This window comes from candidate division KSB1 bacterium (assembly GCA_034521575.1).
Taxonomy (GTDB): domain Bacteria; phylum Zhuqueibacterota; class Zhuqueibacteria; order Residuimicrobiales; family Krinioviventaceae; genus JAXHMJ01.
Window position 1 is genome coordinate 230,686 of sequence record JAXHMJ010000005.1, and the last position, 57,671, is coordinate 288,356.

37 protein-coding genes and 1 pseudogene (2 of these 38 only partly in view) are annotated in these 57,671 nt (G+C 46.5%); 2 read left to right on the forward strand and 36 right to left on the reverse strand.

What is annotated here, in order from left to right; translation table 11 throughout:
• The 6 genes from U5R06_13860 to U5R06_13885 all read right to left on the reverse strand — a co-directional run.
• Positions 1–627: the 5' portion of a ThuA domain-containing protein gene (locus tag U5R06_13860; GenBank protein MDZ7723853.1), read on the reverse strand. The gene continues 105 nt to the left of window position 1, outside the view; 627 of the gene's 732 nt are visible here — the first part of the coding sequence; the start codon lies at positions 625–627; its stop codon lies beyond the left edge, outside the window.
• A gap of 240 nt (positions 628–867) precedes the next feature.
• Complete coding sequence (locus tag U5R06_13865; protein MDZ7723854.1) at positions 868–1,752, reverse strand: cation diffusion facilitator family transporter; 885 nt, start codon at positions 1,750–1,752, stop codon at positions 868–870.
• 132 nt (positions 1,753–1,884) lie between these two features.
• Positions 1,885–3,042: an efflux RND transporter periplasmic adaptor subunit gene (locus U5R06_13870; GenBank protein ID MDZ7723855.1), complete on the reverse strand. Its 1,158-nt coding sequence runs from the start codon at positions 3,040–3,042 to the stop codon at positions 1,885–1,887.
• The gene (locus U5R06_13875) at positions 3,020–3,211 is read right to left on the reverse strand and encodes a hypothetical protein (GenBank protein ID MDZ7723856.1); all 192 of its coding nucleotides are present in this window, start codon (positions 3,209–3,211) and stop codon (positions 3,020–3,022) included. Before U5R06_13875 ends, U5R06_13870 begins: the two co-directional genes overlap by 23 nt.
• A 22-nt stretch (positions 3,212–3,233) precedes the next feature.
• The gene (locus U5R06_13880) at positions 3,234–7,613 is read right to left on the reverse strand and encodes a CusA/CzcA family heavy metal efflux RND transporter (GenBank protein ID MDZ7723857.1); all 4,380 of its coding nucleotides are present in this window, start codon (positions 7,611–7,613) and stop codon (positions 3,234–3,236) included.
• Between the two features lie 131 nt (positions 7,614–7,744).
• Positions 7,745–8,092, reverse strand: a complete 348-nt coding sequence (locus U5R06_13885; GenBank protein MDZ7723858.1) for a hypothetical protein — start codon at positions 8,090–8,092, stop codon at positions 7,745–7,747.
• A gap of 177 nt (positions 8,093–8,269) precedes the next feature.
• Here U5R06_13885 and U5R06_13890 point away from each other — a divergent pair, with 177 nt between their 5' ends.
• Both U5R06_13890 and U5R06_13895 read left to right on the forward strand, forming a co-directional pair.
• Positions 8,270–8,869 carry a hypothetical protein gene (locus U5R06_13890; GenBank protein ID MDZ7723859.1) on the forward strand — a complete coding sequence of 200 codons (600 nt, stop codon included), beginning with the start codon at positions 8,270–8,272 and terminating at the stop codon, positions 8,867–8,869.
• Complete coding sequence (locus U5R06_13895; GenBank protein ID MDZ7723860.1) at positions 8,866–9,192, forward strand: transcriptional regulator; 327 nt, start codon at positions 8,866–8,868, stop codon at positions 9,190–9,192. The genes U5R06_13890 and U5R06_13895 overlap by 4 nt, the downstream gene beginning before the upstream one ends.
• A gap of 138 nt (positions 9,193–9,330) precedes the next feature.
• On the opposite strand, the gene U5R06_13900 is transcribed toward U5R06_13895, so the two are convergent.
• The 30 genes and pseudogenes from U5R06_13900 to U5R06_14045 all read right to left on the reverse strand — a co-directional run.
• Complete coding sequence (locus U5R06_13900; GenBank protein MDZ7723861.1) at positions 9,331–10,686, reverse strand: POTRA domain-containing protein; 1,356 nt, start codon at positions 10,684–10,686, stop codon at positions 9,331–9,333.
• Positions 10,658–11,137: a patatin-like phospholipase family protein gene (locus U5R06_13905; GenBank protein MDZ7723862.1), complete on the reverse strand. Its 480-nt coding sequence runs from the start codon at positions 11,135–11,137 to the stop codon at positions 10,658–10,660. The genes U5R06_13900 and U5R06_13905 overlap by 29 nt, the downstream gene beginning before the upstream one ends.
• 2 nt (positions 11,138–11,139) lie before the next feature.
• Complete coding sequence (locus U5R06_13910) at positions 11,140–12,000, reverse strand: fibrobacter succinogenes major paralogous domain-containing protein (protein ID MDZ7723863.1); 861 nt, start codon at positions 11,998–12,000, stop codon at positions 11,140–11,142.
• Between the two features lie 178 nt (positions 12,001–12,178).
• Complete coding sequence (locus U5R06_13915; protein ID MDZ7723864.1) at positions 12,179–12,493, reverse strand: carboxypeptidase-like regulatory domain-containing protein; 315 nt, start codon at positions 12,491–12,493, stop codon at positions 12,179–12,181.
• 184 nt (positions 12,494–12,677) lie between these two features.
• A complete protein-coding gene (locus U5R06_13920; protein MDZ7723865.1) occupies positions 12,678–13,376 on the reverse strand; it encodes an SDR family oxidoreductase in 699 nt (232 codons plus the stop codon).
• A gap of 818 nt (positions 13,377–14,194) precedes the next feature.
• Positions 14,195–15,385 carry a 3-phosphoglycerate dehydrogenase family protein gene (locus U5R06_13925; protein MDZ7723866.1) on the reverse strand — a complete coding sequence of 397 codons (1,191 nt, stop codon included), beginning with the start codon at positions 15,383–15,385 and terminating at the stop codon, positions 14,195–14,197.
• Positions 15,386–15,631: 246 nt separating this feature from the next.
• Entirely contained in the window at positions 15,632–16,420 is a 789-nt protein-coding gene (locus tag U5R06_13930; protein MDZ7723867.1) for a GNAT family N-acetyltransferase, read from the reverse strand.
• Positions 16,421–16,776: 356 nt separating this feature from the next.
• Positions 16,777–17,145, reverse strand: a complete 369-nt coding sequence (locus U5R06_13935) for a hypothetical protein (GenBank protein MDZ7723868.1) — start codon at positions 17,143–17,145, stop codon at positions 16,777–16,779.
• Between the two features lie 53 nt (positions 17,146–17,198).
• A complete protein-coding gene (locus tag U5R06_13940) occupies positions 17,199–17,474 on the reverse strand; it encodes a hypothetical protein (protein ID MDZ7723869.1) in 276 nt (91 codons plus the stop codon).
• A 191-nt stretch (positions 17,475–17,665) separates the two neighbouring features.
• Positions 17,666–17,911: a hypothetical protein gene (locus U5R06_13945; GenBank protein ID MDZ7723870.1), complete on the reverse strand. Its 246-nt coding sequence runs from the start codon at positions 17,909–17,911 to the stop codon at positions 17,666–17,668.
• A 797-nt stretch (positions 17,912–18,708) separates the two neighbouring features.
• On the reverse strand, positions 18,709–18,876 hold the full coding sequence (locus U5R06_13950) for a hypothetical protein (GenBank protein ID MDZ7723871.1): 168 nt from the start codon (positions 18,874–18,876) through the stop codon (positions 18,709–18,711).
• Entirely contained in the window at positions 18,873–20,246 is a 1,374-nt protein-coding gene (locus U5R06_13955; protein ID MDZ7723872.1) for a hypothetical protein, read from the reverse strand. Before U5R06_13955 ends, U5R06_13950 begins: the two co-directional genes overlap by 4 nt.
• Positions 20,231–21,097 (reverse strand): glycoside hydrolase family 95 protein, encoded by an 867-nt coding sequence (locus tag U5R06_13960; protein ID MDZ7723873.1) that lies wholly within the window; start codon positions 21,095–21,097, stop codon positions 20,231–20,233. Before U5R06_13960 ends, U5R06_13955 begins: the two co-directional genes overlap by 16 nt.
• A gap of 29 nt (positions 21,098–21,126) precedes the next feature.
• The gene (locus U5R06_13965; protein ID MDZ7723874.1) at positions 21,127–22,656 is read right to left on the reverse strand and encodes an alpha-L-arabinofuranosidase C-terminal domain-containing protein; all 1,530 of its coding nucleotides are present in this window, start codon (positions 22,654–22,656) and stop codon (positions 21,127–21,129) included.
• 53 nt (positions 22,657–22,709) lie between these two features.
• Complete coding sequence (locus U5R06_13970; protein ID MDZ7723875.1) at positions 22,710–24,533, reverse strand: NPCBM/NEW2 domain-containing protein; 1,824 nt, start codon at positions 24,531–24,533, stop codon at positions 22,710–22,712.
• Positions 24,534–24,641: 108 nt separating this feature from the next.
• Positions 24,642–26,132 (reverse strand): alpha-L-arabinofuranosidase C-terminal domain-containing protein, encoded by a 1,491-nt coding sequence (locus tag U5R06_13975; GenBank protein MDZ7723876.1) that lies wholly within the window; start codon positions 26,130–26,132, stop codon positions 24,642–24,644.
• A 272-nt stretch (positions 26,133–26,404) separates the two neighbouring features.
• Positions 26,405–29,108: pseudogene (gene galB / locus U5R06_13980) on the reverse strand (beta-galactosidase GalB).
• A 230-nt stretch (positions 29,109–29,338) separates the two neighbouring features.
• Entirely contained in the window at positions 29,339–32,359 is a 3,021-nt protein-coding gene (locus tag U5R06_13985) for a DUF1593 domain-containing protein (protein MDZ7723877.1), read from the reverse strand.
• A 548-nt stretch (positions 32,360–32,907) separates the two neighbouring features.
• Entirely contained in the window at positions 32,908–35,574 is a 2,667-nt protein-coding gene (locus tag U5R06_13990; protein ID MDZ7723878.1) for a family 43 glycosylhydrolase, read from the reverse strand.
• A gap of 50 nt (positions 35,575–35,624) precedes the next feature.
• Positions 35,625–36,632: a hypothetical protein gene (locus U5R06_13995; GenBank protein MDZ7723879.1), complete on the reverse strand. Its 1,008-nt coding sequence runs from the start codon at positions 36,630–36,632 to the stop codon at positions 35,625–35,627.
• Positions 36,532–37,461, reverse strand: a complete 930-nt coding sequence (locus tag U5R06_14000) for a hypothetical protein (protein ID MDZ7723880.1) — start codon at positions 37,459–37,461, stop codon at positions 36,532–36,534. The genes U5R06_13995 and U5R06_14000 overlap by 101 nt, the downstream gene beginning before the upstream one ends.
• A 27-nt stretch (positions 37,462–37,488) precedes the next feature.
• The gene (locus U5R06_14005) at positions 37,489–39,453 is read right to left on the reverse strand and encodes a FlgD immunoglobulin-like domain containing protein (GenBank protein ID MDZ7723881.1); all 1,965 of its coding nucleotides are present in this window, start codon (positions 39,451–39,453) and stop codon (positions 37,489–37,491) included.
• A gap of 171 nt (positions 39,454–39,624) precedes the next feature.
• Entirely contained in the window at positions 39,625–41,238 is a 1,614-nt protein-coding gene (locus U5R06_14010) for a glycoside hydrolase 43 family protein (protein MDZ7723882.1), read from the reverse strand.
• Between the two features lie 258 nt (positions 41,239–41,496).
• The gene (locus tag U5R06_14015; GenBank protein MDZ7723883.1) at positions 41,497–44,124 is read right to left on the reverse strand and encodes a sugar-binding protein; all 2,628 of its coding nucleotides are present in this window, start codon (positions 44,122–44,124) and stop codon (positions 41,497–41,499) included.
• 267 nt (positions 44,125–44,391) lie between these two features.
• Entirely contained in the window at positions 44,392–46,422 is a 2,031-nt protein-coding gene (locus U5R06_14020) for a GDSL-type esterase/lipase family protein (protein ID MDZ7723884.1), read from the reverse strand.
• Positions 46,423–46,437: 15 nt separating this feature from the next.
• Positions 46,438–49,206 (reverse strand): glycoside hydrolase family 3 C-terminal domain-containing protein, encoded by a 2,769-nt coding sequence (locus U5R06_14025; protein ID MDZ7723885.1) that lies wholly within the window; start codon positions 49,204–49,206, stop codon positions 46,438–46,440.
• A 35-nt stretch (positions 49,207–49,241) separates the two neighbouring features.
• Entirely contained in the window at positions 49,242–50,585 is a 1,344-nt protein-coding gene (locus U5R06_14030) for a family 43 glycosylhydrolase (GenBank protein ID MDZ7723886.1), read from the reverse strand.
• Between the two features lie 135 nt (positions 50,586–50,720).
• Positions 50,721–53,306, reverse strand: coding sequence for a glycoside hydrolase family 9 protein (locus U5R06_14035; GenBank protein MDZ7723887.1), 2,586 nt, complete (start codon positions 53,304–53,306; stop codon positions 50,721–50,723).
• 348 nt (positions 53,307–53,654) lie between these two features.
• The gene (locus tag U5R06_14040; protein MDZ7723888.1) at positions 53,655–56,060 is read right to left on the reverse strand and encodes a glycoside hydrolase family 127 protein; all 2,406 of its coding nucleotides are present in this window, start codon (positions 56,058–56,060) and stop codon (positions 53,655–53,657) included.
• A 120-nt stretch (positions 56,061–56,180) separates the two neighbouring features.
• Positions 56,181–57,671 carry the 3' portion of an endo-1,4-beta-xylanase gene (locus U5R06_14045; GenBank protein MDZ7723889.1) on the reverse strand. It continues 906 nt past the right edge of the window, so only the last 1,491 of its 2,397 coding nucleotides appear in the window; its start codon lies beyond the right edge, outside the window; the stop codon is at positions 56,181–56,183.

A 57,671-nucleotide genomic window follows, 5' to 3' on the forward strand; every position in this document is an offset into this window, starting at 1 on the left:
GACGATACGGGAGTTTTTATAGATGTGATACCAACCAATCATTTTACTGCTTTGCGGATGATTCGTTGACAAGAGCGGATGCACTGTTTCCGATACACGAAACCCGCCGTACACTTCATCATGTATTTCAAAGTCGTTGACTCCCCGGGTCACTGGATGCGACGTTTCCATAACCTTAACAGGAATATCCACATCATGCTGATAAGTTGAAGCATCTGTTTGCCCTGAATCGGTTTTCTCAATATATCTGCCGCCGATAATCTGTTCATATTCGTCCCAGTCCTGATAGGATACCAGCGCGTGGTGCAGAAAAACCATGCCTTTTCCCTGTTTCAGGATATCCAAAAATGCAGCTTTTTGCTCAGCAGTGATCTCCTGGTACATGTCATAGAACACCAGAGCATCATACGGGTCCAGATCACCGGTGGTATAAAGGACATTGGCTTTCGGCTGAACGGCTATGTCATAGGTGATATCTGCAAAGCTGTCAAACATGGCGTAAAACGCATCCTCTTGAAAATCATGCCCACCGGTTACGACCAACACTCGAGTCGCTTTTGTATCACATGATAGCATCAACGACATCAGCGGTATCAACAAAAAACAACACATCATTTTCTTTATCATGATCCACTCCTTTACAGACATTAGAGTTGACAACGGATTGCGCTGCATTCCATCCCGTTTTCTTTTGTAAATCTCTGTTTGAACTCCGGAATACAGCTTTTGATCCGGCGATTTATGTCACGCTCAGCCGGATTTTTATTTTTGCTCAAAGAGATTTAAATAAAATGTAAGCTTTAATATTGCGGACAAATGAATAAAGAACCAGAAACCAATAATTATACAGCGTAAACGGATGATTTTTCAGCAAATATTCTTACATTTTTGATCCAGTCGGCTGCTCTCAACCTGAAGTGTGGTATGCTCTATTCCGAATTTTTTCCGGAGATCTTTGTTGAGTTGAACCATAAACTCATCATCCTGACCACCGGGCATCACCAAATGTGCGGTCAATGCGACCTGCGTGGTGCTCATGGCCCAGATGTGCAGATCGTGTATATCCTCAACCCGTTCCCGGGACAGGAGAAACGTTCGCACCTTTTCCGAATCAATATGTCCGGGCACCGCATCCAGAGCCAGATCCAGAGAGTCTCTGAACAGCTCCCAGGTTGACCATAAAATTATCGCAATGATAACAAAACTGGTCACGGGATCGATCCACAGTTTGCCGGTCAGGGTGATCAAAAAACCCGCAATTACCACACCCAGGGACACACCCGCATCCGCCGCCATGTGCAGAAACGCGCCCTTTATATTCAGATCCTGCTTTTGGCCACGGATAAACAATAATGCCGTGACCGTATTGATGATCACACCGATACCGGCCACGATCATCACCTGTCCTCCGGCCACAGGTTCGGGATTGCGGAATTTACCAAAGGCATCCCAGCCGATCACCAGCACCGCACCCAGCAGCAGCAAAGCGTTGAGAATGGAAACCAGTATCGTGGATTTGCGCAAGCCGTAGGTATATTTGCCTTTGGGTTTTAGAGTGGCCAGCCAGGTGGCGGTCCAGGCAAACACCAGGCTCAGCACATCGCTGGCGTTGTGGCCGGCGTCAGCCAGCAATGCCGACGAATTGGCGATCAAACCGTAAATAATCTCGATAGCAACAAAGAGTATGTTCAGCCCGATCCCGACGGCAAAAGCCGTATTATAATTCTTATGTAGATCGTGTGAATGTCCCATAAATCCTGAATCCAGATTCTTTACCGTCCTTGTTATGAATAACAGAGATGGTGAGCACACAATGTATGCTCACCATCAATACAATAATATAAACGATAGCGCCGGAACAAATATTTCGTGCTGCCGGCGCTGCTAATGCGCATGTCCGTGGCCATCGCCGCCTTTTTTCATCTCGGACAACAGCGCCTGTGCATTGTGAACCGCAAATTGCGCCTGCTCGGAAACGGGGGTCTCAAAACGGACTGTAATATATCCGCCGCCCGACAGTCCGGTTTTCACATGCAGTTTTTCAAAAACATATTCGGGCGGAGGTTCAGGAGCGTGCTCCGCATGGCCGGCATGGGTTTCTCCCGTATGATGGCCTTCCTCCCCGGACACGGATACGAGTTGAAACACATAATCCGTTCCCTGGTCTGTGACAAATGCTTCTTCGGGAAGCACAGCGGCTTTTTCCCCGCCCGCTTGAATATGAGCCCATACCGGCATACCCGGAAGCATGCTGTCTTGCGGGTCCGCAATACTCGCGTGCACGAGGGCTGTACGCCGCTGCGGGTCAATTTGCCGGGCTGTTTTCATAATGCTGCCCTCAAAAATATCAAACTTTGACTGATTGGCCAGCGTAAAGACGAGCCGTTGTCCGGTGTGGATTTTCGGCATGTCGTTTTCATACACCCGGAGATCAATGTGCAGCTGATTGGTATCCATGATCATTGCCAGGGACTGCTGAGGCGCAATATGCAGTCCGGTATTCACATTAACATCCGCGACATATCCGCTGATCGGAGTTTGCACCGCATAGCGATTGGTCATAGTTTCCGGAGACAATGTCTCGGGATCAATATACATCAACTTGAGTTTTTGTTTCAAGCCGCCCACCAGCACTTGATTTGAAAAATACTCGGCCTTTGCTTTTTGAAAATCTCTGGCCGCGCCCACCTGATCTTCAAACAGTTGCTTTTGCCGTTCATACTCTGTCCGCAGATATTCGCTCTGGACAAGAGCCTGTAGATAGTCTTTTTGCAGTTCCGCGACATCCGGATGTTCGATATACGTAAGAATATCGCCCTTGCTTACGTAATCACCTTCGATCACCTGAATATCCCGCACAACCCCGCCAACAACCGCACTCAGTGTGGCTCGCGCCGACGGCGGCAGTACAATCTCACCAAAGACCTCTATCTGATCCGACAAATGCCGTGTCTGAATCGAACCGAGCTGGATGTCAGCGGACTGCATTTGCCGTTCAGTAATCACGACCTGTTGTTCATCAGAGCTGTGCCTCTTTAGCATACTTTTCAGCTGAATGATCATGAACAGGTTGTTGTGACCGTTCCGCGGCATGTTCACGGGCATGCTGTTCTGCATCTGCAGTATGCGGCGATTCACTTTGACCGCATGCCGACATCACAATACCGGCAGCCGGTATAAGCGCCGCAATTATGAATTGTTTACGATTCATATTCTAATCCTCTATAATAAATTTATTGTCCTGTAAGATAATGCAATTCGATCACTGTCCTATTATAGTCACGCAGTACGTCCAGGTAATTCAACCGGATGGCCGTTGCCTGATCGAAATACTGCACATAATCGAGGTAATCTATATTTCCAGCCTGAATCTGCTCTTTTGCGCTTTTCATGATCAGGTCAGCCCGCCGCAAACGGCTGTCCCGGTAATAATCGAGTTGTGTCCTGAGTGTATTCATACGGTTCAGAAGATTTTCAAATAGAGCCTGAATCTGACCTTTAACGTTGCGGTACTCCTGATGCTGAATCTGCGCTTCATATCGGGCTGCACGATTCCTGCCCTGTTCGGCCCAGATATCAAGCGGCAGCCTGAATCCAAGTTCAAAAGCGGATGCTTTGCCCGAACCGGGTAAATCCCGCTGGCTGTATCGGAAAAACGGATCCGGCCACGATTCGGAACGGGTTGCTCTGTGCTCAGCCTGAAACGCCATCCAGCGGCTGTAAGACACCCGGATTTCAGAATTATGACCCGGAAACGACTCTTTCATCCGCAGAGTATCCGGCAGCAGCGGATACAGTTCATCTTCTGCCGGCTCTATCATCCGGTCCGTTTGCAGATAATTTGCCAGTTCGCGTTTGTAATTCTCCAGGTCAGTCCGACCCTGCTCCTGAGCAACCAGAATATCATTATATTTGGCCTCTGCCGATACTTTTTCCAGAATCGACACATCGCCGGTTTCGTAGCGCAGTCTTCCGGCCTTTTCCAGGTCCCTGAACACGCTCAATTGTTCCCGTATCAGAACAGCGCGATCCCGGGCGTACAAGACATTCATAAACGCAAACCGCACATCACGTTTCAATCGCGCCCGGATCTGCTCCAGCATCCGGCTGCTTTGAACAATTTGCTGCCGGGCAGCCCGGTTCCGGGATAAGGTCTGCAGCGGAAAATCAAACTCCTGTTCCACAGACCAGATCTCGGCGCCGTCAGGATTTTCCTGTTCGTAGATAAACCGGGTATCCGGTAAATCCCAGGTAGCCCTGCGCTGCTGCCGACTCTGTTTCACCTGCAGCTCCCCTGCTTTGACAGCGGGATAACGTTTTAGCGCCGTGTCAATAGCCTCCTGCAGGGTCATGCGGGTGTCCGGCTGATACAGATTGCGGGCACATGCACCGGTTGGCAGCATTATAATCAAAATAAGTAAAAGTGTAGACATTCGGCTCTGACCTCCCTTTATTATTCGTCCGGCGATTTTAGCAAGGGTTGGAATTCCCTTTTTCTGTTCGCTGAATGAATAAATGATCGGCAATAAAATCAATGTTAGAACGGTCGCGGAAATCAGACCGCCGATTACCACCGTCGCCAAAGGCCGTTGTACTTCAGCGCCGGACGAGGTTGAAATCGCCATCGGCAGAAATCCGAACACATCTGTCAGTGATGTGAGAATGACCGGACGCACCCGCATGTCGGTGCCGTGATAAACTCTACGATACACATTGTTCATACCTTCCGCCTTGAGTTCGTTGAAGAAGCTGATCAGAACCACGCCGTCCAGAACCGCGATTCCGAACAAGGCAATGAATCCGATACCCGCCGATATGCTGAACGGCATGCCGCGAATCCAAAGTGAAAACACGCCTCCAATAGCAGCCAGCGGCACCGCAGAAAACACCAGAGCCGCCTGTTTTAAGGATCGAAATGTAAAATACAAAAGTGTAAATATGAGCCCCAGAACCATCGGCACCACCCAGGACAAGCGTTTCTTGGCACGCTGCAGACTTTTGAAATCGCCTTCATAGGTGAGATTATAGCCGCGCGGCAGATTCAGATGCTGCTGCAGCCGGCTCTGCATCTCTCTGACAAAGGTCTCGGTATCCCGGCCGCTCACATTGATATCCACTTCAAGTTTCCGCTTGACATCCTCGCGGGAAATGGCAGCCGGCCCGGTCTGTATGGAAATATCAGCCAGTTGTTTCAGCTGCACCTGTTCCCCGTTCGGCCGTTTGATATACAACTCACCGATGGCATCCGGATTATTCCGATAACCTTTTTCAAGACGCACCACCTGGGAAAACTGGCGTTCGCCCTCGTAAATGATTCCTGCCGTTGCTCCGGAATAGCCAAACTGGATCGTGCGGTTGAGCGTCTCAATATCCAGCCCGTACAACGCCAGCCGGTCCCGGTCATAACGAATGATGATCTGCGGCAGTCCGACTACTTTTTGCACGTTGAGGTCTCCGGCTCCGGGTATGTCCCGGATAATCGACTGCGCTTCATTGCCGAGGCGGTACAAGGTGTCCAGATCACTGCCGTAAATGTTCAGCAGGATATCCGCTGTTGATCCGGTCATCAGGTGTTTGAACAGCATTTCAATGGGCTGGGAGAAGAAAAAACTCACTCCCGGGATTTCTGCGGACATTTCATGCTTCATCATCTGTGCCAGCTCATTCTTGCTGTCGGTTCGGGTCCATTCATCCCGGGGTTTCAGATTGATGATCATTTTAGCCATTTCCAGAGACATGGGATCAGTCGGGATTTCACCCGTACCGATTTTGGTGGCAACCTGCTCCACTTCATCCGGAAACCCGGTCAGCAGGATCTGCTCAAGCCGGGTATTAATCTCAACCGTTTCCTGCAGAGATGTTCCCGGCTGGAGAATGGGATGAATAGCAAAATCACCTTCATCAAGCTGTGGAATAAAAACCGAGCCCAACCGGGTGAACAGAAACAGTGCCACGGCAAACAACAGAACAATAATAGCGGTCACCGCATATCGGTAACGCAAGGCCCGGCGCAGCAGCTGCTGGTAACGTTTGCGCAGCCAAATGATAAACCGGTCGGCAAAGCTGCTTCTTTCGCTTTTTTCAGGCCGCAGGAGCAGGGCCGACATCATTGGAACATAGGTAAAACACAGAATAATCGCACCAATCAGCGCCGACCCAAATGTGATAACCATGGGTTTGAACATATCGCCTTCCTGTCCCGTGAGTGTCAGAATAGGGATAAAAACAATGAGAATGATCATCTGACCGAAAAACGCGGTGCGCATCATACGTCCCGCAGACCAGATGGTGATATCATCTATATCTGAACTCAATAGCCGTCCCCTGGAAGCGATTAAAACCGAGCGTTTGCGGCTGATCTGAAACACAATAAACTCAACAATGATCAGCGCCCCATCCACGATAATCCCGAAATCCACAGCCCCCAGACTGATGAGATTGGCGGAAAAATCAAAGGTATACATCACCCCCAGGGCAAAAAGCAGAGACAACGGAATCACCGAAGCGGTAATCAAACCGGAACGCATGCTGCCCATCAGCAGCACGAGCACAAAAACCACAATTAAAGCGCCCAGCGCCAGATTTTCGGTGACCGTGTTTGTGGTTTCGCGAATCAACGTGGAACGGTCCAGAAACGGCGTCAGTTCCACACCTTCCGGCAGGGCCGCGCGCACCCGCGGCAGCCGTTCTTTTACATTGGTAATCACATCCGCCGGATTCTCTCCGCGCAGCATCATGATCTTGCCGCCGACCGCCTCACCGGTGCCATTATACGTAAAAGCGCCGAAGCGCGGAGCATGTCCGAACCTGACGGTTGCCACATCACCGATCCTCAACGGCATACCGTTTTCATTGCCGAGCACAACCGCGCGAATATCATCAAGAGAGCGGGTCAATCCCTCCCCGCGAATAAAGTAGGCGCGCCGGTTTTTTTCAATATAGCTGCCGCCGGCATTGGCATTGTTTTGCTGCAGCGACCTAAAGATATCCATAATGGATAGATTATAGCTCCGCAGCCTGACCGGATTGACCGCTACTTCATATTGTTTTAAATATCCGCCCATGGTATTCACCCCCACAACACCGGGGATATTGATCAATTCTTTTTTCACGATCCAGTCCTGAATCTCACGCAGGTCCATAGCCGTGTACACCGAATCATACCCCGGTTTGGCATACAGCACATACTGATAAATCTCACCCAGCCCCGTGGTCATAGGACCAATGGAGGGCCGGCCGACGCCGGGCGGCAGCTTTTCCGCGGCAGTTTCCAGTTTTTCCCGCACCAGCTGGCGCGGTTTGTACATGCCCATCTTGTCTTCAAAGACCAGCGTAATATCCGATAACCCAAACTTGGATACAGAACGAATTTCCTGCAGACCGGGTAGATTGCCCAATTCCAGTTCAATGGGGTATGTGATCAGCCGCTCAACCTCTTCAGTTGCCAGATCCGGCGACCAGGTGGTCACTTTGACCTGATTATTGGTAAGATCAGGTAATGTGTTCAACGGCAGATGGAACAGTGAGTACAGACCCCACGCAATCCAGGCCGCTGTGAACAAAGCGATAACAAATTTGTTTCTGACAGAAAACGCAATTATTTTATTTATCATAACAGTCCGATTTTTAGAATTAAACAGCTTTGATCTGCCACGCCGATAACGAAACGGCATGTAAACACAAAATTCCCGTCAGGTTTTCAGCAGGCAAACCTAAAATATCAGCAAACAGTTTTCTAATAAAATCAGAAAGGGGGAGCTCTGAGAGGAGAGCGCGAGGATAAATAGGCAGGTACAGAATTAAAACCGGCATCGGAAAAAATAAATCCGCATCGTCTTTTGCGGTATTCCGAAACCAGAGGATCAATCAACAAGTTTACAGCAACAACGAAATCTTTGTCCGCGCCCCAGTCTACAACCGGCTCGCCGAACGCATGACAGTGATCACAGTTGCTGTCATTGGGTTCTGCCGTCTCTGCATGGCTATCATGATGAACCTGCATCGGTGCGCATACCACATCATGGTGTTCGTGCGGTATCACTTCATGCGATGCAAACAAAAAGCCGGCCAGCAGAATAAAAAACAGCGCCATAGTTCGTCGTTGTGTATTCAGAGTAGATTCCTGTAAAATTGTATCCTTAAAAATTTCTGAACAAAATGTACAAAAGCCAAAATAGAAATCAAAGAAAAAAATACTTGACTTTTAACGACTTTATCATATATTGTACTTTGTAATTCAAAGTACTTTAATCTTACAGGAGAACTGAAAATGAATCAAAATAACATTCAGCAGGAAATTTCAATCATTAAAAACATGATTGAAAAAACCAGTCGCAGAACAGCAGAATCCGGCGCTTTGTTTATATTCATCGGTATTGCCTGTATTGCATTTGTCGTCATTGTCACAGCATTGGAACTGCTTGGACTTTATAACTGGGTCATGCCCGCTATGCTGGGTCTGACGGTCATTCTCGCCGTAATTGGCGGCATCATCACCAGCCGCATTGACCACAAAAATGTCCGGACTTTTGCAAACGTTATCAACCGTACAGTCGTCAGTGTATGCTCTTTTGCCATTGTGATCACTTCACTTTTATTTCCCCTGACACACGTTTACACCTGGTCGCTTGCCCCCGTGTTTGCAGCACTGCTATTTGGCGTTATTCTGTTTATTTCGGGAGCCATTAATGAGATGAATACTTTTTACCGGGGCGGGGCGGTTGCCTGGGCCGGCGCCTTGGTTATGGCATACACACAGAACGTACAGTTTCCGGTGCGTGGGATCGCCATGATTGTCATTCTGGTGTGCGGATTCATCCTGCCGGGTATGGCCCTGAATCGTAAATACAAACAGGAACTGAAATCATGAACCGTGAACAAATCCAAAATCTTGATCCGATTGTTCATGCTCCGGTTCGTCTGGCGGTTTTGTCCATACTCAATACCGTTCTCAGCGCTCAGTTCACCTGGCTCAAAGAACAGACCGGCGCTTCGGACGGGGCATTGAGCACTCATTTGAGCAAACTTGAAGAGCACGGCTATATCAGTGTGGAGAAAAAATTTGTCGGGAAAAAACCGCAAACCTCCTACAGCATCACTGCCAAAGGCAGCCGGGCGCTGCTGGATCATCTGGAACAATTGAGAATAATCATAGAGCAGCAGGAAAAGATAAATCCGCACCCGGGCACATAGTCTTCCCCCGGCCGGTATGAGAATGCCGGCCGGATTCATACTTTCCTTACCACATCAGCCGGGACGAACACACATCTGTCAACATCAATCCCTGTGACAAACCGCAGTCTTAAAATTTATACCCGAACTTAAAACAGGTCACTGTCTGCATATCGGGAGAACCGAGCAGATTCTCATTTCCCGGCTGACGATCAATTCAATGGGGCCCACAAGTGAAAGCACCTTGACTCCGAATCCGTATCCATGCACATCATGAGGAGTGTACGCCCCGGATCGATCCCGCAGTTCCATATCAAACGCCGTATTGTACATGAGTTTTGCAAACACCGATTCAGTGATCTGATAGCGGTAATCCAGGCGCAGTACTTTTAATCTGCCGGCCCGCAATTGATCGTACTGCATCCCTGCAAAATGCTCGGGGCCGCTTTGACACATAAACTTGTAAACCGGAATAGAAGAGCCGTCGCCGTAAAAGCCATGAAACCTCAACGTGTGCCGAGAGAACAAAGTGTGATAAACATCAAGGTCCAAATGATACAAATTATACGAAAAGTCTGTGCCGAATTTTTGATAACTCCCTTCGTAGACGCCGTTTGCCGACACACCGTATCTCGGCAGCAGCACATCATCCAGGGTATCGAATATCAAGGAAAGCTTTAATTTGCGCAATTTATCCTTCCAGACCGGAAACAGATTCGGATCGGCAGGAGCAATGCTTGTTTTGATATTCATTTTCTCGTACTGATATTCCAGTTCTGCCGTCATTTCGCGTGAAAACAGTAAACCCAGCCCAACACCGGCAGTCGTGGAGCGGTCGCTGTATTCCGCAATTTTATCCCCATAACCGTCAGTAAATTCAACCGGAATATCTTTATATAATACATGAACATAGGGATAAATAGGCAAATCCAGCCCGCGGGACGGATAATATGTTTTAAAATACCATCGCCATAACCCGGCGAACTGCAATTCGTTTACAAAACGAATTCCGGGAATCAGGTAGTTTGTTGCCTTTACACTGATGTTGGCCACAGCCTTGTACTGACTGTCATAACGGAGTCCCAGTCGTAACCGCCGCAGAGTGCGTTCCTTGACCGTAAACACCAGATTCACCATATTGTCGAATATCGGTTCAACATGATACTGAATATACTGAAAATACCCCAATGCATATAAATTCATAATTTTCCGGGTGATCACATCCGTATCCAGTACATCCCCCGGTTTGATCCCGAGAAGACGATAGATAAATGAAAAGCTTAGGGTTTCGTTGCCCTGAATATGGATATCATGAATGATCGTTTCTTCTACAGCAGATTCACGGGATACAGCTGTTTGTTCTGTTGCGGATTCGTTTCCAGCAGTGGAACCAGGATTGTATTCTGTTTTTAATTGGATCAATACCGGCAGAGCCTTGTGAGCCGCTGTATCCCCGCGTTGAAGAATTTCTTCAATTTTCCCGCGATTAAAATCCACCATGGATAAAGAAGACATATCCGGAGAGATCAGAAAATAACAGATAAATCTTTTGCCCGGCAATCACACCAGTGCTGGGCCGCGGCCGCAATCCTTTTAATCCGAATTTCAGCTGGTACCTGCCGGTCTCGCGTTTTTCGAAAAACGGCAAATCAGCCCGCAGCGGTTCATCGCTGAGTACCTCCTGCCAGTCGGTTTGCTTTGCCAGAACCTCGAGAGAATCTCCGCTATATCCAACGGCATACAACGCACCGACAATTCCTCCCATGCTGGTTCCGACGATATAATCGATCGGAATATCCAGTGAATCCAGCATTTTCAGCGTACCGATATGGGCAATGCCTTTGGCGCCGCCGCCGGACAGCACCAGGGCGATCTTTGGTCGTTCTTTTCCCACGGTAACAGAGATAAATATAAAAATTAAACATAGTAAAAATGTTCGTAAAATGAGTTCTTTATCAACTTTCATTTTTATTTCATCTTGCCCGTATTAGAATCAGACACACAACGCACCGATAATCCATGCACCTTGCTGTAACGGGTGCGCATAATGTCGGCACGATTATATTCGAGAATACGACAGAGAGGAGAACCGGTTTCAGCTTCTGTTTTGGTCCAGAAAAAAGCCGTGGAAAACCCCAGATAGAAAAAATACCCGTTCTGGTCCCGGTACCCGGCCGGAATTGCACTGAATCCGCTTTCATTGGTGGCGCCGGTATTGGGCGGAAACCAGAGACCGGTGCCGTCCTCAATGGTACCAGTAGCTTTCAATTTTCCGCCTTCATTTGTCCCGCGCCAGCCCGGCATATCCGCCTGCAGTTCATTCATACCCAGATAAATCTCGATATCCTTCCATTCCCGGTCTGTGGGTATGCGCCAGCCTTCAGGCGCCAATCCATCCGGATGGGTCACAGCATACCAGTTGTACAAGCGGCCATAGGGTTCCGTATACAACGCATCATTCTCATAGTTGCAAAAAGCGCCGCTTGTTGTCTGTCCCCATTCCGCCGTTCCGGTGACCTGAGGGATATCTTTTCCATTGCGATAATGGGTGACTCGGAGATTTTCCGCCATCCACCATAAATCACCAATCTTAACCGTGCGATACTCGTTGCCGTCAATATCTGTAACCGAGGATACCGTCCGGATAACCGTCACATTCAATGTCATATTATCGGTAATGACAAGGTTGCGCTGTTCAAAGGGTTCAATTTCATTTCCGGAAACCCGCAGGATATAATGATCCCGACTGGTTTTGTTGAGAAATCCAGTATTGGCCAAATCCGGTGTCAAATTCACCTGATTGGCTATACCTTTATCAACCAACAGCATTTTTTTGTGAACACGTTTATGTTCAGCAAACAGACTGTAAAAATAAACTCCGGCCGGCGCCAGGTTTCCATGTTCATCTCTCCCGTTCCATATAATCTGATTAAATCCGTTTCCAGTATAGCTGTCAAAGCTCTTTACTCGTTGTCCCAGGATATTTCGGATGACAAGAGTGAATTGATCATGGGTAACGGATTCCCAGGATATACTCGTAGATGTATGAAAAGGATTGGGATAATTTTGATGCAGTTGAAAGGTTCCCGGAACTGGATTCTATACCAACTCTTGTTGTGAGCCAAAGCACATAATGTCCGCTATTATCCGTACGATCCTGAACCAATAAAGAATCCGCCACAGTATACAATTCAACAAGCGCGTTGGCTACCGGCTCACCTTTCGTATCCGCAACCAAACCCTGAATTTGAATATCACATGCACCGATATGGTAAAAAAGCCCTACACAAACAAGTGTAACCAAACCTGTATATAACTTCATATCGCCTCCCGACCCATGTTATCAAAAATCACCAAAATAATCATCACAAATGACAGACCCATCACTGGATAAAACCCATTTTTTTACTGCAAGAGATGAGAATGAACAGACACATGCAAAAATCAAAACAAGTATTTGACAGATTCCCCCTGTATCTTTAAAATCAATCAGATGGCCATCCCGATCATCCCTTAAAATCTCTGTAATTTTGCGCTTCGAATAATTCACCGCTGGGACCGTTATCCTCCAGTAAGGCCGGCACCAAAGCGCCGGGCAGGACGGTTTCGACCTCATGCTGCGCGTGCTCCCCGCCCATATCCGTGCGCAGCCATCCCGGATCCAGCCGATTCACCAGTACATTGGTTCCCCGCAGTTCCGCGGCCAGATCCATGCTGTATTTGTCCACAGCCGCTTTGGAGACGCTATACGGTGAAAGCTGAGGCACATCCCTGATACCGGAGGTCAGATTTACAATACGCCCGAATCCGCGTTTCTTCATATCCGGCGCAATCGCATTGCAGATGCGGATCATGGCAAATAAATTGATCTGCAGGGTGCGCAGCCACTCGTCCTGGTCGATATCCCAAATTTCATCCCACTTGTTCTGAATCGCTGCATTGTTGTACAAAATATCAATCGCCGGTCCGGTTTTCAGCCGGCCAATCATATCATCAATTTCAGATGTTAGAGACAAATCAGCGGAAATCGCAAAAGTTTCGATGCCGTAATTGCTCAGTAAATCCAGTGTTTCCGCCGTATGTAAATCTGTTCGGGCATGCACAATAACATTACATTTTCGTTCCGCCAAACCGCAGGCAATCTGCCGCCCGATTCCCCGACTGGCGCCGGTCACCAGCGCCCAATTGTTTTCCAGGTATTGCATAATCGTTTGTATCCTGATTTATTAAATTCTGTAACGTTTTCAAAAGATAAACATTCTGGTTAGCAAAACAAAGAGTCAATCGTGAAACCATCCGATCAAACTTGTTGAAATATGCACACCCTGCCACCCGGAAAACCGATATCGCCCTTTCAGCGTTTGAAATATGCCGCCAGCGTGAATAGAAAAAGCTACCCGATCCGAACGCCCTGCATGTTTCGCAACCCATCCCATGTCCTCAACGCAAACAACCAACCCTGAAAGGGCGCTGTCAGCTTCGGGCAACGCCCGGGGATCATGCATGAACCCAACCCAAGCCCTGAAGGGGCGACATCAGACGCATTGATCGCTCAAACCAAATCGACAAGCCATCCGAATATGAATGTCAAACCCGTACTTTTTTCTCAAGATTTCCATCCTATACCCTCCACGCAAACAACCAGCCCTGAAGGGGCGGTATACAAAAGCCCCGGGCAGCGCCCGGGGATCATTCATGCACCCAACCCAAGCCCTGAAGGGGCGACATCAGGCGCATCTGATCGCTCAAACCAAATCGACAAGCCATCCGTATATGAATGTCAAACCCGTACTTTTTTCTCAAATTTCCATCCTATACCCTCCACGCAAACAACCAGCCCTGAAGGGGCGGTATACAAAAGCCCCGGGCAGCGCCCGGGGATCATGCATGCACCCACACCAAGCCCTGAAGGGGCGACATCAGTCGCACTTTACGCATCCACATCAACATAAATAATCCGTGGATATGCAAGTCTAAACGATATTATTGTTCTCGTATACCCTGTCTGTGTTCCGCTATAAACCTAAGCTTTAGCAATCTGTATAATATGTTCCATATCTGCAAGTTTGCGGATCAATTCAGGCGACACACTGTCGTCCAGCTGAAGCGTGCACGAAGCAGCCCGACCGCCATCGAAAATAATATTCTGCATTTCTTCAATATTGATATTGGCGCCGCGCAGTTCATCCAGCACACCGGCCAGAACACCGACTTTGTTGTAATGCCGAACCACCAGTTTGTTCACCGCAGTCGATTGTTTCTGCAAATTGACGACATTGATCGGCGTTCCCGTATACCGATACGCATTGACAATATTGACCACCTCATCCGCGATCGCTTGCGCCGCTTCCCTGGTTGAAGCGCCAATGTGCGGCGTACCCGTTACGGCCTGTGCCATATCCGTCGCTTCAAATGCAGAATCTCCGGCAGCCGGTTCGTTCTCATACACATCCAGCCCCACCCGCAGACCTTTTGTCTTCATCGCCTGCTTTAATGCGGCTGTATCCACCACCTCGCCGCGCGACGTATTGATAAAAATCGCGCCATCTTTTATATGACTCAGAAAATCCTCATCGATAAAATGGGCTGTTTTTGGTGTTGAGGCCAAATGGACGCTGACGACATCGCATGTTTCAGCGACCTTTTGAGCAGAATCAATATATTCAATCCCCAGCGCTTCAGCTGTTTCAGGCGTCAGGCTTCGCGACCAGGCGGCCACCTGCATCTCCAGTCCCTGCGCGCGTCTGGCCACCGCCTTGCCGATCGATCCCAGACCAATAATGCCCAGCGTCCGGCCTTTTAAACCCTGCGACAGGCTGCTGTAATGTTTTTTACGCCATTTTCCGTTGCGCAAATCCTGAGCCGCATTGACAATATTCCGGTCCGCCGCGATGATCAAGCCGATGACCAGTTCGGCAACGGCAGCGGTATTTTTTCCGGGACAATTGGTCACATAGATTCCGTGACGGCTCGCGCATTCGAGATCAATCGTATTAACCCCGGCGCCGGCACGGATAATGAGCGAGAGTGAAGACGCCGCCTCAATGGCCGCCTGCGTCACTTTGGTTGAGCGAACGACCAGTACTTCTGAATCTCCCAGCGCTTTCGATAAATCATCTGCACCCAAATCAGGCTGCATTGATACGGTTGCCCCCAATGCCTCTAATTGTTCAACAGTCACATCAGCGAGCTTGTCAGCGATCAGTATGTTCATGGCAAATTCCTTTTGTTGTTTGACTTTAATATTTCCGGAAAATGTCCGGCTCCGGCTGCAACGAATCCTGCCTGTTTTCGGGAACGAAATACTCGTTCAATCCATTGCATGCAGTCTGAATATTTGATAAAATTTGCTAAAAAGCAATGAAAAAATTATTTTCCCAGGGTATTACAACCGTTCCATGTGCAAAAATCATTCTTTCAAAAGAGGTCAATCATGCGTTCCTGGAAAGGAAAGCTCGTCTCAGTAACCGCGCTGAAACAATTTTTTTTTAATGATCTTTCTGATCTTGTCATAACTCAGCGGCGGTCCCTGGTAAATATTTTTGTCATCGACAAATAATGCGTCCGACAAACCCCATTCACGTATCACAGATCGCTGGCTCGTATCGATTTCCTGATAAATGACCCGGTCTCCGAATTCACCGCAAACTTGTTTGGCACGTTCGATCATGCCGTTGATTCCGGAACACCAACCGTTGGCCAGGGCGGTGACCACAACCTTGCCGGGAACCGGCTCGGGTTTCTTTTTCACTTTGATCCAGTTTGGAGGCCTGGCATCCTCTGCAAATGGTTTCCACAACAATACGCTGATCCCGTTTCTATCGGCTTTTTGATATCCGTGTTTTTTAAACCATTTTGCGCGCATAAAAAACGGCAACAGCATCCCCCACACAACCAGACCTTTGGCCCGCAGACTCTTTGCATCGTCTTCCGCAGCCTGCAATAGCATCGATCCTGCACCATGTCCTCTCATATCTCCGCGTCCCTGTTTGTGTCCGTGCACCCATATACAATAGACAAAGTAAAGATTTTCCCCCTCGACCCAGGTGTGTTCAATCGGTGCATAATGAATCATTCCGGCAACCACGCCGGCATTATTGCGCGCCAGTTTCACGCGCAAACCGTTCTCCAGCATCGAACGCATCCAGCATTCTTTACGACAGACGCCGTCCTTGATTTCATCCGACCACTCTTCCAGACAGGTTAGATAATCCAGTTCCCTGTCTTTTGTCAAGTCAATAATACGCATCGTTTTCATCATTTTTTAAGGGAAGCAGCCCAATTTTGTTCAAGTCATGCGTCGTTCACCGACACTCATAATTCGGCGGAATATAATGCCCTATCTATTCCCCTGCCAATTTCGCTACGAGCCGCCGGGCGACTATAAGAATTTGCATCTTTGCTATCACACGCATTCACAAGAAGAAGAGGTTATAAAAAGATCATTCTGAACCGATATTCCATAAAGCAATACTTTTTTTCCATAAACGGCACAAACGAATTTAGGTATCATACATCTCGCACCGAATCCGGTTCACGCCGTCAACGGCTTTAATCATAACAAAAACTTGTATTATCATCATTCTCTTGCCTGCTGTCACGAAATCATTGCCATTTGCCAATTGCGCAAAAATTAATAAAATTCCTTCCACCATAGGTATAGAATTTTGCACTTGATTCGGTAACATGTGTAACCCCGCTTAAATCCTGTCTTAACGCCTGAGTGATGAACACTTTGGGGGGTTCAATAAAAACGACGGGGAATTCGATGATGACCCCTTTATCATTCGCAAAACCACCTCCCCAACAGATTTGCAGACTGTCAAATCGCATAAAATCTTTACCTGTGGTTGGCAGACTGGAAATTAATAATTGAATCGTCTGATTTTGATTCGAAATAAGAGATTGTAATTCATTGTACAAGGAATCCGAATACTCTATATTTCTGTTCTTTAATGAATCAATTAAAGTCAAGTTGTCTCATTCTATTCACAAAATTCACTGTGCATAAAGACTTTTCACCCGCTTTAAAAAAAAAGTGCAAATTTTGAAATTACGGGAGCAATAATTTCATGCATGATGGTTGCCCTAATGACAACATTTAAAATAACATCTGAAAAAGAAGCAAACGCTTCATTTTGTTTGATGAGCAAAGTCAAACCGATGACAATACCTCCCTGGGGAATCAGACCACCGGCGATACATTTTTGAACATTTGCAGAAGATTTTGACAGTTTACAACCAAGAAACGTACCACAATATTTCCCACTCGCTCGAAAAATAACAAAAAGCTTGATGTGCAATGCTTATATTAACACTAAAGTTAATAATTCCGAGAATGTCATCAAATGCGGCAACCCTCATGATAGTGGAGGTAACCTCACCCTTTGCATAATATTCATGTTCGACCGCCAAAGTGGCAGACGGGTCTATTGGCGAAGCAAGAGAAGCCAAAAGCAAGCCAGGCGGGATAAAATATGTCAACAAACCATGCTCAGAAGGCATGATCAAAGGAGCCAAAAAAACAAGAGACAGCAACGAACAGGTAAGCGAATTCAGCTTCAAAAGGAACAATATATAGAATAGATTTGCCCAGAGTGCGGATTTTGGAATACAGCAATGTGCCGCCGACAGAGAAAGTAATAAATGATAACGCAATATTGGTTACCAGACTGGTATGATCGACGACTGAAGCCGGAATAATATGTGTAATGCCGGGATTGACGATCAATCCCGGCAAAATATAACCTGGTACTTTGGGTAGCCCAAAATGAAAACACAATTCTCCCACTATGTAACCGGTGAATAATATAATACCTAATAAAAGAATTGGCGGCATATCGCAACACTTTCAATTTTATACAATCGACTGCAGGTCAAACCAGCCATAAAAATTGTCCAACTCGATGGTCCATTCCATCTGCCTAGTGTTTCGCTTCTCAAAAGATCAGAGACGTTTATTTCTAACAGACCAAATTTTGGGCGTGTATACCACTCTTTATCCCAATCGATCCGAGTGTTTCAGATTTATATTCAACGACTTTCTGTTGCGAGTGCATTCCCAGGCACAGTAACTCCCTTGGCTGATCCGGACAATTGCTACAATCTCGTGCGCTTCGTGTGGCACCGTAAAAAACCCCGTTTTTTTGGTTTACTTTTATAAAATATCCAATTTTGGACAAGAACGCAAAAAAAGGGGCAAGCCAGGAATTTAGGAACAGGGAATCGAACAGGTATTGCGACTGCCTTTTTCAATGACGCCATTAAACAACTGAAACTGGCTGTAGATGCGGGAGCATCAGATATTCGGGGTACAAAATCCGAAAATCGCCGAAATCGGTTTTGCCAGCATTATGGGAAGCACCGAACAACGTTCATTCGGAACGTTTGAGATTATCGGCATCTTCTATTACTTGCATCATGTCTTCCGTCTGAGGCATCATCAAGCACTTTTATTCGCCCCGGAAATACCTTTGAGGGAATAGGATCGACCTCATATTAAGTCCTCCATGCAATATTTTAGGGATGCATCATCATTTAAAAAGTCCTGAGCGTATAAACTCCTCCGGCCTGCGTGGACAGATCATACATAAACGTGGGTTCAATATCGACCGCATTGAGCTCGGCGGCGTCTGAAATCAGCGGTTTTTTGATTTCAGGAATCCAGTAAAACGGATTCGGATTTTCGCCCCGGGCCGGTTTCATCTCAGCGGATCCTTGCACCTGAATCGGACAGCGGGCTCGAATCCGCCGCGGGCGCGCAGACCCGCAACACTGCCGGTATCCCATGCATCGGGAAGCGCGGGCAGAATATCGATACAGCCGTCGTCGCTTTGCACCAGCATTTCGGCCACACCGGATGTAAACCCGAAATTACCGTCGATCTGGAACGGCGGGTGCGCGTCGAACAGGTTGGGATAGGTGCCGCCTGTTTCAGAAAATCCATTCCCGTCCGAATCCCCATGCCGCGACGGTTTGATCTGTTCCCGCATCAGCTTGCAGGCGTGATTCCCGTCGAGGAAATGCGCCCATAGATTGATTTTCCAGTTCATCGACCAGCCGGTCGAAGGATCGCCGCGAAATAACAGCGAGGTGCGGGCGGCTTCGAACAGCTCTGGCGTGCGAAACGGCGATATCTGGTTTCCGGGAAACACTCCGTACAAATGCGACACATGCCGATGATGATCGTCGGGATCATCCCAGTCGTGCATCCATTCCTGCAATTGACCGTACTGTATGATCTGCATCGGGGGCAATTGTTCAAGCGCGCGGTTGATGCGCGTTATAAACTCGGGGTCCCGGTTCAACAGCTCCGCCGCTCGAATGGTCCGGGTAAACAAATCAAACAGCAGTTGATTGTCCATGGTGGTTCCGGCGGCAAGAGAGACATCGGGATGACAGGCCGGCGCGTTTTCCGGAGAAATTGATGGAGAAACGACCAGCCAGCCGTGCTCCGGTTCCCTAATTAAAACATTTAGATAAAATTCGACCGCGCCTTTCAGCACCGGGTATACCGATTTCAGAACATCGATATCCCCGCTGAACGCATATTTTTCCCACACATGCTGACAGAGCCAGGCCCCGCCCATAGGCCACATCCCCCAAAACGCTCCGTCGATGGCGCCGGTCATACGCCAGATATCCGTATTGTGATGCAACACCCACCCGTCAGCGCCATACATCGTCTTTGCGGTCTGTTCGCCCTGAACGGCAACCTCACGCACCATCTGAATCAACGGTTCGTTCAGCTCGCTGAGATTTGTGGTTTCCGAGGGCCAGTAATTCATTTCCGTGTTGATATTGACCGTATATTTACTGTCCCAGGCCGGTAAAAGCCTGTGGTTCCAGATGCCCTGCAGATTGGCCGGTTGACTGCCGGGACGCGATGATGAGATCAACAAATAGCGACCATACTGAAACAGTAAAGCGACCAGCTGCGGATCATGTGCCTGCGCAAACTGTTCGATCCGAATATCGGTGGGATTGTTCACCGAATCAGTAACGCCCAGATATAGGCGGACCCGGTTGAAATAGCGCTGATAATCAGCGATATGATCATTCAGGACCTGGTGCACAGGTTTCCGCAGAGCATTCCGCAGAAACCGTTCAGCTCGTTCTTCGGCAACGGCGCTGATATCGTGAAAATTCTTGAAATTCGTGGCAATGGAAATGTAAAGTGTTGCAGTGTCGGCGCCGCTGACCCGAATACGCCCTGCTTCCGCCGAGACCTGACCGCCGTTTGCGGTGACGTTGACCTGTACCTGAAACCGGCCCCCCCAGGAACGGACTCGTGATCGCTGGTCACGCCGGACATGACCAATCGGTTGCCGTCGATAACGGACAAATCGACCGGCGCCGGATGATTCAGCAAAGCGGTAAAACTGATGCTTGCCGGTTGACTCGCCATCAGGTTGACCACTATGACCTGATCCGGATGGGACGCAAAGACCTGACGCTGATATGTGACACCGTCCATGTCATAGCGCGTGGTCGCCACAGCAGACCCGATATCCAGTTCACGATAATAATTTCGAGTCCGTTCATGTCCGGGGAATAAAAGATGCAGATTGCCGGCTGTTTGATACGGCATCCCGTGTGCATTCCGTGCGATGAATGACCGGTTGACCAGATCCTGGGCCTGCTCATACTTGCCATCGAAAATCAGTTGCCTGACTGGCGCCAGGGCATCTCTGGCGTCCTGACTGTCATTTCGATAAGGCTGTCCGGCCCAGATTGTATGTTCATTGAGTTGAACGTTTTCCCGGGACGGTGTTCCGAAAACCATGGCGCCGAGGCGGCCGTTGCCCACCGGCAGGGCTTCAACCCAGTACTCGGCGGGTTGATCGTACCACAATCTCAGCAACGAGTCAGTCTGCGCCAGTAAACATTGCGCGATTAAAGTGATCAGCAGCGCTTTCTGTATCATATCCTCTCCGAAATTCATATTATTCGATGTTACTTTTCAACATTGACCTTAATTTGGACAAAAGAATGCGGCGGAAATGAATAACTGAATTTGTTATCCGTGACCGGGAACTCGTCGGTTTGCGGGACATATTGGTCGCATTTGTCATAGCTAAAGGGTTCAGTCAGTGAATCGACAGTGACGAGTTTGGCGACCGCTTTTCCCTTAAATGTGCAACCACTGTTGAGAATATCCGCGGTCAGGGTTTCGATTTTATGCCGGTTCACGACGTTGAAATAGACGACGTTCTTTTCCGGATCGTACACGCTTGTCACATTTAGATAAGGAATCCCTTTGTATCTTTCGGTGTTAAAGGTATCGCATTCGACATGAGTGTCGAGCGACCGGCCCAGACAGTTATTCGAGAACAATTTAAAAGTATGAAATAAGGGTGACTTGTAAGTTCCGTGTTCCCGGTCCATACTCAACAGAGAAGTCATCAACGTAAAATTGGTCATTTTAACCACATCGGCATGACTCAGAAAGGAATTCAGACATTGCGCTATGGGCAAAACGGACAAAAAATCGCGTCCCCAAACGCCCCATTCGTCAAAAGAAATATAGACGGGGTTTTTGAAACCTTTCATGGCTCTCGCGGCTTTGATCTCGGCAGCCGTAACGGTGATCTTTTCTTCGAAATCCATAGCGCTTTGTCCCATGAACGTATAATAATCTTCCGATTGTTCCCAGTAGCGATGCACGGAAATATAATCGATCACATCGCCGAGTCCGGTCAACACCTTCCAGTTCCAGTCCACCCACTTGCCAGTGCTCTCATAATACGATGAACCGGACGCGACCAGCTTTATTGAATGATCCACGGACCGCATGGCCTTGGCCGCTTCTCTGGCAATCTTGACGTAATCCGCCGCGTTTTTATGACCGAGTTCCCAGGGCTCGCCGTCCACCTCATTGCCGAGGTCCCAAATCTTGATATTATACGGTTCTTCATGGCCGTACTCGGCTCGCAGATCGGAATAGTAGGTGCCTTTGTCGTAATTGCAGTATTCAACCCAGTAACAGGCATCCTGTATCGTGGCGAGACCCAGATTGACACAAATCACATTTTGGCTGCCGATGGCGTTGTTCAGGGCAATCCACTCATCCGTGCCGACGTGATTGTTATCGATTCCGCCCCAGGCGAGGTTGATGCGCGCCGGCCGCTGGTCTTTGGGCCCGATGCCGTCCTGCCAGTTATAGCCCATGACGTAATTGCCTCCGGGCCAACGCATGTTGGTAATTTTCAACTCCTTCATCGCTTCGATATAATCGGTCCGAAATCCGTTTTCATCGGCAAGCGGATGAGACGGATCGTATAAATTTCCATAAAGCGTATTAAAACCGGCGGTATCGGGCAATCCCATACGTGCGCCGCTGAAATGAATCGGTTCCATAAACACCCCATACATTTTGGGATCGATCTCTCCGATTGTTCGATCGAGATCGATTTTAATTGTCGCTGTCTGAGCAAAGACTGAAAAAGCAAGAGCGAGCAGTAGAATGATTGCTATTTTTTTCATAAAGTTACTCCATGTTGGATGTCTCGTGGGGTTAACACTTTCAAAATGGATTACTATTCTTCAGACCTGTTGAGTTTATATATTTTTAGCAACTTTGCGCCATGTTTTTTGACCCATACGGACATGTTGTCATTGAATTCGCCGATATCCTTTTTTGTCCACAAATCACGAACCCGGCATCTCTCTGTGATACCGATTTGTTCGAGTTTCAAATCGATTTTTATCGAATCCTGAGGCGATGCGCCGGTCGGATAGCGCGTAAACACATGAAATCTGACCGTTGCCCCGTCCGTGTGCTGTACGCACTCGCCATCGAGTCCGGCCAGCGCGGAAAACGTATCATATCCATCGGGGATATCATAGGTGATAATCGAGGGCGCATGCGTGCCGATGCCGTTCTCATATACCTGGCCGTCCACAATGAGTTCATTACCGCCGACACTCTTGTTTACGGTGGTCGTTCCCCATCCGGAGGTCGCCTGAACCCACGGCACATTAATCAGTTGAAGGGAACCGTTTTCACCGGACAGTGTCGGTTCGATCCAGTCCGCGTGATCCCAGTGACTGCCGTCTCCGCCGTCCGTGACCACCAGATACAGTTTTTCAGCGCCTGTGATGTCCACATCGATTTGCGTCGACTGTTCGCCGGGTTTGTGGGTGATCACAGGACTGGTGTACAATGCCAGATTCTCCTGAATCGGTTTTTGATCGCCTGAATAGAAAAGTGCGATATATTTTCCCCGGCTATCCGGATCATCGGCAGTCCAGGCGATTGCCTCACCGTCGTTAAACAGCAACCGGTTGTTTTCGCTGTTTTTTAAAACAGCCAGCGCTTCCTCGTTGGTCAGCAAGCTTTTGGTAAACGCGTCATTATCCGGCAAATGTCCGCCAAACATCAACGGAGAATGGCAGATCAGAAAAAGCGACATCAGGGTCATCTGTTCTTCGCGGGTCAATCGGCTCATTCGATCGTCACCGCGTTCAGCGCGAATACCGATTCGTCCCAGAGGCAGCATATCGCCGTCCGGCCAGTGTCCCGGTTCCATATAGGGAATCCATTTTTCAAACAGGGCAAAATGCTCGTTCACCTGAGACCAGTTGTCCCAAAAGTCACCGATAATCCGCCACATGTTGGCATGGGCGCTGACATGCTGAGCATTTTCGATCGGCGTTTCTCCGGGCGATGTGCTGAGCACCATCGGGCGTCCGCACCGATCAATGGCGTGCCGAATCATTTCAATTTCATCTTTATGATACGGACGCGACAGATCATCCACCTTGACAAAGTCAACATCCCAGGCAGCGTACAGATTAAACAGCGAATTATAGTATGCCTGCGCGCCCTTTTTATCAGCATCCACAGTGTACATATCACCTAGCCAGGTGCATAATTGCTCCGTGTTGTAGATATTCTGAGCTGTGGCATCACTGCCCAATACCGGAGTATTCTGTTCAACTGCTATCTTGGGAATACCGCGCATGAAATGGATGCCGAACTTTAGACCTTTGCTATGAATATAATCAGCCAGCGGCTTGAATCCTTTACCCCCGGCAGCAGAGGGAAACCGGTTTACCGCCGGCAGGAATCTTCCGTATGAATCCATAACGTAATCCGGATTGCTTTCATTATAGCCATGAGTTTTCGGATTTTCCACATACCAGCGGATATCCACCACGATATACTCCCAGCCGTAGGATTTTAAATACTCTGCCATATAATCGGCATTCACCTTGACTTCCTGCTCGGTCACAGTGGGACCGAAACAATCCCAGCTGTTCCAGCCCATGGGCGGGGTCAGGGCATAGTCAGCAAAATCCTGACCGGAGACAACAGCGCTAAACAAAAAGAGAACAACCAAGATAATTCTTTGTCTCATATTCACTCTCAATGTTTTTAATTACAGATTTACTTCCGACTTGTTTTTTTGATGATTTTGCAAAACCGGCTGCTCTGTTGTTGTAATCATATTTGAATACCTTTTTCATCACTCTTTTAATCGGACATCCATTGAAACCACAGTCACAGATTGCGGCGATAGAGTCAGTGAAATTTTATTTTCAAAGACAACAAGATCAAGGGTTTCAGGCAACACATTTTCCGGCTTTTCAAAGGTGTTGATTGCATCAATTGAGGATGCATAGAGAGTCTCGCCTTTGGCACGAATTATCGAACAATCCTTCAATGAGAGGTCGATCATAGCGGGCTTGTTTGGATCGATATTGGTGACAGCCAACAGAATCGTGCCATTCTCTCCTTTTGCTGCAATGGCGTCAACACGCGGCAGCTTTATATCCTCAACCTGATAATGACCCGCATCATAGTCGATCCCGAGCCGGGTAGCATTCTGAAAGGGCACATACAGACGGAATGTATGATAGGTCGGTGTCAATATCATTTTTTCTTTGTCTGTGAGAATCATAGCCTGCAGGACATTAATCATTTGAGCAATATTCGCTCCGCGAACCCGATCGGCGTGTCTGATGAATATATTGAAATTCAATGCTGCAACAATGGCATCGCGCTGTGAATTCTGCTGTTCGAGATACCCGTCAGGGGTGCCTTCAGCAGGCGCATACCAGGTTCCCCATTCATCCACTAAAATCGATACTTTTCTTTCAGGATCGTATTGGTCCATGATTGCTTTATTGCCGGCAATAAATTCATCCATACCAAGGGTTTCTTCTATCACTGAAACATACTGATGTTCATTGAAACCGGTGGCAATAATATTGGGCGGCCATCCATTTCGAGTATAGCGGTGCAACGACAGTCCCTGAATGTCCCATGCCCAGCTTTTTGTGGACCAGGCTTTCATAATCACCTCGGTGTATTCCGCAAAACCGGTTACATCCGGTCCTACGGCCACCTGTTGCGTCTGCATATCATTGTTATAATTGGTGCTGAAATTGGAAAAACGCTTTAGTTTTACAAGATATTCTTCGGCTGTAAACGGGCCGCCGCAGCCCCAGACTTCATTTCCAATCCCCCAAAAGGCCACTTTATAGGGTTCAGGATGGCCGTTACGGGCCCGCTCCTTGGCAAGTGTTGATTTTTCGGCAGTCAAATACTCCAGCCAGTCAGCAGCCTCCTTGACGGTGCCGGAACCGACATTGGCGGAAATAAACGCTTCAGCTCCTATCTGTTCGAGAAAATCAAAATACTCATGTGTGCCAAAGGTATTGGGTTCAATGCGTCCGGCCCAGCTGGCGTTGATTCGGGTTTGTCGTTCTTCCGGTTTGCCGATGCCGTCCCGCCAGTGATACTCGTCAGCGAAACAGCCGCCGGGCCATCGAACATTGGGTACATTGAGAGTTTTCAGAGCCTCCACCACATCATTTCGTATTCCTTTTGTATTCGGTATGTCCGATTCAGGACCCACCCAAATCCCTTCATAGATACCGCGTCCCAAGTTTTCAGCAAACTGGCCAAAGATGTGTTTATTAATCACCGGACCGGTTTGAGCAGGATCAACCACCAGGTTTATCGGGGTATCATTTTCAGCATAAATCTAATCTGTGCTGATTGAAAAAGCAAAAATTAGAACTATTTTAAAATATTTTGCAAAGAACTGCAAAAGTGCAGAATTCATAGCTTTTTCCTTTTTATCATCATGTAAACCCTATGGATTACAGCATTATACAAGCTATACCACATAAAAAGCTATTATAATACGTTGCAACTATTTCTCCAGTCATTCAAGTGTCATTTTTCAGTCTCTTTTGTTTATCCAATATTGTTTCACGATCATCATTGACTCTTGACTATAATTTTAGCGGCCTCGAGTCCGGGCGATTTTGCGGTAAGAGTGATAGACCCCGAATCGTCTGACCGCGACCGTACGATCCCCAAAGCCAGTCCGTTAAAAGCCTTTCGTTTCTGAGACGGAAATGGTGTAAAATCCGTCGGATTGCCGTTATCAGTAGCCACAATCTCGCCGGGACCGGTTACCTCAAAATGAATCACATGATCAGCCGTCGGAACCGTCAGACCGTTCTTATCAGCGACTTTGACCGTGACAAAGGCCAGTTCCTTACCATCAGCCCGGATGGTTTTGCGGTCAACAGAGGCTAGCAGCCGAGCCGGTTTCCCGGCGGTTTGAACCGTATCTTCAGCCCAGGGTTCGCCATTTTTATAGGTAACAACCCGAAGCTCACCGGGTTGATAAACCACATCATCCCAGCGCAGACGATATTCGTATTGTTTCTTTTCTTTTTTTCCGAGTGAAACACCATTCAGAAACAGCTCGGCTTGATCTCCGGAAGTAAACGCATGCACCGGTGTGACTTTGCCGATGCGGTCCGGCCAGTTCCAGTGCGGCAGGATATGCGCCATGCGCAGGTCGGGACGCCAGCGCGACTGATACAGATAATACCGGTCCTTTTTGAATCCCGCCAGATCAATAATGCCAAAATACGAACTGCGTGCTGAGTAAAAAGGCGTCGGTTCTCCCAGATAATCCCAGCCGCTCCATACAAATCCTCCGGCCACATAGGGATGCCGGTCCAGAGAACGGAACACCTTGTCTGCTGAAGACCCGAAATCGGCGGTATGCAGTTCATAGGCACTGACATAATGATGCTCCGGATCACAGCCCAGACTGTCATTGATCGGAGCGCTGATACTTTTATGCACCGGAAACACATAGGTGCCGCGGCTGCTCAGCGCCGCTGCGTTTTCACTGCTGACAATCACCTTGTCAGGATATTTTTCATGAAACGCCGGATACAGCGGAGACGTGGTGATGCCGTTGAGATGCGAATAGGCCGGTGCATTGCGGATTCCCTCTCCCTGATAATTCAGACTGATTAAATCCATGTGTCGGCGAGAACGGCATATCCGGTTTGGCATAGTTCATCGATGCGGTCGCGGGCCGGGTGGAATCTTCCTGTTTTAGAATGTTGTGCAGCCGCTGCGCCAGAGCCGCCCCCTCTTTACCGGTGTACTGCTCGCCGACTTCATTGCCGAAACTCCACATAATCACCGACGGATGATTGCGGTCGCGGCGGATAAACGCGCGCAGGTCAGGTTCATGCCAGTCCGGAAAGATGAGATGAAAATCAAGAGGTGTTTTTTTGCGCGCCCAGATGTCAAATATCTCGTCCACCACCAGAAATCCCATACGGTCCGTCAATTCCAGCAGTTCAGGAGCCGGTGGATTGTGTGCGGTGCGGATGGCGTTACAACCCATATCGCGAAGTATTTTTAACTGACGTTCGGCAGCACGGATGTTGAACGCCGCACCCAGCGCGCCGAGATCGTGATGCAGATTAACACCCTTGATGTAGATGTGTTCGCCATTTACAAAAACCCCGGAATCCGGATCAAAACGCAGAGACCGGATACCAAAGCGGGTTATATATTGATCCACAGGCTTTTCATTCTGCCATAATGTCGTGACCGCGGCATAACGGTTGGGACTCTGACCCGGAGGCGGCCCCCACAGTTCGGGGTTTTTTAGAATCACACTGGATTCAGTTTGTTTGCTCTCTCCTGCCGAAATCGTTATGTCAAGCGGTTCAAAAGCGGTCACAGCTGTTTCGGATGTCTGACCATCAGCACTCAGCGGGTAAATCCGGGTCACGGCTTTGACAGCCACATCCGTTTCTGAATCATTATCAACCGTCACAGCTAAATTGACCGTAGCAGATGCGCTTGACACATCGGTCGTCGTGATAAACGTGCCCCATTGTCCGACGTGCACGGAATGTGTTCTAGTCAGCCAAACATTGCGGTAAATACCGCCGCCGGAGTACCAGCGTGAAGAATGATCTGGGATTGTCTAATCGAATAGCCAGCTGGTTTTCAGTACCCGGAACAACATAGGGGTTAGGTCCAGACGCCAGGATGCATAGCCGAACGGCCATCCCCCCACCAGGTTGCCATTCAGCCATACCATCGCATACGACATGGCACCATCGATGTTGAGAAAGATTGATTTACCAGCATCCGATTCCGGAATATCGAGTTTTTTTCTGTACCAGGCGACGCCCGGACTGGGTAAGCGTCCCATGCCGCCACGAACTTTGGGTTCTTTACCTTTATAAAAGGGGCCTTTGATCGCCCAATCATGCGGCAGATCCACTTGCTCCCATGAGCGGTCATCAAAGGTTTTTTGCACAAAGGCAAAGTCATGTCCGGGGTGACCTTCCGGTCGCGAGTGGCGGTTGTCCGGATTCTTGATAAAGTCGTTGCCGCTGGGAAGAATCCAGGGTTTTAATACCTGTTTTGAAGATGTGACATGTTCCGCTTCGGTTGGTTCATCATCGGCATGCCCAAAGGTCCAGTTATCCGGCACCTCGGGCCGCACATCATAAATCAGTGAATCGGCTTGATCTGCTGATTCATACTTGAAAAAACGCCAGTCGGCGTTGATCGAGATACGCTGCCGGGGGCTGTTTTTCATTTCAGAGTCAGAACTGTTTGCCAACACCAACAGGGGCAGCATGACCATCACAAAAAAGATACCCTTTATTATGTCTTTTTCGTTGACATTGCGTTTCATATTTTCACCTCTCAATCAACAAAGAACGATACTTTACATTACTTGCAAATCATGGAGCATACAAACAAAACGAGCATTTGGTGTTGAACCTGCAAAAAAAATCCCGCCGGAAAATTTCCCGGTATTCGATAGCTGAAAAGTCAGGCTGTAATTCTTTATTAAACGGCATTTATCCTGCATTATTTGAGTACCATTATCTTTCTGGTATCAACAAATTGTCCTGCCTTCAATTGATAAAAATAGGTGCCGTTTGAGAGTTCAGAGGCATCAAATGGAATTGTATACGTGCCTGCCTGTTTTTCATCATTGACAAGAGTTGCCACTTTATGGCCAAGAATATTATAAACATCTAAAGTGACATGCTGATGATTTGGCAGAAAATATTGAATATTGGTTTGAGGATTAAATGGATTCGGATAGTTTTGTTCCAATAGAAAGCACTCGGACGTTTCCGATCTATTTTCCACCCCTGTCGGGTCACATAGATTTTCAGCCTCTCCCCCCATTCCTTCCGGGGCTATTCCGGTATTTGAAATAGTGATTTTATCCAGCAGGGCGCCATCTTCACGATAGCCTATGGTCAGGCTGTGTTCTCCCGGACTCAGCATATGATCATCAAACTTCATCCATTCCCAGCCGCTGGTCACCAAACTGTTGTACATGATAAAACTTTCGTCGTCCACCCGGACCCAGAACGAATCATCATCATAGGTCGGACAATTAATTCGGGCATATATTGAAAAGCTTCCACTTGTATCCACAGAAAAGGGAATAACTATGGTATTCTCACTGCCCGCAGGCGCCTGCTCAAGACTTTCTACACCCGGTTTTACAGTAACATATTTTTCATTGGATGCCCGTGCATCGCTCAGGATATCCCAATTATCACCCACTGCGGCGCATTCAGCTTCCAGCCAAACCTCTATGTCGTTAACAGGCGTATCATCAAGACACCAATCTGCACGCTCCATAAATTCCTTTTGAAAGTCATCGCTCCACATTGAAATCGATGATTTGCCCGGCCCGTCAATATAATGATTCGTCGAGTCATTGCGCACATATTGTCCGCCCCAACTTGGTTGCGTTGGATCTTTAGGATCATTTATACCACGATTTGCACTGACCAGATAAAGAAACGAAGGCGTATCTCCCTCAATCACACCGTCACCTCCCATAGCTGAGGGAGGGTAGATTGCACACAGGGGGCCGTGGTCGTTAATAATATTTGTTTCAACCCATTCACGACTATCGGCACCGAACATTCCCTGGTAGGTTGTTCTCGACTCGATTATAAACAGATCGGGGAAATTACTCACAAGCCACTCGTGGGTTGCATCCTGACAAGCAATCAGATAGACACGAAGCTTGCTGATAAAAGTGTCAAACTCCTCGCGGCTTTGAGTATTCTGCACCTTCCATATTGCCTGGGCAATCTCCCGCGGACCTCCCCAGACACAGATATAAATCGGCCGGGGATCATCTTTGCCTGCAGCAGCAATAATCGCGTCAGAAGCCTCACTGTCCCTGCCTTGTCCGATAATATCGGTCCAGGATTGCTCATCGCACCCCCACTTTATATTAATATTATGATTATTACCCAATCCCTCATAGGTAACAGCACGCAAATCGTCTGCGGTAGGATACTGTTCATCATATTGTCTGAGATTTTCATCAACCAAATCATATTTATCCAGCACAGCCTGAATATTCTTTTTTTCTGCTACCATATCAAATGTGCCTGCTGAAGCAATCAATCCCTCTATATCAAATTCATTTGCATAAAGTAAAAAGCGAACCATCGATTGTACGTCGTCCGGGTCACTGTTCGTGACCGGAAAGGGCGGAAAATCCGTCGATATCATTACCCGCCGCCTGGTTGTATCAAGAACATTTATGATCACACGCCGATATGCATAAAGACCGGGCTGACCTGAATCGTGTAACTCTAAAATGATATGAAGCTCTTGTCCATCAGCATCTGAAGGAATCGTTACGATGGGCGTAGCTGTGCTGCTATTTTTGATGGTCAGAGGCCGTCCCTTATAGGTTCCCGCTTCTTTGTAATAAAGCCATCTGTATGAAAGCGAATGTCCATCAGGATCAGATGAACCCTCTGCGCTAAGCCCGACAGTGGAGCCGGGAAGTGCAGACACGTTTAAAACATTTCTGGTCGTATCGCCATTTACTACAGCTGCAGGATGGTGGTTGGCTTCTGAATATTGACTTGTTACAGACCAGTCCATTCTTGCCGCAAAATCATTATGATACCCGGATGACCAGCGGCGAATACCGCTACTACTTGATGCGTTAGTATACATAAAGTAGGGATCATATACCTGATCCTCCCCGGCCATACAAGACATACCCCGAACGGCAGGTTGCTTTTCTCGTCCAAAACGGCCGCCCCAGCCGCCCTGCCATACCTCATCGGGATCGTTAAGTCCATTCGGGAAAAGATGCAGAAATGCAGGGGTATCTCCTTCGGTCGCATATTTCCGGTCAGGGTATACAGCTCCAAGGGGACCATGGTTTTGTACATGACTGTCCAGCCATCCGTCACTTGGCTGCCAGTCATAGACTTGCGTGGCCCTGATATAAGTGATACCGGGAAAATTTTTGGCTATCCATGTGCCTGCATTATCCTGACCCAGAACGTCATACACACGAATTTTGCTTATAAACTTTTGCAGTTCATCCTCTGAGCGGGTATTCTGAACTTTCCATAGCGCCTGGGCAAGGGTATTACCTCCTCCCCAAAAACAAATCCAGATAGGACGGGGATCATCTTTGTCAACAGCAGATATGATCAATTCAGAGCCCGGGCTGTCTTTACCATTGCCAACATCGCTCATACCGTATCCCCGCTGACCCAATACGGAAATAGACTGCAGATATTCGAGAGAAGGGAATTCCGCATCATGTACCTGAAGGTTAGAAACAACCTCTCCATAAGCATTGAGTAGATCATTCAACATGTTAATATTGGACTGAGACTTTTTCCAGCAGCCGGTCGTTACAATCAGTCCTTCAACATCGTATTCGTTACTCTGCACCAGAAAGCGGACCATAGATTGTTCATCGTCCGGATCGGCGCCCAGGTCAGTCATGTTAATGATTCTCGGTTTTTGTTGAATTTCCTGCGCAGCGATCTGAAAAACAGGCACCAGGAATATAAACATAGAGATAAGAATTGTTTTCATTTTTAAATAACTCCTAAAATATGTAATGACTGCCGAATATCGGCTATTATGAGTTAATCACAAAACCCGTATATCAGAAAAGTTTTGAGGTTTCCAGGTTTGAAATATCTATCTTTCATTAATGCACCACACATTTCCGCCCAAAGGGTACCGAGCATGATCGTGAAACTGCACTTTTTTCCTTCTGCTAATATATTCTCCAAATATATAATAAACTACCCTATTTTGAGTTAATATGACCTGTATTCCGATATATTTTAAGATATTTGACCATAAGCGCACGGCAACCAAACTGTATGATTTACGGCAGCAGGGTCAGCCGAATGCCTTGAGAATCAGACCCGGATACAGGAAAAGGCGGCATTTATATCCGGGAAAATGGAGTCGCCCGCATTGGATACCGGAATGTGCGGTTTCCTGTAATATCGGGGGACAGACCGCGCAAGCGCATTTTTGCCTGCAAATCGCGGATCAGCTGAACAAAACGGGCTTTCCGGCCTCAACAGATGAACGGTTTGCAGCCTGCAGCCATAAATCGTGTCGGCAAACTATTTAACCAGAATAAATTTTTTAGTATCAGCAAATTTTCCCGCTGTCAGCCGATAAAAATAGGTCCCGGTTGAAAGTTCAGAGGCATCAAATGGAATTGTATAGGTGCCTGCCTGTCTTTCTTCATTGATCAGGGTTACCACTTTATGACCGAGAATATTATAAACGCTTAACATAACATATTGACGGCTTGCCAGGAAAAACTGAATACTCGTTTCCGGATTAAATGGATTCGGATAGTTTTGTTCCAATAGAGAACACTCCGGCAGTTTCGAGCTGTTTTCCACTCCTGACGGGCTACACAGATTATCAGCTTTTCCGCCGATTCCTTCCGGGACCTGGTCATAGTTCGAGATACATATTTTATCCAGGTTGGCGCCGTCTTCACGATAGCCTAGGGTCAGGGTGTGCTCACCACCCCTTAACCTATACTCATCCAATTTGATCCATTCCCAGCCGCTGGTCACCAACCCGTTATACATTTCAAATGCTGAATTGTCCAGTTTGAGCCAAAACGAGTCATCGTCATAGGTCGGGCAATTTAAACGCGCATAAATAGAAAAATTGCCACTTGCCGTCAAAGTAAAGGGAATGACAATAAGATTCTCGCTGCCTGAAGGCGCGCGATCCAGACTTTCCGTACCCGGTTGAACAGCGACGTAATGACCATTGGAAGCCTGGTCATCATTCAGAATCTCCCAATTCTCTCCGACTTGCGCGCATTCCGGTTCCAGCCACACAGCCGACCCCGCACTGACCGTGACATGAACCGTTGTTGATTTTGCGTCACCGATTTGTCCCTGATAGCTTAGGGTAATGTCCACCTCACCCTCGTTCAACGCGGTAATCACGCCTTTTTCTACGCTTACAATTTCAGGTTTGGGATTATCATAGGTTGCTTTTTCGGTCACATCTTCAACGTGTTCATCGTTAAATTCCGCCCAAACTTGTATTGACATTGTCGTCCCGGAAAATAATCCAATATCGCTTTCATCTGTATAAATACGGGAGACTGCAAGCTCACTTTCTCTGTTCTTCACAACAACCTTGACACGGTCCGACATATCCCTATAAGCGGCGATGACCGTCACAGCGCCATAGGAAAGGCCGGTCACCACACTGTCCGAGATTGATATAATGTTTTCCGGATCGAACGTGAAAAAAGTTTCTGTGGTAATATTTTCGGCGCTTCCATCGGTGTACATAGCGTTGACTGTGATATTCGTGTTGTTGTATCCGTCAACCGTATCAATTTTAGAATCCTGAACAACCGCATTGACCGCCAAAAGAGTATGTTCATCTGTTTTCGGGGTGTACTGCCAATAATCAAAGTTGAACAAACTTTCGACGTTTTCACCTTTAAACACAAAACAGACATCGTGCATACCCGTCACCTCATCCACAGCAATCGTTTCTGTTTTCCAGCTATCCGGTCCGCCGGTGTACGAAACGGGGACAGTTCCGATAAGCGGTCCGGCTTTGTCGTCCAGTCGAATTTCTATCGATCCGCCTGTCAAATCGCCGATTTTCAGATCACTTGCGATGCCGGCGGTAAAAGCGGCCGGGCCGGTCGCGCCGAAATCAACGCCGCGAACCTTGATCCAGTCGCCGTCTTCGATGCTCGTCACGTTCATACCGCCTGCACTGCAGACCTCGGTTTCAATCCCGTTTTGGTCGTCCATGGTTTCTGCTTCCATCCGTTCATAAGGATTGACATGGCCGACTTGTTCAACGCCGTCCACCGTATTCACCAAGGTTTCGATCGTACCATCCTCATTATGGCTGAATTGATCCAGTGCGAGGTTGCGTTTATAGGTAGCGGGAATTCCAGCCTGTTGAGCCACAATCCGGTTATGATAGGCCTGATACCACTCGCCCTCGAATTCGAATATAGCCTGATGGTTATTGTTGTTATTATAGGGAGGCTGATTGGAGAGCACGCCTCCGTAGGTGAATCCTGATATGGGATTGTCGCTTGTCATATAGTCAATCCGCATCCCGTTACCCGGATTGGTACAGTAAGAAAAATAATAAGCGCCATTTTGCTTGTGCATCCAGGCCGCCTCAAAAAAATAGGGCACATGGAAACGGGTTGCGGCCCCGTCCACACTAATCAAATCATTGTTCAATTTGATCACGCGCAAATTATCCTCGCCGTTACCGCCAAAATACATATAGGCCTGGCCATCGTCATCAATAAATGTCATGGGATCAAATAACCACATATTCTCAGCCGGTAACACACCGGGAGTACTTGTACTGACCAGTCGTTGTCCAATGGGATCGATAAACGGACCGGTTGGACGATCTGAAACCGCAACGCCTATTCCGTTGCCGCCATTGCCAAAGTAAAGATAAAACTTGCCGTCACGTTCAGCAGGCGAAGGCGCCCAGCTGTTTTGCGCCCAGGACGCATGTTCAGGGACCTGAAAAACAACACCATGATCGGTCCAGTTTTTCAAATCACTGCTTGATACACACACGATAGAATGCATTTGATATCCGTCGTCTTCGGTATTATCGTCATCATTCGAACAGTAAATATAAACCCGCCCGTTGTACACCAGCGCGCCGGGATCTGCCAGATGTCTGTGCGATACGATCGGATAATCGGAGAATGCATAACTCGTTAATCCAATTACAACAAACAGTGAAATTATTTTCATTTTTTCTGCCCTTGATTTTGAACACGGTTATAATTTAAAGTAACTTACTTTTAGTTTTCAAAGGACCGCATTTGATATTTGGCTTGTAAATGGGTTAGTTTTAATGAAAAACACTCGGACATTTCCAGGCTGTTTCCAACCCCTGTAGGGTCACACAAATTCTCAACTTCTTTGCCCATACCTTCAGGAAGCTTGCTGCTTGTTGAAATGCATATTTTATCAATCAAAGCTCTATTTTCCCGATAGCCAATGGCAAGTGTATGATCGCCGGCTGTCAGATTTGAACTGGATAACCTGACCCAATTCCAACCCGATGTGCCTAAATAATTAAACATTTCGTACGCGCCGTCATCCACTCGCAACCAAAATGAATCATCATTCCCGGTTGGAAAATTGACACGCGCATATACAAAATAGATTGTGGTGCTGTCTGCCGTAAAATTAATAGAAATACGCGCCTCATTTGAAACAGGTGCTTCTGAGAGACTTTCCAAATCCGGCCTGACGGTTACATATTTTCCGTTCGATGCGTTACGATCCGTATGAATTTCCCAATGGCTTCCCACCGTTTCGCATTCGGGTTCAAAATAAAGTCTTTGAATATCATTATCCAAGCTATCCTCTGGCGAAAAAACCGGATTGCCGGTCCCCCACCATGCAAACCAGCGGGAGTCATCAATGCAATCAAAAGGATGAACCGTAATATTCGTATTTGCCGTAGTATCACCCAATAAAAATTTATCTACAAATGCTTCAATGGCAGATCGTTGACTATTAGGGATACTGCAATGCCCATGCCCACCATCGATATAAAAACCGAATCGGTCCCCGATGCCGAATGTTTTGTACACTTTGTGCGCGGCTCTTGCGGAAACATAACAAGATGGATTGGCCAGCCATTCATAATCGGTATTGCCCGTCACCAGGAGCGCTCTGGGCGCGCACATGGCCATCAATTCATGATGATCTTCGGGGAGTTTGGATACATTGAAACGGCCAAACTGAAACATACTTTCTTTGAACCAGTTGTGATCCGTGGTATGGCAATTTTTCCACATTTCCAAGGGTCTCCGAGACCCGCCAGGCCGGAGCACCGCCGCCCCCGGATTCCTGTGCAATGGTAAGCGCGATCCGCTCGTCCAATGCACCGGCAAACAGCGCCATTTTGCCGGCATAGGAACAGCCCGTAACAGCGAGGCGCTCGAGGTCTATTGCCAGGCTATCCTGTACAAGCTCCAGACCGTCGATCAAACGGCTGACGCCCCAGGCCCAGGCGCTGTATTGGCCTGAATTATCGAGATTCTGGTCCGGATAAAGCCGGTAAAACGGATCAGAATTTGACGGACTGGCGCCGGTAAATGGGTTGGCATAGGTAGTCACCTGATCATGGACAAATTCGATGGAAGCAATGTTCCGGCTGGTAAATATATCCACGGGCAGACTGCCGGTGCTGCCAAAACCGGGAACCAGCGCCATACCAATGACAGCCGGAAAGGGTCCGTCTCCGGCCGGTAAAGTAATTCGCAAAGCCAATGTCAGCGTATCCCCGTTCCGTATAACATTTACGCTAACAAGAGTGTCGCCGGTAAAACGTGCCGTGATGCTGTCCGGTCGGTCCGGTTTCAATCCGATTTCGTAATGTTCAATCTCGGCGCGCCGGCAGCTCCAGCTTGCAAAGGTTGTATCGCGTCCGCTTCCGTCGGACCATACAAACGGATCAGGAAGCGGTTCAACAACCGGAAGATCTTCAAAAGCGGGTAACGGAGGCGGCTCACACACCGAACCTGTGTTCTCTACATCATAGACCAACGAAATTTTCTGAGCCGACAGGTTGAAAGCAGTAAAAATGTTCAACACACACAGAAACAGTATTATTATTTTTTTCATACGGCAATCCGAACATAAATTGTCATGTTATTGTAAGACAAACGTCGTTATACTTTGCGGTTCCAATGTATATTTGAATAATCCATCTTTAACATCCACCGGATTTCCCTGTTCACAGTTCTTGTTTTCCGATGTTGTATAGGGTGTAAAAGTTGTTGTTATTATATTATTGTTGAACCTGAACGCATTTTCTTTTTCAGAAGAAGCGGAATTGACAGCAACAATAACCATTTTAGATGATGCCGGGTGCTTATAAGCCGTCACATCAACATCCCGCAAAACAGGGGCGAGGTCACCCTCAACCCGAAAAAAGCCGGGATGAATAAACCTGGAAAACTGTGATAAAACATAACCTTTTTTGGTCACCTCTCCTTTCGCCGGATAATATTCCATGGGATCTTGAGGATTCGCGGCTCTGTTTCCATCACCTATAGGACCGTAATACCTGATCATCGTCCACCATACATAGGCACTCATATCAGCCTGCATGACATTAGTGATATTATGTGCAAGTTCCATAGCCCAATACATATTATTGCCCGAATTATTTTCACCCATCAAATACTCGGTCATCCATACCTCTTTTCCTTTTTCTTTGGCTAGCGGATATTCGAATAAACCGCCGCCGTAAATATGTCCACAGATAATATCTGTATTCGCACAGGCAGTCGAATCATTCAGAATGAGATCAGAATATGAGCGACCAAAGTTGGAAACCTCCGGAGACATGACATAGGTCCCTTTTATTGCACCGGCATAATCGCGCATGAACGTAAACATTTCCTGTGGAGACCAGTTTGTCCAATCCCCCATTTCTGGTTCATTCTGAACAGATAATCCATAAATAGATACGCCATTTTTTTCCATAAATTTTACAAAAGAATTTAGATGGTCGGCATACTCGGCATATTTATCCAGCTTGATTCGTGTTTCACCGTCTCTGTATTCAGTCAGATGGTCCGGGGCGTACCAGGGTGCGGCAATAATTTTTGCTCCCATGTCCTGGGCTTTCCTTGTAGAAGGAATCCATTTGGCCCATAGATTACTATCCGCTTCAACCGTTATCCTGTAAATCGAAAGTCCGATCTGCCCTACATCCATCCCAAAAGCGCTTTCAATCTCAGAGTCGGTCGCTGTCGGCAAATACCATGGACTCGCAGCCCCATATCCTTGAATAATTTGATGGAGGCTATCAAAATCAAATGTTGCCAGGGGTGTATATTCGACATAAAAATTTATAGTCGTATCATTTTGAATGGTCACAGGCTCCATCTCTTCGGGAACCAGCAAAGGCGAAGTTGCTGGCGTGTTCTCAACCCTGATTGCAAAGGCATTCGCGTCTACCAGATGTGTTTTCCTCAATGCGGGATGAAAATTTTGCGAGAGAACAACAGAATGACTCCCACTCGGATCCAGGGTCATCTTTTTGACAATCGACCCTTTATCAGATTGAATCTTGTAAAAATAAACCCCGTTCGCCACTCGATTGCCAAACTCATCCCGGCCATCCCAGACGATGTGATGTGCGCCGACTTGCTTTGCTCCAGTTACAAATCTGCGGACTCTTCTGCCAAGTACATCATAAATTGTGATTGTTACATCAGATTGCACATTTAACTGATACAATATCGCCGTTGAAGAAGAAATGGATTTGGGATAGTTTTGTGATAACTCGAATGTTTCCGGGATATTCTCGGCTTCCGATACATTCGATATGACGATATCAATCCGGTATCGGCCTGAATTATCTGTTAAAGCCGATATTTTTTTCGTGGTGTCTGCCATGTCAATAAATGTGACAGAGGCATTGCGTATGGGAATCCGGTTTGAAGATATTTTTCCGTTGATTGTAATGGTTTCGCTGTACACCCCGGAAAACAGCAATATCTGAATGAGAATAAAATACTTTACAGGTTGACAGGTTAAAGAGCCATCAGTTGATCCATTTACATTAAAGGTAACCCGATTTCGCTTGAAAAGCTGAGTGAACATGTTAATTCCTTTATCACTTTTAATGCTATCATATTTAAAATTTGTCCTGAAACACTTTCAGCCTGGATCTTTAGTCGTTTCAGCCTGGTACATTTGCCACAGCAATGAACTCGTATTCAGAATTAAACTTTTCTATATCCTCCACTGAGTGTATAACAATGACAGCTAAACCTATTCCTTGTCCAAATTGCTAAAAAGACGCGGTTGCATACGAAACCAGTCAAAATCCACATAACCGCCGGGCTGTATTTTTGGAAAATGAAACAGACAGAATTTATTCCCGGTAAACACCGATAAATTGAACTGCATGTGCAGCACATTGCCAATTTGCGTAAACGTCTTATTATCCAGACTGTAATAAAATCTTGCCGTACCGGTGCCAGGAACTGTATCGCCGCCGTAATACAGAGCGGCGCCTGACCCGTGAACCGGTTCAGTTCTCAGGTAAATACAGGACGTTTCAATCGGTACGGATTCAACGAGTTTGCCGTTATTAACCATCACCGCCGAATGCCGTCCGTCTTGTTTGTAAATTCCGACATAGGCATAAGGATTTTGGAATACCGCCAATCCGGCCATATCACCGTCCATCATATGCTCAAAATTCATTTTGACCGTCCCCACAGTAGCAACCGAATCGGAATACCAGGCAAACATCCTCTGGGTAAGCGTATTTCTCGCCACAGGCAGACTATCGGCAACTCTTACCGTTTCGAGACGCAAATGACCGGGATGTTCCGTCAACGACCATTTTGTCGAATCCGGGTTGTGGTTCCAGCCCCACTGCAGGCCCAGCTCAGAATTATCAAATTCATCCGAGGTGGGCAATGTGGTGGCCGGGTATTCGCGACCGACGTCCGGCTTTCGGCAGGTCACCACTGCTTTGCCGTCCACACCGACCATCGGCCATCCCTCCTCCCAGGTAACCGGCTGCAGCGACGGGAAACGTCCAAACGGGCCGCTATCGGCAAACAGCATCGTCCACCATTCGCCGGTCTGCGTCTGCACCAGGGCGCCCTGATGTATGCCGTAATTCGGGCCGTGCGTGGTATCGCGAATCACCACTTTTTGTTCATAGGGCCCGTAGATATCCTGTGAGCGCAACGCAACCTGAAATCCGTCCAGTCCCCCATAGGTACAGTAGAGATAATAATAGCCGTTGATTTTATACACATGCGCACCCTCCAAACCCTTTCGTATATCACCGCTATACACCAGTACATCTTTGTCTTTGGCAACAAAATTCGAATCAATTTCGGTGATATAAATATCATTATAACCATGCGCCACATAGATTTTACCGTCATCATCAAAAAACAAACCGGGATCATAGAATCCCCGTGGCAATTTCCGGATTGCCCAGGGACCCTCAGCCCGGTCTGCCGTGCATACAAATCCGCCTTCATCCAAAGTGATGAACAGCAAATAGAATTTGCCCTGGTGATAGCGCAGACTCGTCGCCCACTGACCATGGCCGTATCGATTGCAGCCGTCCAGATTGTAACAGGGACTGTAATCAAAACGCTGAACGGCATGACTGCAGTATTCCCAGTTGACCAGATCCTGCGATTTGAGCACGGTTACACCCGGGAAAATAAACATAGTCGTTGATACAAAGTAATAGGTATCATCCACACGGATCACATCCGGATCCGGGAAATCCGCTGGGATGACGGGATTGGTATAGGTTCCGTCGCCGTTGTCGCTGTGTGTTTTGTATGCCGGTTCATGTGCACAGCTGAACATCAAAATCAGCAGCATGAGAACCACAAATTTTGATGTCATGATCTACTCCACTGCAAAATATCCTCTGCACGTTTCATGATCGTCTCCTCTCAATCTATAATCCCCGATAAAACGAGTACAACGGGAAAAATGATCATATTCAAATTTTTAATTTGATAAGCAGAGATTTTTATATACGTTTCAAGCCATTTGATTCAAGCTGATAAAAAAAGTGCTTTGAAATAAAAGTGTTAAAAATTTATCGGGACAGCAGACTAGAATCTGCTGTCCCGAATATTACGAGTCCTTGCTAATGTTTTATTTTATCAAGGTACATTTTTTAACCGCACTGTAGAGTCCGGCTGTCATTTTGTAAAAATAAACACCGGACGCGAGCCCGGATGCATCCCAGTTGATGGAATGAGTTCCGGCGTTCTGCGTTTCATCCACCAGCGTTGCAACTTTACGGCCCGTCATATCATAAACCGCAATGTGCACCTGCGAGCTTTTCGGCAAAGTGTATTGTATTTGTGTCACCGGATTGAAGGGATTGGGATAATTCTGGATCAAACTGTAATCCGATATGATATGTTGACTGTTTCTATCCGCGACAGCAACGGTCTGCGCTGTATCGACCAGCATGATGGTTCCAAAATGATCCGCATTGATCCAGTGGTTGTTCGAATCCTGATGGGCAACCGTCACCGACCCGAAAAAATGATCCCGGGTTTTGGGAGACTCGTCCGGATCATCATTGTCGCAATAGGCCATGGAAAATCCGATCATTTTATTTTCAGTCAGATTGACCCGCGACGCTTCCGGCTGATCAATATCGAAATCATCGCTGTACATCTTTAGTGAAAATTCATAAATGTTTTTATGACTGTACTGTTTCACAGCAAATTCGGGGAAATGATCCGAGTAATTTACAGTTTGATTCCATTCATACTGATCCATCGCAACCAATTCGTGTGTCGTGTTTCCATCACCCGGGAAATTCACATTCATATGATAGGCAAACGCATTTTCCGAATTCTGAGCGCCCTGGCCCTGTTGATGCAGTCCGCCGGAATAGTCTTCATCCACAAACAGTTCCAGAACATCATATTTGTAATAGCCGCCGTCTCCGACCTCATATCCATCCACAAGGACATCGTCTTTAATGTCCACCAAAAAATAAACCCGGTTGCTGTCGCTGTTCCAGATACATTTATACCGGCCGTTAAAATCATCGGACAGCACAAAGGCATCATAGGGCATCCAGGTTTGTCCGATTTCCTGCCAGTCTGTTTGCCGCCAGCATGCATCGTCAGCATTGCCGTCGATGACAGGCACATCCGTCACATGATGAACAAGTACCGTATCATCCTGGGTATCATTGCTGGCATCCCGGGTTACCAGCTCGATCCCCGAATCCAGTCCCGATATCTCTGAATACTGTTTATCAACCGGGTTATTCCAGTGCTCATGAACACCCAGAGACGAAATGGGAGTGCCGTCATTTTCCGGATCAGATATTAAACCTTCCGGCCAGTTGGCTGAATCCGCCGCCTGGTGTAAATAATCATCCGCGCCCTGCATTTGCGCATAGCTCAGGTCCGGATGCCGTTCCCGGGTATACTCGTTTCTGAGAAAATCATATCCCACCGATTCAATGGCCACCTGATCCTGGGAAATAAAAATAGAGGAACTCCAGTCATGATTAAAAGGCGCGGTTTTCCATTTGGAGGGCTGAATGACTTCATGTCCTGCGGACCACAAAGCATCCATCAGATAAATCAAAGCCTTTTTTCGGATAAATTCCCATCCCATCAGATCAACCTGAACCCGGTACATGCCATAATCATAGCGTTCGTTTTCAGGTATTCTGCCGGGTTCATCAGGACACACCAGCCCCATATGCAGATGTTTCGCTCCATCCCGGGTATGCGATCCAAAATGATTTTTCGCAAACATGGTTACACCGGCTCGCCGATGTCCCTTGAGTGTGGGCACATTGATTAAATACTCACAGTCCTCAAAAATCTTGTAAAAATAATCCTGATAAACCGGATCACCATCCCCCATATTCGTCCAGGTTCCGGTTCTGAGCACCGATCCGCGGTCCGAATAATAAATAGCAGAATCTCCTGTTTCAACGGTCTCCCGTCCGGCATCGGTTCGATGATGATCCAGAACATGAATATCCGGAAACTCGGGTAGCCAAAGATCCAAATCCGCCTTGTACAGGTGTTTCATGGGATCCCCCACATAGATATTCGCCTGATCAATACCAACCTCATTGACCAAATGCCGCAGCAAAGATAAAATCAGCTGAGGAGATGTTTCCGAGGTTCCAAAGTACGTATTCTGTCCCCGCGTAAAATCATCTGAAATATTTGCGTTCCAGCCGCCCATGCCCCAGGCGCTGGTTCGATTCACTTTGATAAATATTTTTTCATCCTGATCAAATTGATATCCAATGTCACCTTTGCCTCTTTTTGCATTATTGATTTTGAATATCTTGTCCCAGGCTCTGACAATATCGGTCTCTCCGGTTATTTCTTTTACCGCTTTTGACAGCATATCATCGACCACCCCCTGATCATTATGCTCAGGCTTGAACCAGCCGTCGCCATCACAAATGGCTTGATTGGTGAGTTCCTCATTGGTTGCATCGGCATTGTGTATCCATACCACGCGTCCGGGATAATAGCCTTGCGCATTTCCCATGGGAATGTTGGGTTGCTGCTGGATGGTGATGTACTCGGCATAACCGGGCTGACTTGTGCTTGACACCATGACACCCAACCCGATAAAGAAAACTATGGACAGAAAGGATATTAATACTATGCTTGTTTTTTCTTTATGGAACAATGATTTTATTTTATGAAATGATAAAACAGACGTTAAAAGACCGCCGAGAAAAACAAACAATGAACCGGAGATCGGAATAGCAACTTTCATACAGGGATAACTCAATCGGCTGGGTTTTGGAATTAACCGAATCAAAACCCATAATGTTGCCAGGACTCCCCAGAGGGGGAAACCCAGGTAATAATACCAGTTCTTTTTAAATTTTAAACCTTTAATTTTCCCGGTTCTATCGCAGGTTCTGAAAAATTTTTGTTTCCATCCTGAATCCATGTTCTCTCCTTTTTTTTAATAGAATGATATCCAATTGTAAACCAGCATTCTGGTCCTTCAAAACTTTTTAACAAAGGGGCGAAAAGGTTATTTTATCAACATTAGTTTTTTAACATGAGTAAAATCGTTGGTTTTTAGTTTATAAAAATAAATTCCGGTGGCCAGATTTGAAGCATCAAATGTAACCGTATGATAGTCCGCTGAAAATGGGCCATCAGCCAGGGTCGCCACAGTCCTGCCGGTGACATCATAGAGGACAAGCTTGACATCACTTTGTTCTGGTAATTCAAATTCAATATGCGTTGTCGGATTAAACGGATTCGGATAATTCTGGCCCAATTGATATCCGGCTGGATTCTTTAATGAACCGTCCACACCGGTCGGATTGCATAGATTTTCAGCGTCCCGGCCCATTCCGGTCGGAGCAAGCGCAGAATTGGAAATGCATAGTTTATCAAGCCTGGCTCCGTCTTCGCGATAAGCGATCGTCAGGATATGTTGCCCCGCGGTCAATGAATAATCACCTGTTTTTTTCCATTCCCATCCGTTGGTCACCAGTCCGTTATACATCTGAAACGCCGCACTATTCATTCGTACCCAGAATGAATCATCATCAAAAGTGGGACAATACACCCGGGCATAAACTGAAAATGTATCCGTGCTATCAACTGAAAAGGAGATAGAAAGGGTACTTGTATCACGGTCCGGCGCCTGGTCCAGGCTTTCCATACCCGCCTGCGCTGTGACATAGGTTCCATTGGACGCCTGATCATCCTGAACAATCTCCCATTCTTCTCCCACATTTCCGCATTCAGGCTCAAAATACCAGGACCGGCTCTTATCAGTAAAACTCACGGTGTCATCGCCTGTAAACAAGGCTAGATCAACCGCCTCCGCCATCATCCGGTGACCGGTTTCATTGGGATGCAGATGATCGCCGGTATCCGCCTCGGGCTTGAGCCTCAACGTATCCGCCGGATTGCGCAGGGCTTTGTCCAGATCAATCACGGCATCGAATGCGCCGCTGTTCCGGATCCATTCATTCACGCTCTGCCGTGCAGCTTCATGCGCCTCGCTGTAATAAAAGGAATCCTTCATCGGCAGCAGAGTGGCGCCGTAGGCAAAAATGCCGTTGGCGTGGGCCTGGTAGATCATCTGCTGATATGCCTCAATGAGTTCATGGCCTACATCCGCCCCCTGAGATCCACCGATATCATTAATGCCCTCAAAAATGATCACCCATTTTATACCATTCTGATTGATCACATCACGCTGAAAGCGGCTCAATGCGGTCGGTCCCAATCCGCCGCGCAGCACGGCATTGCCGCCGATTCCCGCGTTCAAGACGGCAACATGTTCGGTGGCCGGATTTTCCTGCAGGCGTCGGGCCAGCTCATCCGGCCAGCGGTTCTGTTTGTTGGTGCCGGAACCGCGGCCGTCGGTAATCGAATTTCCAAGTATGGCCACAGCATAGGACGTATCGGGTGCCAGCACGTCAAGGGTATTGATCACATACCAGTGATCGGTCTCGACAGAGCCTTCAAAATCAGGCTCGCTCACATGATTACCGGTGAGAATATAGGAAGTGGTTCTTGAACCAGGATGACCGGTCACATCCGGCGACGTTTCGCCGAAAAATATGGTAATGGTCACATTGCTCAACGGCTGCAATGCGAACCGGAACGGATCTGAGGTCACGGCAGCGCCCGGCTCCATGGTGACCTCCGGAGCGCCGCCAAACGTCAAAGCCTGATTCGTGCTCGTATCAATGGCGCTGCCACCTGCAGATACCGCAAGGTGCACCGATTTCAGGGTCACCGGACTGGCGCTGAATTCATTGGAAAAGCGCATCTGCAGACTGTCTCCGCCGATAGAAACATGCACCACCTGGCGCAAAGTGTTATGACTCAAACCGGGGGACGGCGGATTGTTGCGCTGTTCCACCAGCTGCGGGGAGGTGGTCCAGGTTCCCACCCATTTTACAGAATCAATGGATTGGGCAAAAGAACAGGAAATAAAACCAAAGGTTAAAAAGACAAGACAAAATATTATAAATATCTTGAAAAATTCCAGAGACCCACAAATCGATTTAGAATAAGGACTGATGTTCTGTTTCATTGGGACCGGCTCCTGTTAATTACTTTCAATCTTGATTGTTTCACTCAAACGAATATCTTTGCTGGAACTGCCAATTTGAATTTCCCATAGGCCCGATTCCGTTTCAAAATCGTTCATTTGCGTGCTATAGAACGAGAACTCGGACACCGGTATGTCAAAAGTCAGAGTCTTGTTACGGCCGGGAGCGAGCGTTATTCGTTGAAAACGCTTTAATTGATGAATCGGGGTTTTGATGGATGAATTGATCGCATGCACATAGACCTGGGCGACTTGATCACCTTTTAATTGACCTGTATTCTTTACTGTAAATTGTATTTTGACATTACCGTCCTGTTCAAGTTTTAAATCACTGTATTCGAATTGAGTGTATGACAGTCCGTGTCCGAACGGATACAAGACCGGCTTTTCAAAATACATATAGGTGCGCGGTTGATTGATGATATCATAATTAGAAAAAGGAAAAAGCTGTTGGGTTGAGGCATAGAACGTTTGCGGGAGTTTGCCGCCCGGATTCACATCGCCGAACAAAACATCGGCAATGGCTTTGCCGCCAAATTCACCTCCATACCACGCTTCAACGATCGCATTGACTTTGCTTTCCGTTCCGGCCAGAGAAACAGGTCCTCCATTGACCAAAACAACGATCGTATTGGGATTAACGGCCGTGACTTTATGAATGAGATCCACTTGAACCTGGGATAATTCAATTTCAGTACGATCAAGTTCCTCGCGGGAAATGTCCGGGGAGGTTCCAAGAACGAGAATGACCGCATCATTCCCGGCAGCTATTTTTTCCACCGTTTTAAAATCTTGTGTTCCAAAATCCCTTACCAATCTGGCAATGGCACCCAGACCATTATCATAGTATTCAAATTTAATTGTATACTCTTTTCCCGCCTTTAATTCGACATTGGCGCTGTTTTGCGCTTCACTATGGTCACGCCAGTCATCGATGACCAGATCTCCATCCACCCAAAGACGAGCTCCGTCATCGTTACTTGTTCCGATCCGATGGATCGTTTCAGACGGAACAAGGGTGCCTGTCCATCGTATCGAAAATTGATCATCCGGAATACCGGGGGCGGGAGAATCCGTGCCAAAATCAAAATTCACCACAGAATCGATACGGGTCAGGACAGGTTCACCGGACAAGTTCATATTATCAAAATATTCGCCTTTCAATCCGGTTTTATGGCTGCCTTTAATCTTACCGTAATATTCCGGTTCAATGGGTCTTAATACACCGTCTTTGATCACCGAACCCAATACATAGTCGACATGAATTCCATATTGATCTGCTTTTTCCTTTATGCCTTCAAGAGGACTGACCTGAACATTGGGCCAACCACTGTAAATTCCCAGTTGCGTTTTTGCGGCATTCGGACCGATAACCGCGATTGATTTTATTTCTTCTTCATCTAACGGCAATGCGCCATTGTTCTTGAGAAGAACAATGGATTTATGTGCAACCTTTAAGGCCAACTCGCGATTTTCACGACTATCGAGTTTATCCTCTGTAATGGAGCTATAAGGGACGCTCTCAGGCGGATCAAATTCACCCAATCTGAATCGCGCCGAAAGGACGCGTTTCAAAGCACGATCCAGGTCTTTTTCCTCCAGCAATCCCCGATCAAGCGCCTCCTGAAGATACAGATGATACAGACGCCCACAATTTAAATCACAACCGGCGAGAATGCTTCTCGCCACAGCCTGAGCGCCGCTCTCGAAAAAACGATGGTGGTATACCATATCGGCAATCGCACCGCAATCCGAAACGACAAACCCGTTAAAGCCCCAGTTATGCCGAAGCAGATCGGTTAATAAAAACATATTTGAATTGCAGGGAACATGATTCAGTTCATTGTACGCGCCCATGATAGAATAGGCTTTACCCTCGACAATAGTTTGTTTGAATGCAGGTAAATAATACTCATGCAGATTGCACATATCCACATCGGAAGAGCTTGAATGGCGTCGCACTTCTTCATTATTTGCAATAAAGTGCTTGGGCGTGGCAACCGTTTTCAAATAATACGGATCATCACCCTGCATACCGGTTACGAACGCAACTCCCATACGGGATAAAAGATACGGATCTTCACTATAGGATTCTTCATTGCGTCCCCAGCGCGGATCGTGCGCAATATTAATCGTGGGACTCCAATAGGTTAATCCTTTACCGTCAACAGCATGGATAGCCCGGGCTTCATCCGAAATAACCGACGCCGCACGATGGACCAGATCGGGATCCCATGTCGCTCCCATGGCAACTGATTGCGGGAATGATGTCGCTCCGCTTGCTACAACACCGTGCAGGGCTTCATTCCAATAGTTATAGGCTGCGACGCCCAGACGGGGAATCGCATCCGCCATGTTGGTCGATTGGCTGATTTTTTCCTCAAGCGTCATCAAACGGATCAGGTCAACAAGTCTGTTCTGATAGGAATGCGGTTTGAACACATTTACGACCGCGGAACTTTTTACAGAGTTTTCCTGTCCCGTACCGGACAAGTACAATAAATAATAGCCGGGACGGGAAAACGTAGCCTCCGTAACGGGATTATCCGCCTCTTTGAATGTGACATTGGAATTCTGCGGGCATATCCATTCTACTTTAATATTGTTGGGAGAAACACTTCCGTTGAGTTGTACAGACCGGGTCTCTTCCCAGTTGATCATCTGAATACTGCCGGCATTGATTGTTATCGTATCAGCAAAAACAAAAGAGTATATGAATAAAAAAACCACAACTGTAAGACCTGATAAGGATATGTTTCGTTGCATTGAATCCTCAATGATTGATATCATATATATTGCATTCATTTGCTAAAATGGATCCAGTCTATTTCAACGTCTTGATCTTTGTTCAGAACAATAAGGTTGTGTATTCCAACCTGGTTTTGGGTCAAGGGTGAACCGACAATCTTCCAGCTTTTGCTTTCAGGAACGTTTACATGTGCAATGGCCTGGTTATCTATTTTGTTCAATTTTACGTGCAAAGTGCAGCCGGTCTTTGACCTGGCTCTTATATGAACCGTTTTGAAATGCTTTTGACCAAAATCAACAGCGTTGTATTGTATCCAGGCGTTGGGTTCATCGAGTATCGTCTTCCAGCCCTCGAATGTATTGAGCGGATCCATGAATGCAATCGATGTACCGTCCTGACTTTTTTGGCTGTATCGGTCAATCTGAATTTTTTGTGAAGCATTGGTTAAACCCACTCCTCTTAATGTCGGTATAACGCTTTGAATGGTACCCTCTTTATTAAAGAACAGGCTGTCAATCCTGACGGATCGGTTCTTATCAAATTGGGGCGACAAATCATTATTATGATAAAAAAGATACCACTGATCTTTAAACTCGATTATCGAATGGTGATTGGTCCAGCAATCAAGCCTTTGCTCCATGATGATACCGGTTGGCTCAAACGGCCCGAGCGGATTATCACCTATAGCATATTCAAGTCGTTCCGTCGAATCCGCTACATGTGGAAAGGTCATATAGTAAACATTATTTCGCTCAAACACAAACGGTCCTTCTTTGAGTCCCTCATCCGGCAGGCCTTTGATCGATTTGGGTTCTGAGGCGAGTTCCACCATATTGTCTTTAAGCGCTGCTGCATAAAATCCTCCCCGGCCGGCCCAGTATAAATAAGCCTGTCCGTCTTTGTCGACAAACACGTTCGGATCGATTCCGTGTACGTTTTCAATGGGATCAGGTTGCGGAGTAAACGGACCGGAAGGATGATCCGCAATCGCAACACCAATACGAAAACCCCGGCCGTAGTTCTCCTTGGGAGGCGTGGGAAAATAAAAATAATACATACCGTCTCTGCCTATACAATCGGGCGCCCACATACTGTACGCGGTCGAATCCACCCACGGAACGCTGTATTGGCTTATAATCACACCATGGTCGGTCCAATCCGTAAGATTTTCAGATGAGAACACATGATAATCTTGCATACAAAACCAGTTCTCCCGTTTCTGTCCTTCCACAGGAGGAATGTCGTGGGAGGGATAAAGATAAACTTTAGCGTTAAATACCCTGGCTGAAGGATCTGCGGTAAACTGATCCGTAATGATCGGATTTTGAGCAGATACACAAATTGTCCCCAAAAAAGAACAAACTGCCGCTAATAATAACGCTTTTAAATATATCATTTCAGTTACTCCATAATGATTTTTTTAAAAGAGGTCAATCCATGTAATTAAACGATAAGCACAGATTGAGATTCTGCTTTTTTCCAATTGATATTTTTTTACTCTCAATTCAATCATTTCCATGATAAATGCTCACTATTTGTTATTTTTGATCTCATTTACAGCATTCGAAAGAAATATATAATCAGCACAATTATCCAATACACATTCGTTCTGCCCCCACAAAAATGGCCAGTCCTCTTTGTTTTCGAGAAAATCCGGCTGCAGCAGCAAAAGACCGGGGACGACTCCACCCGCAATAAAGGTAAAATCAGCCCTGTTGCTCCCGTACGTCACTTTTTTGGATACAGTGCCAACAGACGAAACAAAGGATAAATTCGAATAGGGATGGCAGCCGAAAATATAATCCAGACCTTTAAAAATATATTGGGGGCCAATAATATCCGGGTAAGCTTGATTTGCAAAATAATTGGTAACAGCCCAATTTATTACCATGCGATTTCCACCCCAGCCTCTAGAAATTATTGGAACACCATAGGGATTTTCTTTTTCGAGTTCATCAATATAATATTTGTATTGAATAACATAATTTTCAAGTCGAGTCTGAAATTCATTATCCATATATGGCAAGGCTTGAAGTGCAGTGGAAATACTTACAGGCAAATTTTTATCTAATGATGGCCAGATCAATTCATCAAAATGCTGTATATATTGCTCTTTCTCTGTTGAAATATATAGCTGAAGCAACGCCGTTAATTTCGCACTATTTCCAAACCATCTGGCCATCCTTGATGTATCAGCTTCTTTGAACAGATTAGACGTTTCTTTCCAAAGATTCTCAGCCATCACCAAACATGTATCGGCCAGAGGTTTGTCAAAACTCTGGAGAGCACGGTTCGAAGCAGCTAAAGCAGCAACAGTAAAACAGTCTGTCCAAGACGTTCGTTCCGTAAAGGCCCATCTGTCATCCAGGGTCCCGCTCGATTTACCATCGGATTCGTAGGGCTCTAATTCCGGATTATAGGGAAGATTATCGGTTTCTGTTGATGCATCGCCAAGATGGTGATACTGGTGCAAATTGGGAACAATAATACCTCTTATCGGAAATCCAATACTTTTAATCTGTGCGACCAAATTCAGGGTCCCGTGTTGAATCTGCTGTAGAATATCCGGTTTGCCATCCGGACGATGAATATCAACATATCGAGTCGCCTGATTAATATAGGTTTGATCACGATCCAGGCCAAAATGTTCCCAGGTATCAACCAGGCTTAAAATAGCACCGCAATGAGATCCTGTTTGAATATCAAAATCGCCGGCATCGAACCATCCGCCTACAGCCAGTCCGGGAATACGCTCCAGGGGCTTGTATTTTGTTCCGGTGGTCGGTCCCATGGAATAACCGTCAAAATGCTGATGATTAACGGGCGCCTGAAGCGCATCATCCAGAAACGGTACACCATGCCATGTACGATAGGCTTCGTTTACCTTCATATGATCCATTTGAACCGGAAACCAAACATCAAGTGTGGGATGCCAAATATCTTGATAGATATTTGTGTGAATGGGAAAAGTATTTGTTTTCTGATCGCCATATTTGATGTAATAAAGTCCCGGTTCTGTTACAGGTGTAAAGTCAATTTTTGCATATTGATACCGCAAAAATTGCCCCCATGCTTTCACATCTGATTTAAATATCTCTATAGATTTTCCTTCCGGTGTAACCTGAACAACAGATGCAGTCACTAACGGCGTATCATTTTCATCTAATTCGATAACAGCCACTTTATCCTGGTCAGGAAGATATCCCACCTGAGAAAATCCAATCATCGGCTCCCGTTTCCAATCGGGAATAGCATTGGGTTCCAGATACCAGGTAATGACTTTACCTGTTTTTTCTGGCGGAATCAAACTGCGAACAATAAACCATCCGTTTTGCCCCAGATTGCGCCCATCAAAAAGCATTAATTCATTTTCATAAGAGCGAACTTTTACAAAACGTTCAGGGTCTTCAGGCGCCAGCACGATGGATTGACCGGCCGCAAGAGGTTGGGGGACAATAAATTCATTCCGGCCTTTGTCATCAAAGGTGGAATGACCGGCAAACTGGAGAATTTTTTCCGATTTTGGTTTAATGGACGTATTGCCTGATGGATATAAAGGAAAAATTCCTGGTTTTCCATCGACCAGGTAAGTTTTTTCAAAATAAGATGCCGGCAGAAACTCGAAATTTAATCCGGCCTGACCTTTTAGTTTTTTCGGAAGCGGTTCATCAAGATAAACACTGATTTCCACACCTTTATCTTTGGCTGATACACGGATCCTTGAATCAAATCCGATTTCTTCATACCGCAGTACGACATCAATGGTGTTGTTTTGTTTATTCACATTGCGGTCAACAACTTTGGGAACCAGGTCCCATTGCTCCGGTGTATGCTGCAGTCTGATTGCGCCGCCTGTGGCCGTTCGGACACCGTGATGAATCAACTCGATGCCGGCGGTTTTCTCGTCAAAAAAGAATCCGTTGTACTGATTGCTAAAGACCAACACATTCACACCCGGAGTTTCAAAATAACCCAGATCATTTACATGCAAGGTTTGAGCCGATATATTGCAGGTCAGAATAAAAAATATAAAAAGAAAAAAAACTGTCGATTGTTTTAATAACAAGGTTTTTGCATTTTGAAAAAAATAACTGCAGTTTTTGTATGGACCGTACATGATCAACTCCTTATGAGGTTATAATTAAAGTTGTAAAATTTTATTTTCAAATAGGTTATATGATATTCTCATTTTCAGTAAAGCTCACTCGTTCGAAAAAGTCATGCCGTCGCTAATTAATTTGGGACATTTAAGCTGACTAAATGCTGAAACCTGAAAATATATAACGATAAATACAAAGCTTTTAAATTTCATAACAATACCAAATTTCTTTTACACGTCGAATAGAATAAGCATATCGGCAAATTTTCATTTCAAGGTATTTATTCACAAAGCAAAATCAAATAATCAAAAATGCTGTCCAAAATAATCATCTCTTATAAAGAATTATAGGAACTATTTCACCAATCAATTTTTTATATGTTCAGATTTAAGCAAACGAATAAAATATACTGCTCCCGCAGTACTTTCCGCAAGCGCTTTAAATTTAACTCGTATATTATTTTTCCCTTCAATCATCCTGTTTGGAATTTTATATTCAACATCCTTAAATACTGATTGATACCATCTGCCTGTATTATCTTCAGTCAACAGTTTCTCATTATCGATAAATATATCAAATCTCCGGTTCCCCCATTCATAACCAAAATAATGAACCCTTAAAGACAAATCTGTTTCTCCATTTGTATTCAAACGATAGCTAAAATACCCGCCAGCTTTGGCATCCCGCCAGAATTCATCCAAGAAAACGCCTGAATTCGAATTTAAACTTTTCATATCATGATCAGTCTCCGGTTGCTGCTGACCCGGCGCGACCGAATCAATTGTACGATTTTCCAATGCAAGCTTGTTTTTTTCCGCTACGGCGATTGAATCAATACGTGTTTCGTATTGATTTGGTGTCAATGCCATCCAGTACATCATATATCTTGCATCATGAATATTATAAAAAGGTTCCAGCACAAAATTTTGAGGATTTACCATTTTTAGATTTGAAATTTTAAATTGCAGGGGTTTATCCTCAATCGGTGTCAATTTATCGGTAATCCTGGAAAGATCATCCGCAATGAGTATCGGCGCTTTATCAACAGGCAGCCGTTTTCCGGCTGGAATTTGTCCCCACCTGCTGTCATCAGCCACCAAACCGGCCAAATCCTCTTTACCGGTTTGGGCACACAGCAGAATCGGACCATGCAAAAATGCTATATAGTCAGGGACATTGGGCAACTGTTCAACTGAATGATGCATGGGTAAAATAATCTGTACATTATCGCCGGTTCTCCATAACCGTTCAATCGCAAAATAAAAAGACGGACGGGATTTAATCGGTATCGATTTGCCGTTAACCCTAATTTTTAATTCCCCGTCTTTTACCCAGGAAGGATAGCGAATCATCAATGCAACTCGAGCAGAGCCTCCTGTAACTGTTAATTTGGTTTTCGCTTGATCAGGAAAATTGGTTTCCTGTTTTATTTTAATACCTTTTTCTTTCCAATTTAATTCGGAAGCGATAAAGAGATTTACATAAATAGAATCTTTATGGCGTGTATAGATCATTTCATTGTATTTGCCATGATTTTCCATACCTGTACCCACACAACACCACATCGCCTCGTTTGGAGATGAGTAAACTCTATAATGACGCGGACGTGCCGGAGTAAAGTACACATGACCACCATGTGCGGGATGTTGTATTGACAGAATATGATTGTACAAAGTTCTCTCATAATAATCCATGTACCTGACTGTAGGGTTAAACCTGAATAAATGTTCGGTTAACTTGAGCATATTATATGAATTGCAGGATTCAGGGCCTTCGACATCGTTAATAAAATCACCGCATGCTTTCACACTTGGGAAATGCTCTTTTCTACTGTTCCCGCCAAATACCAGACTTCGATTTTGGGTTACAGTGTGCCAAAAGTAGCTGCTTGCCTTTGCATAGTCTTTATCGTTGGCAAGTTCTGCTATTCGTTGAAAGCCCACAACTTTGGGAATCTGGGTGTTCGCATGTTTGTTATCGAGATTATCATTGCCCACTGACATGGGTTTTAGCAACGCCTTGTGAGAAAATCGTTTAGCGGCAGTTAGATACTTTTTATCACCTGTCAGTTGATAGGCATCAGCAAACATTTCGTTGATACCGCCGTGTTCCGAGTCAAGCATGGTTTGCATTTGGGCGTCTGTCAATTCAAGTGTGAGATGAATTCCCCAGTCACAAAATTTCAGGAAAATAGTTTTAGCTTCTTCGTTCCCGGCATATAGCCATGCATCTCTCAAGCCGGCATACATTTTATGTATATTGTACCATGGCGCCCATGATCGCCGGTACGTGCCAAAATCTCCATTTTTTACAGAATTCCATATCGCTTCACTATTCGGCATCCCGCCTGCATATCCAATTCCCCAATCAGGATAAACGATTGCGTTTGCGTCCTGGCAGGCTTTAATTTCCGATATCATATATCTCATTCTTTTTCTACATTCGGAATTCCCGGTAGCCGCGTAATTCATCGCCATTGCCGACAAATAATGCCCGCCAACATGTCCATCTAATCCCGCCCAGTTCGGATAACCTGGCGCTTTTGGTTCCAGTCCCGCCTCTTTTCTATAGGGCGCTAACAGTCTGTCAATATCATATTCTAAAAGCACTTTAATGTTGAGATCACGAGCATGTTTAAACGGTCCCTCCAACAATTTCACATCACCGACGGGAAAGGTCTCGGGATATAGTCTATCCTGCGCTTGAAGAATGAACGGCAATCCCGGACATAGAAAAAAAAGGATCCATAGTTCCGGCTTTATATTTTTCATAAAAGTACCTGTCAATTGATGATTCAAACGCGCTCGGCAAAATAGTTTGCAGTCACGTTGATTAACGATGACCATAGAAATAAAGTTTTTTAAAAAAGAACATCCTCTGGTCATATAATCCTATTTGATATACAGCATTTTTTGTGTCCGAACCTGATCACCGGACACCAATCTGCAAAAATAGGTACCGCTTGCAGCCTGGCCCTGATCGACGTTCCAGGTAATCGTGTAAACACCTGCGGTTAAATCCTTATTGACCAATGTTGCCACTTTTCTGCCGAGAACATCATAAACAACAAGACATGTTTTCGCAGGTTCTGGGATACTGAATTCTATAGTCGTATTCGGATTAAACGGATTGGGATAATTTTGTTTTAGTTTAAAAACAGGTATTATCGTCTTTTCGTACTTTTCCACTCCGGATACATAATCTTGAATATATTGAGCCAGCCATTCCATAGCGGGTCTCCAGGCGCCGTCATAATGCACCAAGTAACAGGTGGGCTGCCACATCTGATTTTCAATATATCCCCAGAGAGTGATTCCTTTTACCGACGGATGTTCCCACAATACCGGAAAGATTCTTTTATACAGGGTCAATTGCTGATCATCATCAGGCGTCCCGGCGTCATTTAAATTGCCCAGATCCAATTCAGATATATAAATGGGCAAACCGGTTGCTGCCAATCGATCCAGATTGTGCTTTAACGTTGTGGTGCTGGCATATTCCAGTTCAAAACGATGCCCTTGTACACCAATACCGTCTATGAGCCCTCTATCCCTGAGCAGATTAATAATTTCCAGATATGATGTGGTAGCTGAATGATTATTAATAATGTGGTAATCATTTATCAATAATTGAGCATTGGGCAGATATGTTCTCGCCAATTCGAAAGCTTTTATGACCCAGTCCCAGCCTGTTTCACCTTTCCCCCCCAACGCAGCCAGATAATTTCCGTTTGACTCGCCTGAAGGCGGATCGTGTAAAGGTTCATTGACCACATCGACCATATCCATATCCGGATACCGTTCCCCGACCATCCTAAACCAGGCTTTGATGTAAATGAGTTGCTGATCCGGATCAAGACTTTCAATCCAATTTGGCTGCTGGTTGCCCCAAATCAGGCAATGGTCTTTGAAAATCAAATCATTAGATTTTGCATAATCATACAGATCATCCAGTCCACTCCAATTCCAATTATTGGTATCGCTGCTCGTCGCTACAGACCCCCATTTCCCCTCATTCCCGGGAGTCAACTGATTCCAGTAATCGGCAAAATTGTTATTGCCCAGACCTTTGACATTACCCAAAAATTTTGACGCGCCTTCCGCCAAAGGCGGTCCCCGATAGAATTTACTTGAATCCTGCTCCGGCGGGGTGACCGAACCCGGCAGTCCCTCATCAAGATATTCAACTGTATAGTACAAGTCAGATCTGCCGAATGCAAACTTGTCAAACCACAACCCGTCTTCACGACTGCCGATTTGAAATGTTTTTAAAAGGCTGCCGCTGCTGACATAAAATGTCTCCTGCGGCAGTTCGCCCGGAAAAAAATTTTTGGTCAGGTTTACCCACTTCCAGATTTCCGAACCGGCCACACCCGGCCCGTT

Coding starts and splice junctions, on each gene's coding strand:
- U5R06_13865 (MDZ7723854.1), bottom strand. CDS start 1,752: ATGGGACATTCACACGATCTACATAAGAATTATAATACGGCTTTTGCC.
- U5R06_13870 (MDZ7723855.1), bottom strand. CDS start 3,042: ATGCTAAAGAGGCACAGCTCTGATGAACAACAGGTCGTGATTACTGAA.
- U5R06_13875 (MDZ7723856.1), bottom strand. CDS start 3,211: ATGAATCGTAAACAATTCATAATTGCGGCGCTTATACCGGCTGCCGGT.
- U5R06_13880 (MDZ7723857.1), bottom strand. CDS start 7,613: ATGATAAATAAAATAATTGCGTTTTCTGTCAGAAACAAATTTGTTATC.
- U5R06_13885 (MDZ7723858.1), bottom strand. CDS start 8,092: ATGGCGCTGTTTTTTATTCTGCTGGCCGGCTTTTTGTTTGCATCGCAT.
- U5R06_13890 (MDZ7723859.1), top strand. CDS start 8,270: ATGAATCAAAATAACATTCAGCAGGAAATTTCAATCATTAAAAACATG.
- U5R06_13895 (MDZ7723860.1), top strand. CDS start 8,866: ATGAACCGTGAACAAATCCAAAATCTTGATCCGATTGTTCATGCTCCG.
- U5R06_13900 (MDZ7723861.1), bottom strand. CDS start 10,686: ATGTCTTCTTTATCCATGGTGGATTTTAATCGCGGGAAAATTGAAGAA.
- U5R06_13905 (MDZ7723862.1), bottom strand. CDS start 11,137: ATGAAAGTTGATAAAGAACTCATTTTACGAACATTTTTACTATGTTTA.
- U5R06_13910 (MDZ7723863.1), bottom strand. CDS start 12,000: ATGCTGTTGGTTGATAAAGGTATAGCCAATCAGGTGAATTTGACACCG.
- U5R06_13915 (MDZ7723864.1), bottom strand. CDS start 12,493: ATGAAGTTATATACAGGTTTGGTTACACTTGTTTGTGTAGGGCTTTTT.
- U5R06_13920 (MDZ7723865.1), bottom strand. CDS start 13,376: ATGCAATACCTGGAAAACAATTGGGCGCTGGTGACCGGCGCCAGTCGG.
- U5R06_13925 (MDZ7723866.1), bottom strand. CDS start 15,385: ATGAACATACTGATCGCTGACAAGCTCGCTGATGTGACTGTTGAACAA.
- U5R06_13930 (MDZ7723867.1), bottom strand. CDS start 16,420: ATGCGTATTATTGACTTGACAAAAGACAGGGAACTGGATTATCTAACC.
- U5R06_13950 (MDZ7723871.1), bottom strand. CDS start 18,876: ATGAAACCGGCCCGGGGCGAAAATCCGAATCCGTTTTACTGGATTCCT.
- U5R06_13960 (MDZ7723873.1), bottom strand. CDS start 21,097: ATGATACAGAAAGCGCTGCTGATCACTTTAATCGCGCAATGTTTACTG.
- U5R06_13965 (MDZ7723874.1), bottom strand. CDS start 22,656: ATGAAAAAAATAGCAATCATTCTACTGCTCGCTCTTGCTTTTTCAGTC.
- U5R06_13970 (MDZ7723875.1), bottom strand. CDS start 24,533: ATGAGACAAAGAATTATCTTGGTTGTTCTCTTTTTGTTTAGCGCTGTT.
- U5R06_13985 (MDZ7723877.1), bottom strand. CDS start 32,359: ATGAAAACAATTCTTATCTCTATGTTTATATTCCTGGTGCCTGTTTTT.
- U5R06_13990 (MDZ7723878.1), bottom strand. CDS start 35,574: ATGAAAATAATTTCACTGTTTGTTGTAATTGGATTAACGAGTTATGCA.
- U5R06_13995 (MDZ7723879.1), bottom strand. CDS start 36,632: ATGTGGAAAAATTGCCATACCACGGATCACAACTGGTTCAAAGAAAGT.
- U5R06_14000 (MDZ7723880.1), bottom strand. CDS start 37,461: ATGAAAAAAATAATAATACTGTTTCTGTGTGTGTTGAACATTTTTACT.
- U5R06_14005 (MDZ7723881.1), bottom strand. CDS start 39,453: ATGTTCACTCAGCTTTTCAAGCGAAATCGGGTTACCTTTAATGTAAAT.
- U5R06_14010 (MDZ7723882.1), bottom strand. CDS start 41,238: ATGACATCAAAATTTGTGGTTCTCATGCTGCTGATTTTGATGTTCAGC.
- U5R06_14015 (MDZ7723883.1), bottom strand. CDS start 44,124: ATGAAAGTTGCTATTCCGATCTCCGGTTCATTGTTTGTTTTTCTCGGC.
- U5R06_14020 (MDZ7723884.1), bottom strand. CDS start 46,422: ATGAAACAGAACATCAGTCCTTATTCTAAATCGATTTGTGGGTCTCTG.
- U5R06_14025 (MDZ7723885.1), bottom strand. CDS start 49,206: ATGCAACGAAACATATCCTTATCAGGTCTTACAGTTGTGGTTTTTTTA.
- U5R06_14030 (MDZ7723886.1), bottom strand. CDS start 50,585: ATGATATATTTAAAAGCGTTATTATTAGCGGCAGTTTGTTCTTTTTTG.
- U5R06_14035 (MDZ7723887.1), bottom strand. CDS start 53,306: ATGTACGGTCCATACAAAAACTGCAGTTATTTTTTTCAAAATGCAAAA.
- U5R06_14040 (MDZ7723888.1), bottom strand. CDS start 56,060: ATGAAAAATATAAAGCCGGAACTATGGATCCTTTTTTTTCTATGTCCG.